Origin of the sequence: Caballeronia sp. J97 (assembly GCF_905220305.1) — a bacterium.
Taxonomy (GTDB): Bacteria; Pseudomonadota; Gammaproteobacteria; order Burkholderiales; family Burkholderiaceae; genus Caballeronia.
On record NZ_CAJMZL010000019.1, the window covers coordinates 1 to 56,542 of the forward strand.

At 63.8% G+C, this 56,542-nt stretch carries 54 protein-coding genes and 1 pseudogene (1 of these 55 cut by a window edge); 26 read left to right on the forward strand and 29 right to left on the reverse strand.

Annotated elements, in window-relative coordinates; all coding sequences use genetic code 11:
* Positions 1-4: 4 nt before the first annotated feature.
* The 4 genes from U4Y90_RS22410 (at position 5) to U4Y90_RS22425 (ending at position 4,433) form a co-directional block, all read left to right on the forward strand.
* Positions 5-844, forward strand: a complete 840-nt coding sequence (locus U4Y90_RS22410) for an SDR family oxidoreductase (RefSeq protein WP_321797984.1) — start codon at positions 5-7, stop codon at positions 842-844.
* Positions 845-904: 60 nt separating this feature from the next.
* On the forward strand, positions 905-2,650 hold the full coding sequence (locus U4Y90_RS22415; protein ID WP_321797827.1) for an FAD-dependent oxidoreductase: 1,746 nt from the start codon (positions 905-907) through the stop codon (positions 2,648-2,650).
* A complete protein-coding gene (locus tag U4Y90_RS22420) occupies positions 2,647-2,982 on the forward strand; it encodes an NIPSNAP family protein (RefSeq protein ID WP_321797829.1) in 336 nt (111 codons plus the stop codon). The genes U4Y90_RS22415 and U4Y90_RS22420 overlap by 4 nt, the downstream gene beginning before the upstream one ends.
* A gap of 71 nt (positions 2,983-3,053) precedes the next feature.
* On the forward strand, positions 3,054-4,433 hold the full coding sequence (locus U4Y90_RS22425) for an aromatic acid/H+ symport family MFS transporter (protein ID WP_321797831.1): 1,380 nt from the start codon (positions 3,054-3,056) through the stop codon (positions 4,431-4,433).
* A 12-nt stretch (positions 4,434-4,445) separates the two neighbouring features.
* On the opposite strand, the gene U4Y90_RS22430 is transcribed toward U4Y90_RS22425, so the two are convergent.
* The 5 genes from U4Y90_RS22430 to U4Y90_RS22450 all read right to left on the reverse strand — a co-directional run bounded on the left by U4Y90_RS22430 (position 4,446) and on the right by U4Y90_RS22450 (position 8,203).
* Positions 4,446-4,964, reverse strand: a complete 519-nt coding sequence (locus tag U4Y90_RS22430) for an Ohr family peroxiredoxin (RefSeq protein ID WP_321797832.1) — start codon at positions 4,962-4,964, stop codon at positions 4,446-4,448.
* Positions 4,965-5,162: 198 nt separating this feature from the next.
* Positions 5,163-6,176, reverse strand: a complete 1,014-nt coding sequence (locus U4Y90_RS22435) for a LysR family transcriptional regulator (protein ID WP_321797834.1) — start codon at positions 6,174-6,176, stop codon at positions 5,163-5,165.
* A 76-nt stretch (positions 6,177-6,252) separates the two neighbouring features.
* The gene (locus U4Y90_RS22440) at positions 6,253-6,660 is read right to left on the reverse strand and encodes a cupin domain-containing protein (RefSeq protein ID WP_321797835.1); all 408 of its coding nucleotides are present in this window, start codon (positions 6,658-6,660) and stop codon (positions 6,253-6,255) included.
* A 38-nt stretch (positions 6,661-6,698) separates the two neighbouring features.
* Positions 6,699-7,178 (reverse strand): carboxymuconolactone decarboxylase family protein, encoded by a 480-nt coding sequence (locus tag U4Y90_RS22445; RefSeq protein ID WP_321797837.1) that lies wholly within the window; start codon positions 7,176-7,178, stop codon positions 6,699-6,701.
* A 143-nt stretch (positions 7,179-7,321) separates the two neighbouring features.
* Positions 7,322-8,203 (reverse strand): RNA polymerase sigma-70 factor, encoded by an 882-nt coding sequence (locus U4Y90_RS22450; RefSeq protein WP_321797839.1) that lies wholly within the window; start codon positions 8,201-8,203, stop codon positions 7,322-7,324.
* Between the two features lie 166 nt (positions 8,204-8,369).
* Between U4Y90_RS22450 and U4Y90_RS22455 the strand changes: the two genes are divergently transcribed.
* A complete protein-coding gene (locus tag U4Y90_RS22455; RefSeq protein WP_415749403.1) occupies positions 8,370-9,659 on the forward strand; it encodes an MFS transporter in 1,290 nt (429 codons plus the stop codon).
* Here the strand turns inward: U4Y90_RS22455 and U4Y90_RS22460 are convergent.
* Positions 9,610-10,662 carry a helix-turn-helix domain-containing protein gene (locus U4Y90_RS22460; protein WP_321797843.1) on the reverse strand — a complete coding sequence of 351 codons (1,053 nt, stop codon included), beginning with the start codon at positions 10,660-10,662 and terminating at the stop codon, positions 9,610-9,612. The two genes, U4Y90_RS22455 and U4Y90_RS22460, sit on opposite strands and share 50 nt — an antisense overlap.
* A 309-nt stretch (positions 10,663-10,971) precedes the next feature.
* Here U4Y90_RS22460 and U4Y90_RS22465 point away from each other — a divergent pair, with 309 nt between their 5' ends.
* Positions 10,972-11,253 carry a hypothetical protein gene (locus U4Y90_RS22465; protein WP_321797845.1) on the forward strand — a complete coding sequence of 94 codons (282 nt, stop codon included), beginning with the start codon at positions 10,972-10,974 and terminating at the stop codon, positions 11,251-11,253.
* A 256-nt stretch (positions 11,254-11,509) separates the two neighbouring features.
* A complete protein-coding gene (locus U4Y90_RS22470; RefSeq protein WP_321797847.1) occupies positions 11,510-12,883 on the forward strand; it encodes a gluconate:H+ symporter in 1,374 nt (457 codons plus the stop codon).
* Positions 12,884-12,889: 6 nt separating this feature from the next.
* On the opposite strand, the gene U4Y90_RS22475 is transcribed toward U4Y90_RS22470, so the two are convergent.
* Positions 12,890-13,621, reverse strand: coding sequence for a GntR family transcriptional regulator (locus U4Y90_RS22475; protein ID WP_321797849.1), 732 nt, complete (start codon positions 13,619-13,621; stop codon positions 12,890-12,892).
* Between the two features lie 172 nt (positions 13,622-13,793).
* Between U4Y90_RS22475 and U4Y90_RS22480 the strand changes: the two genes are divergently transcribed.
* From U4Y90_RS22480 to U4Y90_RS22500, 5 genes are read left to right on the forward strand one after another with little or no spacing between them, the layout of a single operon-like run.
* Positions 13,794-15,092, forward strand: a complete 1,299-nt coding sequence (locus U4Y90_RS22480; protein WP_321797851.1) for an MFS transporter — start codon at positions 13,794-13,796, stop codon at positions 15,090-15,092.
* Between the two features lie 51 nt (positions 15,093-15,143).
* The gene (locus U4Y90_RS22485; RefSeq protein ID WP_321797853.1) at positions 15,144-15,872 is read left to right on the forward strand and encodes an aspartate/glutamate racemase family protein; all 729 of its coding nucleotides are present in this window, start codon (positions 15,144-15,146) and stop codon (positions 15,870-15,872) included.
* Positions 15,873-15,883: 11 nt separating this feature from the next.
* On the forward strand, positions 15,884-17,290 hold the full coding sequence (gene hydA, locus U4Y90_RS22490) for a dihydropyrimidinase (RefSeq protein WP_321797854.1): 1,407 nt from the start codon (positions 15,884-15,886) through the stop codon (positions 17,288-17,290).
* A gap of 11 nt (positions 17,291-17,301) precedes the next feature.
* Positions 17,302-18,477: a serine hydrolase gene (locus tag U4Y90_RS22495; RefSeq protein WP_321797855.1), complete on the forward strand. Its 1,176-nt coding sequence runs from the start codon at positions 17,302-17,304 to the stop codon at positions 18,475-18,477.
* 2 nt (positions 18,478-18,479) lie between these two features.
* Positions 18,480-19,667 (forward strand): serine hydrolase, encoded by a 1,188-nt coding sequence (locus tag U4Y90_RS22500; RefSeq protein ID WP_321797856.1) that lies wholly within the window; start codon positions 18,480-18,482, stop codon positions 19,665-19,667.
* A gap of 2 nt (positions 19,668-19,669) precedes the next feature.
* Here the strand turns inward: U4Y90_RS22500 and U4Y90_RS22505 are convergent, their stop codons facing one another.
* Entirely contained in the window at positions 19,670-20,824 is a 1,155-nt protein-coding gene (locus U4Y90_RS22505; protein ID WP_321797858.1) for an aldose epimerase family protein, read from the reverse strand.
* Between the two features lie 158 nt (positions 20,825-20,982).
* On the opposite strand from U4Y90_RS22505, the gene U4Y90_RS22510 reads away from it, so the two are divergent.
* From U4Y90_RS22510 to U4Y90_RS22545, 8 genes are all read left to right on the forward strand, one after another.
* A complete protein-coding gene (locus U4Y90_RS22510) occupies positions 20,983-21,168 on the forward strand; it encodes a hypothetical protein (RefSeq protein ID WP_321797860.1) in 186 nt (61 codons plus the stop codon).
* A gap of 240 nt (positions 21,169-21,408) precedes the next feature.
* Positions 21,409-24,018, forward strand: coding sequence for a PAS domain-containing protein (locus U4Y90_RS22515; protein WP_321797862.1), 2,610 nt, complete (start codon positions 21,409-21,411; stop codon positions 24,016-24,018).
* Between the two features lie 48 nt (positions 24,019-24,066).
* Positions 24,067-24,654: a peroxidase-related enzyme gene (locus tag U4Y90_RS22520; protein ID WP_321797864.1), complete on the forward strand. Its 588-nt coding sequence runs from the start codon at positions 24,067-24,069 to the stop codon at positions 24,652-24,654.
* A 6-nt stretch (positions 24,655-24,660) separates the two neighbouring features.
* On the forward strand, positions 24,661-25,554 hold the full coding sequence (locus tag U4Y90_RS22525; protein ID WP_321797865.1) for a LysR substrate-binding domain-containing protein: 894 nt from the start codon (positions 24,661-24,663) through the stop codon (positions 25,552-25,554).
* A gap of 93 nt (positions 25,555-25,647) precedes the next feature.
* Positions 25,648-26,397, forward strand: coding sequence for an SDR family NAD(P)-dependent oxidoreductase (locus U4Y90_RS22530; protein WP_321797866.1), 750 nt, complete (start codon positions 25,648-25,650; stop codon positions 26,395-26,397).
* Positions 26,398-26,452: 55 nt separating this feature from the next.
* The gene (locus U4Y90_RS22535; protein ID WP_321797867.1) at positions 26,453-27,781 is read left to right on the forward strand and encodes an MFS transporter; all 1,329 of its coding nucleotides are present in this window, start codon (positions 26,453-26,455) and stop codon (positions 27,779-27,781) included.
* A gap of 26 nt (positions 27,782-27,807) precedes the next feature.
* Complete coding sequence (locus U4Y90_RS22540; protein WP_321797869.1) at positions 27,808-28,650, forward strand: transketolase; 843 nt, start codon at positions 27,808-27,810, stop codon at positions 28,648-28,650.
* Positions 28,647-29,630, forward strand: coding sequence for a transketolase family protein (locus tag U4Y90_RS22545; protein ID WP_321797871.1), 984 nt, complete (start codon positions 28,647-28,649; stop codon positions 29,628-29,630). Before U4Y90_RS22540 ends, U4Y90_RS22545 begins: the two co-directional genes overlap by 4 nt.
* Before the next feature lie 40 nt (positions 29,631-29,670).
* Here U4Y90_RS22545 and U4Y90_RS22550 read toward each other — a convergent pair whose 3' ends face one another.
* The 6 genes and pseudogenes from U4Y90_RS22550 to U4Y90_RS22575 all read right to left on the reverse strand — a co-directional run.
* Positions 29,671-30,255, reverse strand: a complete 585-nt coding sequence (locus tag U4Y90_RS22550) for a DUF2894 domain-containing protein (protein WP_321797873.1) — start codon at positions 30,253-30,255, stop codon at positions 29,671-29,673.
* Positions 30,248-30,895 (reverse strand): OmpA family protein, encoded by a 648-nt coding sequence (locus U4Y90_RS22555; RefSeq protein WP_321797874.1) that lies wholly within the window; start codon positions 30,893-30,895, stop codon positions 30,248-30,250. Before U4Y90_RS22555 ends, U4Y90_RS22550 begins: the two co-directional genes overlap by 8 nt.
* A complete protein-coding gene (locus tag U4Y90_RS22560; RefSeq protein ID WP_321797875.1) occupies positions 30,892-33,138 on the reverse strand; it encodes a DUF802 domain-containing protein in 2,247 nt (748 codons plus the stop codon). Before U4Y90_RS22560 ends, U4Y90_RS22555 begins: the two co-directional genes overlap by 4 nt.
* Positions 33,139-33,148: 10 nt before the next feature.
* Positions 33,149-33,835, reverse strand: coding sequence for a DUF3348 domain-containing protein (locus tag U4Y90_RS22565; RefSeq protein WP_321797877.1), 687 nt, complete (start codon positions 33,833-33,835; stop codon positions 33,149-33,151).
* A 107-nt stretch (positions 33,836-33,942) separates the two neighbouring features.
* Positions 33,943-35,028 carry a linear amide C-N hydrolase gene (locus tag U4Y90_RS22570; RefSeq protein WP_321797879.1) on the reverse strand — a complete coding sequence of 362 codons (1,086 nt, stop codon included), beginning with the start codon at positions 35,026-35,028 and terminating at the stop codon, positions 33,943-33,945.
* A gap of 218 nt (positions 35,029-35,246) precedes the next feature.
* Positions 35,247-35,480 (reverse strand): annotated as a pseudogene (locus U4Y90_RS22575) (AAA family ATPase); the annotation flags it as partial.
* 293 nt (positions 35,481-35,773) lie between these two features.
* Here U4Y90_RS22575 and U4Y90_RS36185 point away from each other — a divergent pair.
* Complete coding sequence (locus U4Y90_RS36185) at positions 35,774-35,998, forward strand: hypothetical protein (protein WP_415749400.1); 225 nt, start codon at positions 35,774-35,776, stop codon at positions 35,996-35,998.
* Complete coding sequence (locus U4Y90_RS22580; protein ID WP_415749401.1) at positions 35,998-36,276, forward strand: SUMF1/EgtB/PvdO family nonheme iron enzyme; 279 nt, start codon at positions 35,998-36,000, stop codon at positions 36,274-36,276. The genes U4Y90_RS36185 and U4Y90_RS22580 overlap by 1 nt, the downstream gene beginning before the upstream one ends.
* Positions 36,277-36,332: 56 nt before the next feature.
* On the opposite strand, the gene U4Y90_RS22585 is transcribed toward U4Y90_RS22580, so the two are convergent.
* On the reverse strand, positions 36,333-37,259 hold the full coding sequence (locus U4Y90_RS22585) for a transporter (RefSeq protein WP_321797986.1): 927 nt from the start codon (positions 37,257-37,259) through the stop codon (positions 36,333-36,335).
* Positions 37,260-37,452: 193 nt separating this feature from the next.
* Here U4Y90_RS22585 and U4Y90_RS22590 point away from each other — a divergent pair, with 193 nt between their 5' ends.
* Positions 37,453-37,959, forward strand: coding sequence for a GNAT family N-acetyltransferase (locus U4Y90_RS22590; protein WP_321797880.1), 507 nt, complete (start codon positions 37,453-37,455; stop codon positions 37,957-37,959).
* A gap of 8 nt (positions 37,960-37,967) precedes the next feature.
* On the opposite strand, the gene U4Y90_RS22595 is transcribed toward U4Y90_RS22590, so the two are convergent.
* The 8 genes from U4Y90_RS22595 to U4Y90_RS22630 all read right to left on the reverse strand — a co-directional run bounded on the left by U4Y90_RS22595 (position 37,968) and on the right by U4Y90_RS22630 (position 45,747).
* Positions 37,968-39,431, reverse strand: coding sequence for an alkaline phosphatase family protein (locus U4Y90_RS22595; protein WP_321797881.1), 1,464 nt, complete (start codon positions 39,429-39,431; stop codon positions 37,968-37,970).
* Positions 39,432-39,576: 145 nt separating this feature from the next.
* A complete protein-coding gene (locus U4Y90_RS22600) occupies positions 39,577-39,948 on the reverse strand; it encodes a GFA family protein (RefSeq protein WP_321797882.1) in 372 nt (123 codons plus the stop codon).
* A 29-nt stretch (positions 39,949-39,977) separates the two neighbouring features.
* Positions 39,978-40,370: a tautomerase family protein gene (locus tag U4Y90_RS22605; RefSeq protein WP_321797884.1), complete on the reverse strand. Its 393-nt coding sequence runs from the start codon at positions 40,368-40,370 to the stop codon at positions 39,978-39,980.
* A 103-nt stretch (positions 40,371-40,473) separates the two neighbouring features.
* Positions 40,474-41,640 carry an ABC transporter permease gene (locus tag U4Y90_RS22610; protein WP_321797886.1) on the reverse strand — a complete coding sequence of 389 codons (1,167 nt, stop codon included), beginning with the start codon at positions 41,638-41,640 and terminating at the stop codon, positions 40,474-40,476.
* Positions 41,641-41,649: 9 nt separating this feature from the next.
* Positions 41,650-42,804 (reverse strand): ABC transporter permease, encoded by a 1,155-nt coding sequence (locus tag U4Y90_RS22615; protein ID WP_321797887.1) that lies wholly within the window; start codon positions 42,802-42,804, stop codon positions 41,650-41,652.
* A gap of 6 nt (positions 42,805-42,810) precedes the next feature.
* Positions 42,811-43,503 carry an ABC transporter ATP-binding protein gene (locus U4Y90_RS22620; RefSeq protein ID WP_321797889.1) on the reverse strand — a complete coding sequence of 231 codons (693 nt, stop codon included), beginning with the start codon at positions 43,501-43,503 and terminating at the stop codon, positions 42,811-42,813.
* 1 nt (position 43,504) lies between these two features.
* Positions 43,505-44,713, reverse strand: coding sequence for an efflux RND transporter periplasmic adaptor subunit (locus tag U4Y90_RS22625; protein WP_321797891.1), 1,209 nt, complete (start codon positions 44,711-44,713; stop codon positions 43,505-43,507).
* Between the two features lie 95 nt (positions 44,714-44,808).
* Positions 44,809-45,747 (reverse strand): LysR substrate-binding domain-containing protein, encoded by a 939-nt coding sequence (locus U4Y90_RS22630; RefSeq protein ID WP_321797892.1) that lies wholly within the window; start codon positions 45,745-45,747, stop codon positions 44,809-44,811.
* 122 nt (positions 45,748-45,869) lie between these two features.
* On the opposite strand from U4Y90_RS22630, the gene U4Y90_RS22635 reads away from it, so the two are divergent.
* The gene (locus U4Y90_RS22635) at positions 45,870-46,955 is read left to right on the forward strand and encodes a tartrate dehydrogenase (protein WP_321797894.1); all 1,086 of its coding nucleotides are present in this window, start codon (positions 45,870-45,872) and stop codon (positions 46,953-46,955) included.
* 159 nt (positions 46,956-47,114) lie between these two features.
* Here U4Y90_RS22635 and U4Y90_RS22640 read toward each other — a convergent pair whose 3' ends face one another.
* The 6 genes from U4Y90_RS22640 to manD form a co-directional block, all read right to left on the reverse strand.
* A complete protein-coding gene (locus tag U4Y90_RS22640; protein WP_321797895.1) occupies positions 47,115-48,638 on the reverse strand; it encodes a tetratricopeptide repeat protein in 1,524 nt (507 codons plus the stop codon).
* 193 nt (positions 48,639-48,831) lie between these two features.
* Complete coding sequence (locus tag U4Y90_RS22645) at positions 48,832-49,638, reverse strand: GntR family transcriptional regulator (RefSeq protein WP_321797896.1); 807 nt, start codon at positions 49,636-49,638, stop codon at positions 48,832-48,834.
* 65 nt (positions 49,639-49,703) lie between these two features.
* Complete coding sequence (locus U4Y90_RS22650; protein ID WP_321797897.1) at positions 49,704-51,002, reverse strand: MFS transporter; 1,299 nt, start codon at positions 51,000-51,002, stop codon at positions 49,704-49,706.
* Positions 51,003-51,092: 90 nt separating this feature from the next.
* Positions 51,093-52,130: an L-idonate 5-dehydrogenase gene (locus tag U4Y90_RS22655; RefSeq protein WP_321797899.1), complete on the reverse strand. Its 1,038-nt coding sequence runs from the start codon at positions 52,128-52,130 to the stop codon at positions 51,093-51,095.
* A 48-nt stretch (positions 52,131-52,178) separates the two neighbouring features.
* Positions 52,179-53,549, reverse strand: coding sequence for an MFS transporter (locus U4Y90_RS22660; RefSeq protein ID WP_321797901.1), 1,371 nt, complete (start codon positions 53,547-53,549; stop codon positions 52,179-52,181).
* A 47-nt stretch (positions 53,550-53,596) separates the two neighbouring features.
* Complete coding sequence (gene manD, locus U4Y90_RS22665) at positions 53,597-54,805, reverse strand: D-mannonate dehydratase ManD (RefSeq protein ID WP_321797902.1); 1,209 nt, start codon at positions 54,803-54,805, stop codon at positions 53,597-53,599.
* 106 nt (positions 54,806-54,911) lie between these two features.
* Here manD and U4Y90_RS22670 point away from each other — a divergent pair, with 106 nt between their 5' ends.
* Together U4Y90_RS22670 and U4Y90_RS22675 are read left to right on the forward strand one after the other, a co-directional pair.
* Positions 54,912-56,393: a mannitol dehydrogenase family protein gene (locus U4Y90_RS22670; protein ID WP_321797903.1), complete on the forward strand. Its 1,482-nt coding sequence runs from the start codon at positions 54,912-54,914 to the stop codon at positions 56,391-56,393.
* Between the two features lie 94 nt (positions 56,394-56,487).
* Positions 56,488-56,542 carry the 5' portion of a hypothetical protein gene (locus tag U4Y90_RS22675; RefSeq protein WP_321797904.1) on the forward strand. 767 nt of this gene lie beyond the right edge of the window, so only the first 55 of its 822 coding nucleotides appear in the window; it begins with the start codon at positions 56,488-56,490; the stop codon falls past the right edge of the window.

The window sequence follows — 56,542 nt, forward strand, 5'->3', positions numbered from 1 at the left end:
AAGGATGACTAATCAGGTCGCGCGGGATCACACCGCGCCGCATTGGCTCGGCCTCGAATCGAGCGTATGTGTGATAACGGGTGCGGCAGGCGGTATTGGCCGCGCCATTGCGGCGGCATTCGCCGATGCGGGCGCCCGGCTCGCCTTGCTCGATCGCGACGAAGCGGGTTGCCAAGATGCGACGCACACGCTGCGCGCAGGCGGCGCCGATGTTATCGCGCTGGCCTGCGATATCGGCGATGCAGCGAGCGTGAATCGCGCACGCGATCAGGTCGAACGCACATTCGGTCATGTCGATGTGCTCGTCAATAACGCGGGCTTGTTGAGAGCGGGCGGCATCGAGGATATCGGCCTCGATGCATGGAACGCGATGCTCGCCGTCAATCTCACCGGCTACATGTTATGCGCGCAGGCATTCGGGCGCGGCATGCTCGCGCGCGGCGCGGGAAGCATCGTGCATATCGCATCGGTGGCCGCGCATCATCCGCAGACGTGGAGCGGCGCCTATAGCCCGAGCAAGGCAGGCATCGCGATGTTATCGCGTCAGATCGCCGCCGAATGGGGTGCGCGCGGCGTGCGCAGCAATGCGGTGTGCCCCGGCATGATCCGCACGCCGCTTTCGAAAGCATTCTATGAACAAGGCGATGTCGAAGCGCGCCGCAGCGCGATGACCGCGAGCCGGCGTATCGGCGAGCCGCGCGATATTGCCGAAGTCGTCGCGTTTCTGGCGAGCCGGCGCGCGGCCTATGTGAACGGCGCGGAGCTCGCCGTCGATGGCGGCCTCGAATGCATGTTGATGGACCTCGTTCCGCGTCCCGGCTTCGAAGCGCCCCGCAGCGCCTGAAACACGGCATTTCATCTCACGGGTGCGCAAAGCGTCCGGTTCCAGATAAAGGATTTCATCATGACTACCGTAACGCGGTCGTCCGATCTCGCTTGCGATGTGCTCGTGATCGGCTCGGGCGCCGGCGGCCTTTCGACGGCCATCACGGCAAAGAAGCAAGGGCTCGACGTGATCGTCGTCGAGAAAGAGGAATACTTCGGCGGCACGACCGCGTTCTCGGGCGGCGTCCTGTGGATACCCGGAAATCGACACGCCAAGCAAACGGGTGTTCAGGATACGCGCGAAGCGGCGGTGCGATACATGCGTGGCGAGACCGGCGCGATGTACGACGAAGCGGCCGTCGATGCGTTTCTCGACAACGGCCCGCGCATGATCGATTTCTTCGAGCGCGAGACGTCGGTCGAATTTCTGCCGACGCTCTACCCCGACTATCATCCCGATGCGCCGGGCGGCGTCGACGTGGGACGCTCCGTCGTCGCCAAGCCGTTCGATGCGCGCGCGCTGGGCAAGGACATCGCGCGGCTGCGGCCGCCGCTCAGAACGATCACGTTCATCGGCATGATGTTCAACTCGTCGAGCGCGGATCTCAAGCATTTCTTCAACGCGACGAAATCGCTCGAGTCCGCCTGGTATGTCGCCAGGCGTCTCGCGAGTCATCTAAGGGAACTCGCGCTGTATAAGCGCGGCGTGCAGATCACGAGCGGCAACGCCCTCGCCGCGCGCCTCGCCAAATCCGCGCTCGATCTCGGCATTCCGATTCATACGCGCACGGGCGCGAAGGAACTCATCACGGTGAACAACCGTGTGACGGGTGCGATCGTGATCGCGGATGGACGCGAAACGCGCATCGTCGCGCGGCGCGGTGTCGTGCTGGCCTGCGGCGGCTTCTCGCACGATGTCGCGCGCATCGCGAAAGCTTATCCGCATGTGCGGCGCGGCGGCGAACATGCGTCGCCGGTTCCGGCGGGCAATACCGGCGACGGCGCGCGCATGGCCGAGCGCGTGGGCGGACGCGTCGATATTCGATATCCGCAGCCTGCCGCGTGGATGCCTGTCTCGCGTGTGCCGCTCAACGGGGGCAAGTACGGCGTGTTCCCGCATCTGCTCGATCGTTACAAGCCCGGCGTGATCGGCGTGACGCGCGGCGGCGTGCGCTTCGCCAACGAAGCGAATTCCTATCACGATGTCGGCGCGGCCATGATCGAAGCGTGCCGCAATGAAAAGGAAACGGCGATGTGGCTCGTCTGCGATCACGCGACGATGCGCAAATACGGCCTCGGCTTTGCGAAGCCCGCTCCGATGCCGCTCGGCGCTCATCTGAAAAGCGGCTATCTCGTCAAAGGCCGCACGCTCGCGGAACTCGCACGGCGCGCAGGCATCGATGCAAGCGCGCTCGAAGAGACCGTGTGCGAATACAACCGCGATGCCATGCACGGCAAGGACTCCGCCTTCGGACGCGGCACGACTTCGTTCAATCGCTATCTCGGCGATGCCGCGCACAAGCCGAATCCTTGCGTCGCGCCGATCGGCGATGGACCGTACTACGCGCTCAAGGTCGTGATGGGCGATCTCGGCACCTTCGACGGCATCGCGACGAATCCGCACGGCCAGGTTCTGAAGGGCAGCGAGCCGATTCCCGGCCTCTATGCCGTCGGCAACGACCGCGCGAGCGTCATGGGCGGCAACTATCCGGGCGCGGGCATCACGCTCGGCCCGATCATGACATTCGGCTATCTGACCGGACTGCATCTCGCGGGCAACATCGACGCGCACGCGAAATCCGGCGAATTGAGGAGCGCAGCATGAGCAAGCCTTTCATCGATCACCGCATCTACACAATCAAGCCGCGCGGCATGGCCGAATTCATCGACGTATTCGATCGCCTCGCCATGCCGATTCAGCTCAAGTATCTCGGCGCGCCCGTCGGCTTCTATATGAGCGACATAGGCGCATTGAATCAGGTCGTGCATCTGTGGGGCTACGAGAGCATTGCAGACTACGACGAGCGGCGCACCGCGCGCGACAACGATCCCGAATGGCCCGCTTATCTGCAGGCATCCGCGCATCTGATCGTCGCGCAGGAGAGCCGCATCATCAGGCGCGTCGAATTCAAAAGCCTTTCGCCAGCGTTGCGCTGATACGCGGCAAAGCGGCACGACGAAGGCCGCACGCTTGTCGCTCATACATGAATGAACGGAGACATAACGGCATGGAAAAGAACGTTGGGGCCATCGAGGTCCAGAGCTTTATCGACGGCGAGCGCTTTTCGCTCTATCAGTGGGTCATTCTGATCCTGTGCTTTCTCGTCGTCGCGGCCGATGGCTTCGACACGGCGGCAGTCGGCTTCATCGCGCCTTCGCTGATCGGCGACTGGGGCATCACGCGCGCGGCGCTGGGTCCGGTGATGAGCGCGGCGCTCGTCGGACTCGGCATTGGCGCGCTCGCGGCGGGACCGGCCGCCGATCGCATCGGCCGAAAGGCGGTCCTCGCGCTTTCCGTGTTCTTCTTCGGTGTGTGGAGTCTTGCGTCGGCGCAAGCAAGCTCGATCGAAACACTGACAGCATGGCGCTTTCTCACGGGCCTGGGCCTCGGCGCGGCCATGCCCAACGCGGTCACGCTGATGTCCGAGTATGCGCCCGCGCGCATTCGCGCGATCGCCGTCAATACGATGTTCTGCGGCTTCTCCGTGGGCCTCTCGATAGGCGGCCTCTGCGCCGCATGGCTCATCCCGCACTTCGGCTGGCAAAGCGTGCTCGTCGCCGGCGGACTCGGTCCGATCGTGCTCACCGTGTTGCTGCTCGTGCTGCTGCCCGAGTCCGCGCAATTCATGGTCGTGCGCAAGCGTCCCGCGGAAACGATCGCACGCGTGCTGCGCCGCATTTCGAACGATCCCCGTCTCGCGCAAGGCGCGCACGTCACGTTCGTCGCCGCCGACACGCGCACGGCCGGCGCGGACAAGTCCTCGCTCGGGCTCATCGTCTCGCGGCCCTATCGCTTCGGTACATTCATGTTGTGGCTCGCCTATTTCATGGGGCTGATGATCTTCTATCTGCTGACCAACTGGCTGCCGACGCTCTTCAAGGACGCGGGCTTCACCGCCGAACGCGCTGCGCTCACGACATCGCTCTTTCCGCTCGGCGGCATTCTCGGCAATCTCTGTCTCGGCTGGGTGATGGACAAGGCCAATCCGCGACGCGTGAATGCATGCGCCTATGTGCTCGCAGCCGCGATGGTGCTGACGATCGGACGCGGCGTCGCGGATCAGTTCGGGCTCGCGGTGCTGATCTTTCTGACGGGAACCGCCGTGACGAGCGCGGTGACCTCGATGTCGGCGCTCGCCGCATCGTTCTATCCGACGCGAAGCCGCGCGACGGGCGTTGCATGGATGCTCGGCATCGGGCGCATGGGCGCCGTCGCGGGCGCGATGACCGGCGGCCTTCTGATGAGCATGGGCCTGCAATTCGGCGCGGTGTTCACGCTGCTCGCCATTCCCGCGTTCGTCGCCGCGTTCGCATTGGGCGCGCTGAGCCGGCGCGATTCATGTGAATCGGGCCAGCTCGATCAGACGGTGCGCGTGCCTGTCGAATGACGCGCAACCCGCTCAAGCAGCATCCGGGGCATCGTCGCTGCTTGCAAGCGCAACGATATTGACGATGCCCTTGCGCGTCATTTTCGTATAAGGGCAAAAGCGCTCGGCGTTGCGCACGATTTCCTCCGCCACCGCGCGTTCGATGCCAGGCATGCGCACATGCGTGTGCGCAGTGAGCAGGAAGAGACCGTCCATCGGATCGCGGCCGAATTCGATCGTGACGGACACGCTCGCGCCCTCCGCCACGATACCGGCGCGTAACGCCAGCAAGACCATCGCGCCATGAAAGCAGGCGGCATAGCCTGCCGCCAACAACTGCTCCGGATTCGTGCCGCCACCGGGTCCGCCGAGTGCTTCGGGCATGCGCAGATCGAGGTCGAGATTGCCGTCGTCGGAGCGGGCCACGCCCGAAGCGCGGCCATGACCCGCTACGCCGCCCGTCACGGTGACGGTCGTCGAATAGAGCGGCTGCACGTCGTGCCCCTGATACTTGTCGAGCAGGCTGACGGGCGGAGGATCGAGCGGTTGCATGGCGGACTCGTCTTCTGCAACCGGTGCCTACGCGGGTTGCTCGAGATGCGCGCTGTCGATGAGTTCGCTACCGACCACTACCACGATCTTCATGTTTCCCCCTTTGAAAATACGCATGTCGCGCGCGATTCAATCGTAGGCGTGCGGGCGCGCGTCCGGTAGTCACGTCACCGGACTCGCGGTGTTGCCTTCGATGCATCAATCGACGGAAGCGAGCCGTGGCGTCCCCGTGCTCGCATTCGCGACGAAGGTCGTCAGGCAATGCAGGTCGAGTGCGCGCGTATGCTCGGTCATGTAGTCGACGAACACACGCACGCGCGCGGGCAAATGCTTGCGGCTGAGATAGCAGAGATAGTGGCCGCCGTCGTCGGGCGCATGTTGTGCGAGGCACATGACAAGGCGCCCGGCCTTGATCGGATCGCAGACGAGGTAAGCGGGCAATTGCGCGATGCCCTGCCCGTCGAGCACGGCTTGCAGCATCAGGTCGATGTCGTTGAACGTCTGCCTCGCGGCGGGCGAGCGCTTCTGAGCCAAGCCATCGATCTTGAACTCCCAGTCCGCGATGCGCCCCGCCGATGTGCGGAAATTGATGCAGCGATGCGTGCCGAGATCATCGACATGACGCGGCAGGCCGTGCTCGCGCGCATACGCAGGCGAAGCGCACACGATCATCTGCATCGGAATCAGCTGCTTCGCGACGACTTCGCTGTCTTCCATGTGTCCGTCGCGAAACGCGACATCGACGCGCTCCGCGGTGAAATCGCACGGACGGTCGCTGAGCAGCAACTCCAGCGCGATGTCCGGATGACGCGCGTTGAAGCCGGACAGGAGCGGCGCGACGACCTTGCGACCGAAGCCCGGTGTCGATGCGATGCGCAAGTGCCCGCGCGGCGGCCCGTTGCGCAACTCGCGCATGTCCTCCAGCGCCTGCACGATGCGCTCCACGCCCGGCTGACAGTTCTTGTAGAACAGCTCGCCCTCGCGCGTGAGCGACGTGCTGCGCGTGGTACGAAGAAAGAGACGTGCATCGAGCTGTGCTTCCAGCTTCTGCACGTTGCGGCTGACGGCGGAACGGCCGATGCCCAGGCGATCGCTCGCTTTCGCGAAGCTGCCTTCATTGGCGACGGCCAGAAATGAAACGACGCCCGCATAACTCGTCACGAAGCTGTAAGCGAGCGAATCGTCGGAATGACACGCAAGGTCTGATGGCATGGCGGCACGAAACGTAGTGGCTCTGTCTCACTAGACGTTCGCGCCGCGCGGTTTGTGACACGCGATGCCGATTTTTTTATTTCACCGGCGTCAGAACCGGCTTGCCCTTGTCTTTGAGAAGCAGCACGATGAACTTCGCTCGCTTCGTGTTGCTCGCGTTGCGACCCACGGTGTGAATATCGTCGGGGCCTTCGTAAAAGGTGTCACCGGCTTTGAGCGTCACGGCCTTGCCACCCTGAACCTGCATGACGATCGTGCCTTCGAGTACATAGACGTAAGCATGCGCATCGTGACGATGCACCGGATCGACCGCGCCCGGCGGATATTCCACGCTGATCATCAGCGCTTCCTTGCCTGGATACTCGGGAAGCGGCTTCGTCATGAGTTCCTTGACGATCGCCTGCGGCGCGGCCTGCGCCGTATTCGCGACGAGCGCCGTGCATCCGAGGACGAGCGCCAGTCCCACGCGTTTGATGCCCTGCATGATCCAATCTCCCATGATCGAATGACGGCGCGAGCGCCTTACGACAGATTCGCCTTGTCGAGGCCGAAGGCCTTGTCGGAAGAGCCCGGCACCGTCTGGAACGCGACATTCGCACGATTCCAGCCGTTGATCTCCATGATGATGTAGGTCAGGTCGGACAGCTCCTTCTCCGAGAACTGCTCGCGCACGCGTGCAAAGAGATCGTCGGGCACGCCGTGCTCGGGAATGCGCGTCAACACTTCGGTCCACGCGAGCGCGGCGCGTTCGCGCGGCGAGAACAGCGTCGACTCCCGCCAGATCGCCACATGATGCGTGCGCAGTTCGCGCTCGCCGTGAATTTTCGCTTCCTTCACGTGCATATCGACGCAAAATGCGCAGCCATTCAGTTGCGATGCGCGTAGTGTCACGAGATCGCGGGTCGCCTGCTCGATCGAGCACTCGCGCACCGACTGACTGAACTCATAGAACTTCCTGAACAATTCGGGCGATTGTTGAACGTAGTTGATTCGCTGCGTCATGACGACTCCATGCCTGGTTGAGGATGCCAGCCGGCGATTCGTATCCGGCATGGACGTCATCGTATGTTTGCCCCGCTCCTCGCGGTAGACACGTGAGCGTGCGCACGATGTTGCCCCGCGCGCATCAATCGCATCGCAATCGTTCACGCAGTGCCATGGCGAGCCGCGATGCGTTCGAGCTTCTCCGGGTTGCGCTGCACCTGAATGCCCACGATGCGCTCGTCTTCGATATCGTAAGTCTGCGCGGATTCGAGCTTGCCGTCGATGAAGCGCAAGAGCGCCCATTGTCCGTTCAGCGTGACGAGTTCGAGATGCACGCCCTTTCCATGACGCAGGAACGCCGCATAGAAAAGCTGTGCGATGCGCTTGCCGCCGACAAGCGGCTTCGGGAAACTCTGCACGCGGCCGCCGCCATCGCCGACGAGCGTTGCGTCGTCCGCGAGCATCGCGTGAAGCGCCGGGAAATCGCCGTGTTCGATTGCACGCGCGAAGGCATGCAGCAAGCGCCTGTGAACCTCGCGCGGCACCGCACGGCGCGTGCGCTCTTCACGCAGTTGCGCCTTGGCCCGGCGCACGAGCTGGCGGCATGCAGCCTCCGTCTTGCCGATGATGCTCGCGACTTCCGGATAATCGGCGTCGAATACCTCGCGCAGCAGAAAAGCCGCGCGCGCTTCCGGTGTCAGGCGTTCGAGCAGCATCAGAAACGCGACGGAAACATCGTCCGCGCGCTCCGTGACTTCTTCCGGCGTCGCGGGCGACTCGGTGATCTGCGGCTCCGGCAGCCAGATGCCGATGTAATGTTCGCGCTGCGTTTTCGCGGCGCGCAGCCGGTCGATCGAATGTCGCGTCGTGACCGCGACGAGCCACGCTTCCGCATTCTCGATCACTTCGCGGGCCGCCGCATGCCAGCGCAGCCATACGTCCTGCACGATGTCCTCGGCTTCGGCGACCGAACCGAGCATGCGATACGCAATGCCCTGCAAACGAGGGCGCAGGCGATCGAATTCGCGCGTGGCGTCATCCATGAAGACGATTCCTCGTTCGTAAGCGGACTGCTGAGCCATCGAATTGAAAGGCGTCTAAAAGCTGATCGTATATTACGCGCGCGTACGGGCGCGTGTATTGCTCAAAGATCTGAGCAATCTGGCCGTTAACATCGAAGGCCGAACTCGAATGCATCCACTTCCACTCATGACCGACACGGAACAGCCACACGCCTCTGCGAATGTGAACCGCATCATCGTGGCGACGGTGATCAGCAATGGCTTCGTCGCCTACGACTTCACCGTGTACGGCTTCTCGGCGGCGATCATCGGCCGGCTGTTCTTTCCCGCGCACGACGCCGCTTCGTCTCTGTTGCTGTCGCTCGCGACATTCGGCGCGGGCTTCGTCATGCGTCCGCTCGGCGCGGTGCTGATCGGCCGATACGCGGACCGGCGCGGACGGGCGGCGGGCATGCGGCTGTCGATCGCGTTGATGGCCGTTGGCACCTGGTTGATCGCGTGCCTGCCGACGCATGCGGCGATCGGCGCCAGCGCGACCGTGCTGATCGTGTTCGCGCGGCTGTTGCAAGGATTCGCGACAGGCGGTGAGATCGGACCGGCCTCCGCGCTGTTGATGGAGTCGGTGCCCTATGAGCGGCGTTGTTTCATCGTGAGCTGGCGCGGTGCGAGTCAGGGCGCGGCCGCATGCGTCGCGGCGCTCGTCGGCGCGTGCACGTCCGCGCTGCTTTCGCCCGAGCAACTCGCGCAATGGGGATGGCGCGTTCCCTTCGTCATCGGCGGATTGATCGCGCCGCTCGGCTGGTTTCTGCGCCGGATGCCGGGCGATACATCGGCATCGAAGGTTCGTCCAGCGCGCACGCCGCTCGCGATCGTACTGCGCGAGCACGCGCGTCCCCTCATATGCGGCATTATGATGATGGCCGCGCCTTCGTCGAGCATCTATATCGCCGTGCTCTACATGCCGAACTACTTGACGCACACGCTGCAGCGGCCACCGGCAATCAGCTTCCTGATCGCGTCGCTCTCCGGTTTCGTGATATCGATCGTCACGCCGCTCGTCGCGCTCGCCGCCGATCGCCTGATGAGCCGCAAGACGCTGCAATATGCGTCGCTCGTCGCGGCGCTCGCGACGGTCTATCCCGCGTTTCACGCGCTCACGCAAGGCGCCCCGGATGCGCTCGCGCTCGTGATCATCCTGCTCTATGTCGCGATCGCGCTGAACAACGCGGGCGCCGGCTCGGTGCTCATGCTCGAAGCCTTCCCGAAGCATCGCCGCGCAGCGAGCCTCTCGGTGATCTATACGTTCGGCGTCGTCATCTTCGGGGGATTTTCACCGCTCGCGGTCGCATGGCTCATCGGCGCGACCGGCAATGTGATGACGCCCGCGTGGTATCTGCTCGCGGCGAACGCCGTCACGCTCGTGGCGCTCAGCCGCTTTCCGGAACGCCCCTCGAGTGCGCGGCGCGCATCCGCTTGACGGGATCGTCCGCCATCGAGCGCGACAGTTCGAGCGCGCGCAGACGCGTCTCCAGCGGACTCGCGTCGAACGCGCGGCGAAACGCGCGCGTGAAATCGGATGCGCTCTTGAAGCCGAGACCGTAAGCGATATCCGCGATTTGCAGATTCGGAAACCGCGCGAGTTCGTCGGCCGCCTCGCGCAAGCGGCAATGCCGGATATACGCACCGAGGCCGCCTTCCTCCTCAAACCATCGATACAGGGTGGCGCGCTTCAGCCCGAGCGCTTCGACGATCTTCATCGGCGTGAGATCGGCTTCATGCAGATGCGTGTCGACATAACGCTTCACCTGAGTCTTCACGGCCGTCTGCAGCGCGGCGCGTGAATCCTTCAACGCATGAGGTCTGTCAGCGAACGCGGCGAGCAGGAGTTGCGCGCCAGCATCGAGCGTATCGATGGCATCGGGCCGTTCGAGCATCGGCAACTCACGTGCAGTCGCATCGAAATGCTCGAACACGAGGCGCGCGAGCGGCGCCTTGTCGGGCACCACGCGCCCGTGCAGCGCATCGCAATCGCCAACATGCGCGGCGACTATCGAGCGCGGCACGAACATCGTCAGCACGCGGCATGCCGGACGCTCGATGCGAAAGCGCTGATTCAGGTCGAACGCAACGATGCCGCGCACCGAACCCGGCGCGCTGCGCTTCTTGTTCAGACCGCTGATATGCCCCGTCTCGCCTTCCACGTACACGTGAAACGCGAAATCGCGGCGGGTGTCGGTCGAGACGCGCGCGATCGATCGATCGAGCACCAGCGCTTCGGTGCGCGCATCCGTGAACACGAGGCCGCCCGCCGCATGCAAATCGATGCTGCCCTCGAAGCCCTCCGCGATCCGATCCCTGTCGGGCAGCACATCGACGACATGGCCGACGCGGTCACGCCATGCGAGCAATTGCCGCTCGCGCGCAAATGCATGCGTCGAGAAGCGTGTAAATAACGTCGGCGGATCGGAATCGGCGGGCATGAATGGAATCGATATCGGTCAGACCGTCCTGTCGGTCGATGGCGAGCGCACGACACGCCAGCAAATGAGACGCATGGTAAAGCGTATTCGAGATACACGTATATCGTGCTGGATGAGGAGCAGCGTGTGCGGCGTCGCGGGCGGTTCAGGTCGGCGATTCCTTGCCGTCATCCCGCCGTCACATCGCTGTCTCCCACTCGCAGGGTTTACGGCTGATCAAGACCAAAAATACAGCCGCATGCAACAGGGAAAAAGACGTTTCGGGGCGTCAACATGGGAAAGACGAAAGCTTTGCAAGTCGGGCGAGTCGTGGCTACGCGAACGGCGCTCAAGCCGGCGCGCGTCGCGGACGCGCAGCTTGATCATCTCGAGCACATGATCCGTTCGCTCGCGCTATCGGGCGATGCAAAGGCGATCGCCCATCTCGATCGCGCCTACTGGAAAAGGCGGCTCGCCGCACTCGGCGACGAAAGCGATCTCGTCTCGACGCAGCGCGCGCGTGTGCTGCGCCTGCTCGATCTTCTCGCACAGGATCGGGCCGCCGGCTCCGACAAGGCCGCCGCGCAGGTCTTCGCGAGACACGCATGCTGAATGCAAAACGCAAGAAGGCATGCGTAATGCAAAACGCAAAATGCCAATCGCTTTGAATAAGGTCCGAGCAAGGCTAGCCTGAGAGAGCGCTTCAGATGCGCAGTCGATTTTGACCATCGCATCGAAAAGTGCTATTACGACGGGGCTTCGCGTCCCGCCCATGCTTCGCAAAGAACGCGCGAAGTCATGTGCGGGACGCGAAAGCTCTTCGTAATCGCATCGCGATGAGCGCGATGCGCATCAGCACAAGGTCACCGTGAACCCCTCGACGCTCGCTCCCTGCTCGGCCCACGACACGCAACTTCTGATCGCCTGCGCACTCGGCCTCGCGATCATCATCGTTTCCATCAGCCTGCTGAAGCTCGCGCCGTTCCTGTCCATTCTCGTGGGCACGTTCGCGGCGGGCTTCAGCGCGCATCAGCCGCTCGAAGCGATCGCGCAAGCGTTCAGCAAGGGCGCGGGCGCGCTGCTCGGCGACGTCGGCATCATCATCGCGCTCGGTGCGATGCTCGGTGCGCTGATGGCCGAATCCGGCGCCGCCGACCGGCTCGTCACCACCTTGCTCGACCATTCGACGCCGCGCCGCCTGCCGTGGATGATGGCGTTCGTCGCGATCATCGTCGGCTTGCCGCTCTTCTTCGAAGTCGGCCTCGTGATGATGGTGCCGATCATCTTCGTGATGGCGCGCCGCGCGCAGCAACCGATCCTCCGCATCGCGATTCCCGCGCTCGCCGGCATGACGACGCTCCATGCGTTGCTGCCGCCGCATCCGGGCCCGCTGATCGCGGTGAGCGCACTGCATGCCGATCTCGGCCTGACGCTCGGCCTCGGCCTCGTCGTCGCGCTGCCCGCCGTGATCCTCGCGGGGCCGCTCTATGGCATCTGGCTGTCGAAGCGCCTGCATGTCGACGAACCCGAGGAAATGGGCAAGCTCTTCACGGCGCACGAAGACGGTGCAGCGACGCCGGGCTTCGCGATCTCGCTCGCGACGATCCTGCTTCCCGTCGTGATGATGCTCGGCCGCACCGTCGCCAAGCTCGCGCTGACGAAGGACACCTTGCTCTACGACACGCTCGATTTCGTCGGCGAACCGCTCGTCGCACTGGCTTTGACGGTGCTCTTCGCGATCGTCGTGCTCGGCTGGTCGCGCGGCATGGCGCGCGAGCGAGTAGGCGGCATCCTGCGCAAGAGCCTGCCGCCGATCGCGGCGCTCCTGCTCACCATCGGCGCGGGCGGCGGCCTGAAGCAGATGCTCGTCAATGCAGGCATCAGCGCGACCATCGGCAAGATCGCCGTCGGCACGCATCTGCCGCTGATCCTGCTCGCATGGCTGATCGCGGTCGCGCTGCGTCAGGCGACGGGCTCGGCGACCGTCGCCACGACGACGACCGCGGGCATCGTCGCCCCGGTCGTGAGCGGGCTCTCGGCCACGCACAACTCGCTGATGGCGCTCGCGATCGGCGCAGGCTCCGTGTTCTTCTGCCACGTCAACGATGCGGGCTTCTGGATGGTGCGCGAGTATTTCGGGCTCAAGCTGAAGGACACGGTCGCGGTGTGGTCCGTGTTGCAGACGATCGTCTCGGTGGTCGGACTCGTGCTGACGCTCGTGTTGTGGAGCGTGCTGACGTAAAAGCGTTCAGCCCGACGCTTCCTCGCGCGCGAGATCGCCGATGCGCGCGGCGGGCGCATCGCCCTTCGCGCGTTCGAGCACGGCGAGCACTTCGCGCGCCGTATTCTCCGAATGCTCGCGCAGGATCGTCGGCAAAGCTTCGTGCGCGGGATCTTCGAGCGCGGCCAGAATGGCTTCGTGCTCGCTCGCGGATTCGGCCCAGCGCAAGGTATCGGCATTCGCCGCGCCGCGCGCCCGATGCACCTTCGACATCAACGTCGCATAGATATTGGCGAGCACGGGATTGTCCGTGGCATCGACGATCATCTGGTGGATCTGCTGATTCAGCTTGAAATACTCGATGCGCTTGCCGGCCTCGTGACATTCCACCATGCGCCGGTGCTTCGCCGCGATCGCCGCGACTTTTGCATTCGAAATGCGCTTTGTAAGCAGTTCGCCCGCCATCGCCTCGAGGCCGTGAAGCAGCTCGAACGTCGCGGCCAGATCGTCGAGATCGATCTCCGCGACGCGATAACCGATGTACTGCCGGTGCGTCACGCGCCCCTCCGACACCAGCACCTTCAGCGCCTCGCGCAAGGGCGTCTTCGACACGTCGAACGCGGTGCTCAATTCTTTTTCGTCGATGCGCGCGCCGGGCGGCAGTTCGCCCTCGTCGATCATGTCGCGCAGGCGCGCAGCGATCTCCGCGGCCATGCCGCGCGTGCGCAAAAGGAGGGGGCTTTTGGTGGTCTGGTTCATCGCAGTGCAAGCTTATCACGATCTTGGTGAAAACCCTGCACCGCGAACGTGCAGTTTAAATTTCAATAAAACCAATCGTTTACACTGTTTGTAATTATAAATTTCTAATCCTATACTCTGCTCAACGTTGCGCGACGTCACGAAAACATTCGCCTATCCAGGAGAGCCGTTCATGTCTTCAACATCCGGTGTTGCCGCATTGACGGTGGGCAGGTCCACCGTTCGCTGGAAGATTTTCGTCGTCATGCTGAGCCTCATCGCGATCAACTACATCGACCGCGCGTCGCTGTCCGTCGCGATGCCGCTGATTTCCAAGGAGTTCGATATCGGTCCTGCGATGGAGGGGCTCATCCTCTCCTCCTTCTTCTGGACCTACGCGCTGATGCAGATTCCCGGCGGCATGCTCGCCGACCGCTTCAAGCCGCGCGTCGTGATCGCGTCCGCAACGGTTTTCTGGGGCTTTTTCCAGGCGATCGCGGCGGTCTGCACGAACGCGCCGAGCCTGCTGCTCACGCGCCTCGGACTCGGCGCGTCGGAAGCGCCGATCTATCCGGCGGGCGGCAAGCTCAACGCCATCTGGATGACGCAAACCGAGCGCGGCCGCGGCGCGACGCTGCTCGACGGCGGCGCCCCGCTCGGCGCGGCGCTGGGCGCGATCCTGATCACCGGCCTGATCGCGATGCTCGGCTCGTGGCGGCTCGCGTTCGCGGTGGCGGGCGTCGGCACGGTACTCGCGGGCATCCTCGCCTGGTTTTATGTACGCAATACACCACGCGAGCATCCGGGCGTGAACGAGCTCGAAGCGGCCTACATCGACGAATCGCATGCCCGCGACGCCGCCGCGGAACCGGCGTCGCTCTCGGGCCGCACGCGCGATTTCTTCAAGTACCGCTCGGTGTGGTGCATGTTCTTCGGCTGGATGTGCTTCAACAGCGTGTTCTACGGCCTGCTCACGTGGATGCCCAACTACCTGCACATGGTTCATGGTTTCGACATCAAGCAGATGGGCGGTTCGAGCTTCATCATCTTCTTCAGCGGCTTCATCGGCGAGCTGATCGGCGGATGGATCGCGGACAAGTGGAAGGCCGCGGGCGGACGTCCGAACGTCGTGATGCGCACGCTCTTCGGCATCGCGGCGGTCATCGCGACCGTGTCGATCTTCTCGGTCGCGTATGTGACGAACGCGGTCGCGGTCGTCGCCCTGCTGTCTTCGACGCTCTTCTTCCTGCGCTGGTGCGGTCTTTACTGGTGCATTCCGTCGTCGCTCGGCACGCGCAACAAGATCGGCTTTCTCGGCGGCTTCATGAATCTCGGCGGCAATATCGGCGGCGTCGCGGTGCCGATCATCGTCGGTGCGATCGTGCAGTTCACGCACTCCTACTTCCTCGCGCTGATGTTCTTCGCGGCGGCCGGCATCGGCTTGCTCGCGTGCTCCAGCCTCATCGATTACGAAAAGAAGATTCCCGTCTAAGCGGGGACTCATGCAACGACGCTTCGCTCAATTCACACAAGAGACATCACGATGAAAAAACGCACTTTGCTCGGCATGCTCACGCCTTCGTCCAACACGTCGCTCGAACCGTTGACGAGCGCAATGGTCGCGAACCTGCCCGGCGTCTCCGCACATTTCGCGCGCTTTCCGGTGACGGAAATCTCGCTCTCCGACCAGGCGCTCGGCCAGTTCGACGACTCGAAGATCCTGCAGGCGGCGCAATTGCTCGCCGATGCGAAAGTCGATGTGATCGCATGGAACGGCACGTCATCGGGCTGGCTCGGCTTCGAGGCCGACGAGCGTCTGTGCCGCCGCATCACCGAAGCGACCGGCATTCCCGCGACGACATCCGTGCTCGCGTTGAATGAAATCCTGAAGAAGACCGATGCGCGTGAGTTCGGCCTCGTCACGCCGTATCTCGACGACGTGCAGGAGAAGATCATCGCGAACTATCGCAGCGAAGGTCTGAACTGCATCGCAGAACGGCATCTGAATCTGAAGGTCAATTTCTCGTTCTCGGAAGTTCAGCCCGATGAAATCCGCCGCATGGTGCGCGAAGTCGCGAAGGACAAGCCGCGTGCGATCTCCATCTTCTGCACGAACCTGAACGCGGCGCATCTCGTGCCTGAGCTCGAAGAGGAAACCGGCATTCCGATCTACGACACGATCACGACCGTCGTATGGAAATCGCTGCAGCTCGCGGACTACGACACGCGCAGCGTGAAGGGCTGGGGCCGTCTGTTCAGCGAAGTCATCTAAGGAGACGGGCGATGTCGAACGATCTCGATTTCGTGATTCGTCACGCCGACGTCGTCACCGCGTCGGACCGTTTTTCGTGCGACATCGGCATTCGCGACGGCCGCGTGGCGACGCTCGGGCAAGGTCTGCCGGGCGCGCCGCGCGAGCTCGACGCGAGCGGGATGCTGGTGCTGCCGGGCGGCGTCGACGGCCACTGTCACCTCGATCAGCCGATGCCCGACGGCTTGCGCATGGCCGACGATTTTCTCTCCGGCACGCGCTCCGCGTTGTGCGGCGGCACGACCACGGTGATTCCATTCGCCGCACAGGCGAAGGGGCAATCGCTGCAGGCCGCCGTCGACGACTATCACAGCCGCGCGGAAGGACGCGCGCTGATCGACTACGGCTTTCACCTGATCGTCGCCGATCCTACGCCGCACGTGCTCGCGCAAGAGTTGCCGCGTCTCATCCAGAACGGCTACACGTCGTTCAAGGTCTACATGACCTACGACGATCTCAAGCTCGACGACCGTCAGATGCTCGACGTGCTCACGGTCGCGCGCGAGCATGGCGCGCTCGTGATGGTGCACGCGGAGAACTCGGACTGCATCGGCTGGCTCACCGAGCGTCTGCTGGGCAGAGGCCTTCATGCGCCTCACGCGCATGCGCTTGCAAGGCCGGCAGTCGTCGAACGCGAGGCGACCCATCGCGCGATCGCGTTCGCCGAGCTCGTCGACGTACCGATTCTCATCGTGCATGTATCGGGCGCGGATGCGATCGAGCAGATTCGCTGGGGCCAGTCGCGCGGTCTGCCGATCCTCGCGGAGACCTGCCCGCAATACCTGTACTTGACCGCCGACGATCTCGGCCACGGTGAATACGAAGGCGCGAAATGCGTATGCAGTCCGCCGCCGCGCGACCCCGCGAATCAGAACGCGGTGTGGAAGGCATTGCGCCAGGGCGTGTTTTCGCTTGTCTCTTCCGATCACGCGCCGTTCTCTTATGACGATCCGCAAGGCAAGAAGCCGGGCGGCAAGGAAGTCTCGTTCGATCACATTCCGAACGGCATTCCCGGGCTAGAGACACGCTTGCCGCTGCTTTTCAAGGGCGTCAAGGAAGGACGCATCTCGTTGCATCAGTTCGTCGAACTCACGTCGCTCGCGCCCGCGAAGCTCTATGGCCTCTATCCGAGGAAAGGCACGATCGCGGTGGGCGCGGACGCGGACATCGTCGTGTGGGATCCCGAAAAGCGCGTGACGATCGCCAATGCGTCGCTGCATCACGCGGTCGATTACACGCCCTATGAAGGCATCGAAGTGACCGGATGGCCGCGTCATTGCTTCTCGCGCGGCGAACTGCTCGTCGAGGACGGCAGGCTCTTGAACGTTCAGGCGGGACGCGGACGCTTCGTGCCCGCGGGCAAGCCCAATCTCGAATGAAGGTGTTATCGATGAAGCTCATGTTGACTTCAATGGCGGCGGCGCTCGCATGTGTAACCGCCCATGCGGCGGGCAACGCATCGCAAGACATGCCGAACGTCGTGCCCGAATCCGTCGGCGTCGATTCCGCGCCGCTCGTGCGCATGTCGGAGTGGATTCGCACGGACAAGATGGATGTGCGCAGTCTCGTCATCGTGAAGGACGGCAAGATCGTGTTCGAACGTTATGGCGACGGCCTCACGCGCGATAACAACTACGAGCTGTATTCGGTCACGAAGACGATCACGTCATTGCTCGTCGGCGTGCTCGAAGGCGAAGGCAAGCTGAATCCTTCGACGAAGGTCGCGCCGCTCATCGCGAAGACGCGGCCCGATCTCGCCGCGCAACTCGCGGACAAGCAGGACATCGAGTTGCGCCATCTGATGTCGATGTCGAGCGGCCTCAGCTATCAGACGCGCGAAGGCACCGATCCGCTCTACTACGGCGCGCCGGATCGCTTGCGCGTCGCGGTGACGGCGAAAGCCGCGAAGCCGCCGGGCACGAATTTCGATTACATCGACGTGAATCCGGTGCTCGTCGGCGCGGCCGTGAGCGTCGCGGCCCGCGAACGCGAGGATCGCTTCGCGCAGAAGAAGCTGTTCGAGCCGCTCGGCATGTCGCATTACCGCTGGACCGGCGTCGATGAAACCGGCGCTGTCGCGGGCGGCTGGGGTCTGCGTCTGCGCGCCGTCGACATGGCGAAGATCGGCATGCTGCTGCTCGACGACGGCCGCTGGCAAGGCAGGCAAGTCGTGCCGCGCACATGGATAAAACAAATGACGACGCCCTCGCCCGCCGCCGCCGATTACGGCTACTACTGCTGGATTCAGCATGTCGTCGAGAAGGGCCAGCCGGAATTCGGCGCGATGGGCTTCAAGGGGCAATTCATCACCGTGCTGCCGAAGCAACATGCGGTCGTCGTGATGACGAGCCTCTTGCCCACCGATGGCGGATTGCGCGACGCCACGTATCTGAATCAGTACCGTCGCATGGTGAACGATTTCATCCTGCCCGCTCTGATGCCATCGACACGGCCCGCCGCGACAGCCGCCAGAACCGAAGCGCAGAAGGACGAACTCGAACGCAGCAACAAGACGCAAGGCGTGCCCGGCACGGCGGCCGCATTCAACGACGCACCCGAGACCTGATCATGAAATCACGTTCGTTGCTCAACTGCATTGCGCCGGCCATCGTCGCCATGTCGATCGCGAGCGCGCAGGCGGCCGCGCCGCTGCATGAAGCGGGACTCACGCAGGCGTGGCCGGAAGACGCGGGCGTCGATTCGCGCGAGCTCGTGCGTCTGTCGCAATGGATTCGCGAGCAGAAGCTCGATGTCTACAGCCTGCTCGTCGTGAAGGACGGCAAGCTGATATTCGAGCGCTATGGCGCGGGCGCATCGCGCGACTCGAACTACGAGCTGTATTCGGTCACCAAGTCGGTGACGTCGATGGTCGCGGGCATCCTCATCGGCAACGGCGAAGTCAGTCTGGACGATTCCGTCGCAACGAAGCTCGCCGCATGGCGTCCCGATCTGCGCGCCGATTTCGCCGACAAGCGCGACGTCGAACTCAAGCATGTGCTTTCGATGTCGAGCGGCCTGCATTACGACTTCAAGCCGAAGGACGATCCGATCTACTACGCCGCACCCGATCGCCTGAAGCTCGCGGCGCAAACGAATCCGAAGGCCGCGCCCGGCTCCGAGTTCGAATACACCGACATCAATCCGATCCTCGCCGCCGCGATGTTGAGCGCCGCCGCGCACCAGCCCGTCGAGCAATATGCACAGGCGAAGCTGTTCGGCCCGCTCGGCATGAAGCACGCGGTATGGGCGCGCGCGGACCGCTCGGGCCTCGTGTCGGCGGGATGGGGCTTGCGCCTGCGCGCCGTCGACATGGCGAAGATCGGCATGCTCGTGCTCGATCATGGCCGCTGGCAAGGCCGCCAGATCGTGCCGCGAACGTGGATCACGCAGATGACGTCGCCCGGCGTCGCGCCATACTTCGGCTATTACTGGTGGATCAACAACATCGTGCAGAAGGAAACGGAATTCGACGCGATGGGCTTCAAGGGGCAATTCATCACCGTGCTGCCCGAGCGCAACACAGTGATCGTGATGACGAGCGTGATGTCCGTCGACGGCGGCCTGCGCGATGCGAAGAACCTGCAGATCTTCCGGCAGATGGTGAACGACTACGTGATTCCCGCACTCGACAACGCGAGTCACGCGCGGCCATCGAAGGAGCGCGGCGCGGCCCTCGAGCACGAGCTCGCGATCAGCGCGCATATGCAGGGAGTGCCGGGCACGCAAGTGGACCCGACCGATCTGCCCCGGCTTTGACGCTAACGCACGCCGATTTTCCAGACCGTGACTTCGTGATACTCGTCGCCGGGCCTGAGCTCGGTCGACGGGAATGCGGGACGATTCGGCGAGTCCGGGAAATGCCCGGTTTCGAGCGCGAAGCCATCCGTTTGCCGATACGCCGTGCCCGACGTGCCGATGGCGCTGCCGTCGAGACCGTTGCCCGTGTAGAACTGCAGGCCCGGCTGCGTCGTGTAGATATCGAGCACGCGGCCGCTCGGCGGATCGTATGCGCGCGCGGCAAAGCCCGGCTCACCAATACGCGCGCTGTTCTTGTTGAGCTTCCAGTTGTGATCGTAGCCATGCGCATAACGCATCTGCTGATGCGACGAACGCAGCCGCGCGCCGATCGGCGTCAGCGCTCGCAGATCGAGCGGCGTGTTCTCGACACTCGATATCTCGCCTGTCGGGATCGAATCGGCGCGCGTGGGCGTATAGCTCGATCCGGCGATCATGATGAGTTGCGCTTCGACCGTGCCGCTGCCCTCGCCCGCGAGATTGAAATAGCTATGGTTCGTGAGGTTCACGACGGTCGGCTTGTCGGTCTTCGCGCGATAGTCGATGCGCACTTCGTTGTCGTCGGTGAGCGTGTAGGTCACATCGACCGTGAGCGTGCCGGGAAAGCCGTTCTCGCCATCGGGACTCACATAGCGAAGCTGCACGCCCGCGCCTTGCGCGCCCTGGAACGTGCGCACCACGGTCCAGACTTTTTCGTCGAATCCGTGCGGGCCGCCGTGCAGCGTGTTCGGCGGCTCGTTGACGGGCAGCCTGTAGCTGCGTCCATCCAGTTCGAACTTTCCATCGGCGATGCGATTCGCATAGCGCCCGATCAGACCGCCGAAGTGAATCTTGCCGTTGTACTTCTCGTAATCGCCGAGCGAGCCGAAGCCGAGCACGATATCCGCGCGACGTCCGCGCCGGTCAGGCACATCGAGACGCGTCACGATGCCGCCGTAGGTAATGCAGTTCATCGTCACGCCGCGTGCATTCGACAGCGTGAATTGCGTGACCGCCTGCCCCTGTTGCGTCGCGCCATAAGCAGCCGACGCGATCGATGCCGCAAAGCCGCCTGTCGACGTGAACGTCGCACAAGCAAGGGCGGCAATGCGGATGAGCGTGTTTTTCGCGTCCGGCATGAGCGGTATGAAAGAGCGATCGTTCGATACGGCCTGTGCGTCGTCCGACGAGGACAGCGCGAAACGAAATTCAGCATCGGCTATGCCTGAAATTGGCCGGGCACGCGTCATGCGCCCGCTATCCGCACTCAACCGACGCTGACGACAAGGAGCCATCCATGAACGAGAACACCGATCGTCCCACGCCGCCGAAGCAGACGCCCGACGACCCGAACGTGGCGGATCGCCGCCTGTCCGACGAACAAAAGCGTGCGATGAAAGACGAACCCGCGCCGCCGAAACGCACCGATCAAGGCAAGGAAAGCAAGCTGCCGAATCCGAAGGACGTCGGCGAAGCGGGCTAATTGTTGCCTCGTCACGCGCGCTTTCTGTTTCGTGAGTCGGACGGCCCGCGCGAATTCATTAGATGAATGGATTTTTCAACACGTACAAATTACATATAGCGTGATCGGAGGATGATAACCTGCCCCGCGCCTTGCATCGTGGGCCATCGCTTTTGTTGTATGGTATGCCTAAGCTATCGCAGCCTCCGATGCCGCGTGCGGCGACGCGCCTCGCCGGAATAAAGCAAGCAAGGACGCCAGATGCACGATCCTGCGCATTTCCTGCCGTCGTTCGTATGGCGCGCGGCGCGAGACGGGGTGATCCAGTACGCCAATCCATGGGCGTGTCGCTATCTCGGCATTCCCCTTCCCGCGCTCGTCGGGCGGCATTGGAAAGCTTTTGTCCATCCCGACGACATTCCCCCCGTTCTGGACGCGTTGCGTCAAATGCGCGACGGCACCCTGCTTCGCAATGTCGATGTACGCCTGTTGCGCAACGACGGCGTATTCCGCTGGCACACGCTGCATCTTCAGGCGCGACGCGACGAGGAAGGACAGATCGGCGACACCGTCGGCGTCGCGATCGACATTCACGAATGCCGTCACGCATGGGCGATGTACGAGGCGAGTGAACGTCGCTTGCAGGCCGCGTTCGCGGGCGCTCGCATGGGCGCGTGGGAATGGGACATGAAGACGCGCGTCGTGCGCATGACCGCGCAGCTCGCCGCGCTCTATTCTTTTCCCCCAGGAACCGAAGCGGTTCTTCTTTCGGAAGTGTGGGACCGCGTCGCGCCCGAATATCGCGAGCCGTTTCAGCACAAACTCACCGAAGCATTGCGCGACGGCGGCCCGTTCGAATTCGACTTCGTGCTTCAGGGCAATCAGGGGCAACGCCGCTGGCTGCGCATGCGCGGGCATCCCGAGTTCGACCGTCAAGGCGTGCTCACGCGCGTCTATGGCGTGAGCTTCGACATCAGCGCGCAACGCGCCGACGAGGAACGCCTGAGCCTGTCCGAGCGGCGCTATCGGGCGCTCGTCGAAACCACGGGCGCGCTCGTCTGGTCCGCCGATGCGAACGGCGAGATTCGTCCATCGGGCGGCGAATGGGAGGAGTTCACGGGCACGTCGCCGGATGTGCTGTCCGGCTGGGGCTGGCTCGATTACATCCATCCCGACGATCGCGAGCGCACGCATCAGGCATGGCTCGACGCCTTGCGCGAAGGCGCCGCGCGCACGCTCACCTTTCGCATGTACCGGCGCGACGGCGTCTATCGCATGGTGGAGGCGCATGCCGCGCCGCTCTATGACGACAAGGGCAATCTGCAGGAATGGTTCGGCACGACGACCGACGTCACGCCGCGCTATGAAGCGCAAGCCGCGATCGAAGCGCGTAGCTTGCGTCTGACGGTGGCGATGCAGGCCGCGAACATTCATATCGCATCGATCGAGCTCGCAACGTGGACGCTGTTTCTCGAAACCGGCGGCGAGCGCCAGATCACCGAAACGCTCAGCTACGAAGCCGCGCTCGCACGCGTGCATCCCGACGACAGCATTACGCTCGACCGCTACATTCGCAGCATCGCGACCGGCGCCAACCCCGACGGCCACTTCGAATTTCGCGTGCGCAACCGGCACGGCGAACAATGGATGCAGGGCAGCGCGCTGCTTCAGCGCAGCAAGGACGGCGAGCCGCTGCGCATCATCGGCAGCGTGATCGACATCACCGAACGCAAGCACATGGAGTTGATGCTGCGCGAAGCGGGACGCCGCAAGGACGAGTTCCTCGCCATGCTCGCGCATGAACTGCGCAATCCGCTCGCGCCGTTGCGCACGGCCATCGCGCTGCTGCAAAAGGACCAGGACGGCGACGCGCATCTGCGCGATCTGATCGATCTGATGCGCAGGCAGGTCGAGCATATGACGCGCATCGTCGACGACCTGCTGGAAGTGTCGCGCATCACGCAAGGACGCATCGCGCTGCAACTCGAACCGATTCTCGTCGGCACCGCGGTGTATCACGCGGTCGAGGCGATCGCGGGCATGGTCGAGTCGCGCTCGCAGAACATTCACGTCGATGTATCGGACGCGACCACATGGGTCTGCGGCGATCCCACGCGGCTCTCGCAGATCCTCGTCAACGTGCTGAACAATGCGAGCAAGTACACGCCTGAGCAAGGCCGGATCACCGTGAGCGTACAGGCCGTCGAAGAATGGGTATCGATCATCATCGCCGACACCGGCACGGGCATTTCGGCGGATCTGCTGCCGAAGGTATTCGAACTCTTCTCGCAAGGCGAGCGCACGCTCGACCGCTCGAACGGCGGTCTCGGCATCGGGCTGTCACTCGTGAAGAAACTCGTCGAGATGCATAAAGGAACGATCACCGTGCAAAGCCCCGGACCGGGCCTCGGCACGACCGTCACCGTGCGGCTGCCGCGTTTGCATCATCACGAAAGGCACTCCGCGCTCGCGCTTTCGGAGACGAGCCTGCGCGAGACGCGCGCGGCGCTGCGCATCCTCGTCGTCGACGACAACCGCGATGCCGCCGATTCGCTCGCGATGCTGTGCGAGTCCGAGGGCCATGTCGCGCGTGTCGCCTACTCGTCGTCCGAAGCGCTGGAAGCCGCGCCGCTGTTGCAGCCCGATGTGGCGCTGCTCGATATCGGCCTGCCCGATATCGACGGTTATGAGCTCGCGCGACGCCTGCGTCGCAAGGGAGACACGAAGCCCTTGCTGATCGCGATCACGGGTTATGGTCAGGCAGAAGACCGACTGCGCGCGCAATCGGCGGGCTTCGACTATCACTTCGTGAAGCCCGTGAATGTGGACAGTCTTCTAAAGTTATTGTCTTCGCTCACGGTCACGCGCTGAAGGTCCTGGCTCTACAATGGGCGTTCGATCAACGCCTTCGAGGACGTCATGACGCAACCGCCCATCAGCCGCTATCCCGTTCCCGATCCGCAAGACTGGCCCGACGACATCCGCGCGCGCATTCTCGAAGTACAGGACAAGGCGGGCTTCGTGCCGAACGTGTTCCTCACGCTCGCGCATCGGCCCGATGAGTTTCGCGCATTCTTCGCCTATCACGATGCGCTGATGCTGAAGGACGGCGGCCTGAGCAAGGGTGAACGCGAGATGATCGTCGTCGCGACGAGCGCGGTGAACGATTGCCTCTATTGCGTCGTTGCGCACGGTGCGATTCTGCGCATCTATGAAAAGAACGCGCTCGTCGCGGATCAGGTGGCGGTGAATCATCGCAAGGCGGATATCACGCCGCGTCAGAAGGCCATGCTCGATTTCGCGTTGAAGGTGTGCCGCGCGTCGGGCGCCGTCGACGATGCGGATTTCGCCGCCTTGCATGCGCATGGTTTCAGCGACGAAGATGCCTGGGATATTGCGGCGATCACGGCCTTCTTCGGCTTGTCGAATCGCATGGCGAACGTCATGTCGATGCGGCCCAACGACGAGTTCTTCCTCATGGGGCGTGTGCCGAAGGAGCCGAAGTAAGCACCCATGCGCCTGCCTCCGCTGAAATCCATCATCGCGTTCGAAAGCGTCGCGCGCACGAAGAGCGTGAACCGCGCCGCCGACGAACTCGGCCTCACGCCCTCGGCCGTGAGTCATCAACTGGCGAATCTGGAAAGCATCGTCGGCCGGCCCTTGTTCACGCGACTGGGCCGCGGCCTCGTTCTCACGCCCACGGGCACGCAATATCTTTCCGATGTCACCGGGGCGCTCGCCGAACTGAATCGCGCGACCGAGCGCGCGTCGAGCGAGACCTCCGTCGAGATCCTGCGCATTCATTCGAGTCCGAGCTTCGGGCTGATGTGGCTATTGCCGCGTCTCGCCGCCTTCCAGGAAGCCAATGGCGACATCCAGATGAACCTCGCGTGCTCGTATGAAGACGTGTCGTTCACATCCGGCTATTACGACATCGCCGTGCGTCACGGCTATGCGCACTGGACCGATATCGAAGTGAAGACGCTGCGGCACGAAACCATCGCGCCGCTCGCTTCGCGCGCGTATCTGGAGCGCTTTCCCGTCGCTTCTCCAGACGACTTGCTCGATCGGCGTCTGATTCTCTCCGAATCGCCGCTCGTTCAATGGCAGCAGTGGTTCGGCAAGTTCGGCGTCGCGGTGAAGCGCAAGGCGTTCGACTTTTCATTCGATCGCTCGTACATGTCGCTCGAAGCGGCGGCGCTCGGCCACGGCATCGCGCTGGAAAGCACGATGCTCGCATCGCGGCATCTGGAGCGCGGCTCGCTCGTCCCCGTGTTCGGCAAGGAGTACGCGGTCGAAGTCGGGGCGCATCATCTGGTATACCCGAGTCAGAACGCCGGCTTGCCGCGCGTCGCCAAGTTTCTCGCCTGGATGGACGAGCAAATCGAGCGTCGCGCCGATACCTGAAAATTTCTCAGCAATAGTTGAGCCAAAGTGCGTTGATCGTCAGGTCAAAGGCGAAGAAACTGCGCCTACACCAGACAATCAACGGAGACAACGATGTTGCTCGAGAACCAGGTAGTGATCGTCACGGGCGCGGCTTCGGCGCGCGGCATCGGCAAAGCGACGGCGAAGGCGCTCGCGGCGCAGGGCGCGCGCATCGTCGTGCTGGACCTCAACGAAGCCGACGCACGGAGCGCGGCCGACGATCTCGGCGAAGGCCATCTCGGTCTCGCCTGCGATGTCACCGACAAAGCTGCATGCATCGCCGCCGCCGACGCGACCATCGAGAAATACGGACGCATCGACGCGCTCATCAACAACGCGGGCATCACGCAGCCGATCAAGACGCTGGAGATCGGCGCGGATAACTTCGATGCCGTCATCGATGTCAATCTGCGCGGCACGCTCCATATGTCGCAGGCCGTCATTCCGCAGATGAAAAAGCAGAAGAGCGGCAGCATCGTGTGCATGTCGTCGGTATCGGCGCAGCGCGGCGGCGGCATCTTCGGCGGGCCGCATTACAGCGCGGCGAAGGCCGGCGTGCTGGGTCTCGCGAAGGCGATGGCGCGCGAGTTCGGCGCCGACGGCATACGCGTGAATTCGATCACGCCGGGCCTGATTCAAACCGATATCACCGGCGGCAAGCTCACGCCCGAGATGCGCGCGGACATCATCAAGGGCATTCCGCTCGGACGGCTCGGCGATGCCGCGGATATCGCCAATGCATGCCTGTTCCTCACCAGCGATCTTTCGTCTTACCTCACTGGCGTCACGCTCGATGTCAACGGCGGTATGTTGATCCATTGATCGCACGCACGGACGCACCTGGTTACCGGGGCGTCGAACATGGATGGAGACACACATGAAATCAAAGTTATCCGCAGCCGCGGTCAGCGCCGAATTCGCATCGCCCGACGATGCAGGCAGTTTCGAAGCCAAGACCTACGCGAAGGTCGGACGCCGCCTGATTCCGTTTCTGATGCTGTGCTATCTCGGCGCGTATCTCGATCGCGTCAACGTCGGCTTCGCCAAGCTGCAGATGCTCAACGATCTGCGCTTCAGCGAAACCATCTACGGCATCGGCGCGGGCATCTTCTTTCTCGGCTACTTCCTGTTCGAAGTGCCCAGCAACATCATTCTGCATAAAGTGGGCGCGCGCAACTGGCTCGCGCGCATCATGCTGACGTGGGCCGTGATTTCCGCGAGCTTCGTGTTCGTGAAGTCGCCGACGATCTTCTATGTCCTGCGCTTTCTGCTCGGCGTCGCCGAAGCGGGCTTCGCGCCGGGCGTGATTCTCTATCTGACGTACTGGTTCCCCGCCGCGCGCCGCGCCAAGGCGCTCTCGCTCTTCTTCATGGCGATTCCGCTCGCGGGCATCGTCGGCGGTCCGCTGTCGGGCTACATCATGCATGCGTTCCAAGGCGTTCACGGCCTCGCCGGATGGAAGTGGCTCTTCATGCTCGAAGCGCTGCCCTCGCTCTTCCTCGGCATTGCGATCCTCTTCTATCTCGACAACGGCATTGCCGGCGCGAAATGGCTCACCGACGAAGAGAAGGCACTGCTCAGGCGCAATGTCGAAAAGGACAACGCGCAGACCGTCAGGCATGTGTCGATCCGCGCGTTCATCGGCGATCGCCGTTTGTGGCTGATGGCTGCGATCTACTTCTGCGTCGTGCTGGGTCAATACGGACTCACGTTCTGGCTGCCGACGATCGTGCGCCGCACCGGTGTGGCGGACCCGCTGTGGGTCGGCATTCTCACCGCGATTCCGTATCTCTGCGCCATCGTCGCGCTGCCGCTGATCGGCGCGAGTGCCGACAAGCGCCGCGAGCGCCGCCTGCATCTCGCGATTCCGATGCTCGTATCCGCAGCGGGCTTCGCCACCTTGCCGATGCTCGGCAGCGTGGGGGCATCGATCGTCTGCGTGAGCATCGCGGCGGCAGGCATTCTCGCATCGTCGTCGCAATTCTGGTCGCTGCCTACGGCCGTGCTCGGCGGCATGTCGGCGGCGGCGGGCATCGCCGCGGTCAACTGCTTCGCGAATCTCGCGGGCTTCTTCTCGCCGGCGATCGTCGGCTGGCTCAACGACTTCACGGGCAAATCGACCGCGGGTCTGATCTTCATTTCGGTGGCCATCGTGATCGGTGCGGTGCTCGTGTTCTTCGTGCCCGCCAAGACGGTCAACCGCTGATTCCAGTTCACTCAAGGAGACAACGCATGAGTACTCCCGTCATCGAGGAGGTGACGCTCGCCGAGCGCGCCTATCGTATCCGCCGCAACGCCCTGCTGATGGGCGAGGTCCAGGGCCAGGGCTATATCGGTCAGGCGCTCGACATCGCCGATGTGCTGGCCGTCGCCTACTTCGGCGCGATGAACTACCGCCCCGACGATCCGGAATGGGAAGGCCGCGACCGCTTCCTGCTCTCCAACGGTCACTATGCGATCGCGCTGTACGCCGCGCTGTTCGAAGCGGGCATCCTGCCGCAAGAGGAACTCGAAACCTACGGCAGCGACGACAGCCGTTTGCCGATGTCCGGCATGGCGAGCTATACGCCCGGCATGGAAATGTCGGGCGGCTCGCTAGGGCAAGGTCTCACGATCGCGGTAGGCCGTTGTCTCGGCCTGAAGCGCAAGGGCTCGAAGTCCTTCGTCTATACGCTCTTCTCCGATGGCGAGCTCGACGAAGGCTCGATCTGGGAAGGGCTCATGTCGGCGGCGCACTGGAAGCTCGACAACCTCATCGCGATGGTCGATGTGAACAATCAGCAAGCCGACGGCCCGTCGACGCAGATCATGGCCTTCGAGCCGCTCGTCGACAAGCTCGAAGCATTCGGATGGTACGTGCAGCGCGTGGACGGCAACGATATCGACGCCGTAAAGCAGGCCTTCGACAACGCGCGCAATCTGAAGAACGCGAAGCCGCGCATCATCGTGTGCGATACGAAGATGGGCTGCGGCGTGCCCTTCCTCGAACAGCGCGAGAAAAACCATTTCATCCGCGTCGATGCCCATGAATGGCAACTGGCGCTCGAAGCACTCGAAGCAGGGAGACAAGCATGAGCACCCGCCTGAAAACGTCGGCGATGATCGCGTCGATTGCCAGCGAAGGACAGGTCACGCGTTCCGCGCCCTTCGGCCACGCACTCGTGGAAGAGGCGCGCGCGAAGACGAACATCATCGGCATGACGGCCGACCTCGGCAAGTACACGGACCTGCATGTCTTCGCGAAGGAGTTTCCCGAACGCTACTATCAGATGGGCATGGCCGAGCAATTGCTGATGGGCGCGGCGGCGGGCTTCGCACACGAAGGCGCGCAGCCGTTCGTCACGACCTATGCGGTGTTCGCGACACGCCGCGCATACGACTTCATCCATCAGACGATCGCTGAAGACAATCTCGACGTGAAGATCGTCGCGGCGTTGCCGGGACTGACGACCGGCTACGGCCCGAGCCATCAGGCGGCGGAAGATCTCGCGCTGATGCGCGCGATGCCCAACATGACCGTGATCGATCCGTGCGACGCGCTCGATATCGAACAGATGGTGCCGGCCATCGCCGCGCACAAGGGCCCGGTGTATGCGCGTCTGTTGCGCGGCAACGTGCCCGCCGTGCTCGACGAATACGGCTACCGGTTCGAGCTGGGCAAAGCGAAGCTTCTGCGCGACGGCCGCGACGTGCTCATCATCTCGTCGGGCATTCTGACGATGCGCGCGCTCGAAACCGCCAGCGCCTTGCAGGCCGATAGCGTCGATGTCGCCGTGCTGCACGTCCCGACGATCAAGCCGCTCGATACGGAGACGATCGTCCGTGAAGCGAAGCGTTCGGGGCGTCTCGTGGTGGTGGCCGAAAATCATACGGTGATCGGCGGACTCAGCGAAGCGGTGGCAACGGCGCTGCTCTCCGCCGGCGTCGCGCCAACGTATCGTCAGATCGCGCTGCCCGATGCGTTTCTCGATGCGGGCGCGCTGCCGACGCTGCATGACCGCTACGGCATTTCGACGAACGTGATGTCGAGCACGATCAAAGGCTGGCTCGCGTAACACGCCTTTCGCCGCGCGGTTCGATGAATTGCGCGGCGCTTCAAGCCTTCTTCTTGCGCCCGCCCTTCTTCGCGCCCGCCGCCTCCTTTGCGACGATCACGCCCGGCCCGTTCAGCGCTTCCATCCACGAAAGTGCATCGGCATAGGCGAGGAATTGCTGGAAATAACCCGGCGACACTTCGCGCATGAGCGACAGCGAACGATGCACGAGACTGCTCGAATTGAGCGGCCCTGCGTTCTTCGGCACTTGAGCGAGGGAATCGCGCAATTGCTTTTCCGCGCTGACTTTCGACCACACCGCGCGAAAGTAGTCGAGCAATTCCGCATGCGATGTCTCGTGCGTCGACGACGCCTTCGCGATATCGTCGACCAGCCTCGCGAGCGGCCCGTGTTGGTCGGCTTCATGGTTCGCTGCGTCGGGCGATGCGGCGCGCTCGATATCGCGGCGATAGGCATCGAGCAGTTGCGCAACGCGTTCATCGAGCATGCGGCGCGCTTCGCCTTCATACGCGGCCGCGCGTCGGTCCAGCGCATCGATGAGATGAAAGCGCACGGGGTTCACGCGATCGTCGCCGCTCGCGCGCCATGCGTCGAGCATCGCGCGTGCCGGCGTCGCGCTAGTCATGGGCCTTCGCCGCGCCATCGGATTGACGCGGCACAGCGGAAATTTCCACGCGACGATTCTTCGCGCGTCCGACTTCATCGGCGTTGGAGCTCACCGGCTGCTCCGAGCCGAACGCGGCCGCGAACACCGAAGAGGACGGCACGCCCGCATCGATCAGCGCGCGCATGACGGTCAATGCGCGTTTTGCCGACAGCTCCCAGTTGTCCGCGAAGCGCCGGTTGCCTTCGTGCACTTGTTGATCGTCGGCGAAACCGCTCACCATGAGGATTTCCTCATGCGCGCGCAGATACGTGGCGAGCGGCCCGGCCAGGCTCTTCAGCACGTCGCGGCCTTGCGGCTGCAACTGATCGGAGTTGAGCGCGAAGAGCACATTGCCGCTGATGCCGATGCGCCCGTTGACGAGCGTCACGCGGCCGGACGCGAGCGGCCCCGCGAGCGCCTGTTCCAGTGTCTTGCGCCGCTGCGTCTCTTCCTGCCGATGCTTCACCTCTTCGTCGAGCTTGTTCTCGAGCTGCAACTGCACGCCGATCACGCCGACGAGTATCAGCACGAACGCGCCCAGCAGCACCGACATCAGATCGGCGAACGCGGCCCAGATCGGCGCGGCGTGTTCCGCGCCGCCGTCGATTTCCTCGTTCATGCCGCCCGCGCTCCGGCCACGCGTTGTCCCGCGATATGCTGCAAGTCCTCGACGATCTGCTTCTGCGACATCATGCTCAGATCGATGACTTCCTTCGCCTGCGCGACGTAGTACGCGAGTTGCTCGTCGCTGCGTGCGAGCGACTTGTCGAGCGCGCTTTCGATGCGTTCGAGATGCGCGACGAGCTTGTCGTTCGATTCGCCGAAGGACTGCACGGCCGCGCCGAACGCATCCGAGAGGCTCGCCATTTCGACGGCGCTCGTCGTCACTTGCGCGGCCATCGAGCCGAGCTTGCCGGCGTGCGTTTCGACCGTCCCGGTGAACTGCGTGCCGACGCGTTCCAGCAGCGTCGCCGAGGTATCGACCAGCGCGTCGATCGCCGCGCGTTGTTCGTTCGATGCGAGATTGACCGCATCGAGCAGTGTCTCGACCGTGGCGAGCAGGCGGCTGCGCTCATCGAGCATCGCGGTATCGCGCACCATCGACTCGGAAAGCTTCTGACGCATTTCCGCGACGACTTCGGCGGCGGCCTTCGGCGCTTCCGAGGCGGCCGCGACAAGCCGCTCGATCTCCGCGATGGTCGCGCTCGCGTGGGTCTGCGATTGCGTCGACATGTCGCGCGCGGTTTGCGCGAGCGCATCGCAGATGTCCTTCTGACGATTCGCGGCGACCTCGCTCGTTTCCTGCCATTGCTCGCGCAACGAGCCGGCCATCGTGTCGAGCGCGCCGCTCCATGCCGCGAGACGCTCTTCGCCGCGCTGCGCGAGTTCGGCGCGCAGGTCCGCATGCGACCGGTCGACCGATTGCACGAGCGCTGCCGCATGCCCCTCGAAACTGGCCGCGGCGGCCGTCAACGCGTTCTGATTCTGCGCGGCGGTTTGTTCGTTGGCGCGCGCCTGCTGTGCGAGCGCGTCGCTCCATGTTTGCGCCATGTTGCCCGTCGCGGTTTCGAGGCGCGCGGCAACATCGCCGATCAGGCCGGACGAACGAGAATCGAAAGTCTGCGCGAAACGTTCCAGCGATGCATCCATGCGCGCGACCAGCGCATCGCTGGATTGCTCGTGTTTCGCGACCGACGACTGCAGCCCGCCCGACACGCGATCCATTTGCACGGACACGCCTTCGACGAGCGCCGTCGCGCGCTGATCGAACGCTTGCGCGAAGCGATCGAGCGATGCGCCCATCTCGCCGACGAGCGCTGCGTTCGACTGCGCGTGTCTGGAGAGCGACGCGTTCCAGATCTCCGCGACCTTCGCCGACGATGCCTCGAAGCCGCTCGACAAGCCGTCCAGCTGACGCGCCACCGCTTGCTCGACATTGCCGTGCAACGCGGTGACTTCGCGGGCGATGCCGTCCATCGTCGCCTGCATGACGGGTTGCAACGCGGCGCTGGCGGCGCGCGCGCTGTCGGCGACGCTTTGCTTCAACGACAATTCGACCGATGTCGCCAGCCGCCGATACGACGTCTCCGCTTTCGCATGAAACGCATCCTGACTCGCGATCTGACGCTCGCTCGCGGCGAGGCTCTGCTGCTCGATCGCGATGGTCATCGACTGAAGACGATCGACGAGCTTCGGCATCAATTCGGTCTGAAGCTGGAGCAGCTTGAACGTTTCCTCGCGCTGATGCGCCTGAGTGAAGACGCGCAGCGTCGTCGCGATCTTGATGTCGAGTTGCTGCGTGACATGCAGACGTTCGCGACGGCACAGCGCCGACAGGAGGCCGAGCATCGCGGAGGTCGCGACACCCGCGATCGACGTGCCGAACGCGAAACCGAGACCCGTCACCGGCGCGGCGAGCGATGCGCGTATCGCCGTGAGATCCGATGCGCTCTGCAGCGCCGTGCCCGTGCCGCGCAGCGTCGCGACCATGCCGAGCAGCGTGCCGAGCATGCCGAGCAGCACGAGCAAGCCGACGAGATACGGCGCGAGCACCGGACCCGGCAGCGCCGCGCGTTCGCCTTCGACACGCAGACGCACCGCATTGCGCAGGCTCGGATGCAGACTGTCGAGCCACACGACGAGACTGCGCGGCGCAGTCGCGAGTTGCTGGACGGCGTGTTCGAGCGAGCCGGTGATCTGGTGATAGCGGCGCAATTCGGCCGCGCCGGCGAGATAGCATCCGGCGATCACGAGCGTGACGGCGAACGCGATCGCATTCGATGCGATATACGCAATGCCGATGCCGAGGACCGCGGCAAGGCCAGTCGAGAAAACAGCGATGTGCAAAAGATTTCGGGGCATAGCGAGCCAGTTAGCGGGGGCGAAGAGCCGCGAGCAAGCCTTCGATCGGTTGAAAACGAACGTCCAGTTCGGCGAGCAACACGCTTTGCAGATCCTTGCGAAACACCTCGAGCCACGCATCGGACGCCGCTGTCTCGGCAGAAGCACGCGCGCTTTTCAGGCGCTCGAAGTGCTTGCCGAGCAATGCGGGCACGTTGGCGAGCAGACTGCGCTCGCGCGCGCTCAGCGCCTGTTCCATGACGGCATCGACGACGGCGAGACGCGCCATGTCCGGCGATCTCGTCGCGAGCAGCGATCTCAAACGCGTGCGCAACGCGCCGATATCGGATTCCATCGCCTGCTGCAAGGACACATAGCGCTGGCGATAGTCCGCGTAGTCGGCCGGCGAATCGTCTGGCGACGGCTGCGCGGGCGCGCGATGCCTGCGGCGCGCGGCGGCCTCCTCGCGTGCGAATGCGCCCGCGAGCGAGGCCCGCACGCGCGCGCACTCTTCCTCCACGTCGCGGGGCGCGGATCGCGCGCCTGATACGGCGGCGGGATCGGTGGCGAGCGCGGTGGACAGCGCGATCGCATCGGTCCAGCCGAGCCACTGGCTCAGGCGGTCCGCGAGCGATTGAGCGGGTTCGTGAACGTCGAGATCGGCAAAATGTGCCAGCAGGCGAACGAGCGCCGGGCCGCTGAATGCCGTGCGCTTCATGCCTTGCACAGGATCACCGGGGGCAAAAGGACGCTATTTTACCCGTGCGCGCGAAATCGACGCTCCGTTTCGCGTCGAGTCGCGCCAATGGGCCTGCAAACGCCGCCTCAGGGCGCCTTCGCCGGCATGAACGCGAACGGCTGCGTCGCGACGAAACTTCCCGCCGTCTCGCCCGAGAAGACCTGCCCCGCGTCGATGGTCAGCTTCATCACCGGCGCGCCCGGATTCAGATTGAGCTTCTTCAGCGACACCCAGAACGTATCGGGCCGCGTCGCCGAATCAAAGTAGTAGATCATGTTCTGCTGATCCGATACCGTGCGCCATATCGTCGACGAGAGATTGGGCTGCTCCGGCGTGCTGATGCCGAGCGGCACGCTCACCGAACGCATCAGGCTCATGACGCTCGCCACCGCCTGATACGCATACGACTGCTGCGGCACGCCCGCCATGTAGTCCGGGTCGGCCTGCTTCGGAATGGCGTCGAGCAGGAACGACGTGCGCACGAAGCGATCCGCCGCGCGGTTCGTGCCCGGCAGAAAGCCGAGTCCCCCGACGCTCTTCCAGTAGGTGTCGATGGCGAGTTGTTCGTCGTAGATCGGCGAATTCGTCATCACCTTGTACTTCTTGCCCTGATGGATGATGAGCTTGCCGTTGATGTACTCGAAGATCGCCGAATCGCCGCGCGCATCGGAAAGCGACAGATGAATCGTCAGCGGTTTGCCGTTGGGCAGCGGCGGCGCGATGATCTGGAACGGCTCGCGCGAAAGCACATAGACGGCTTGCCCGACCGTCGCGAAGTTATCGAGCGCGTATTGCGCCCACAGGCTGATCGACATCGGATCGCGCTTCGGATCCGGCTTGCCGTAATCGGTCTCCGCGAGATAAAGCGCGTTGGCGACGAGGCCGCGCTCGTTCATCCCGTCCACGGTGCCGATTTCATAACCCGACACCACCACGCTGCCGTACTTCGATTTCCACTTGATCGAACGCGGCCCCGCATTGCCATCGCGTTCGATGCCCGCCGGCATCACCCATAGATTCGAGCGCATGTCCTCGGACCAGTCCATCGAACGGCCCGTTATCACGAGGCCTTTGTCGCCGACATACAGTGCGCGCGTGCAGGCAAGCGCGAGCGACGTGGACAGCAATGCGAGCGCGACGAGGCACGCGAGCTTTCGAGTCAGACGGGTCATGGCCGTGTTCCCTTTAGTCGATGGTCGAAGATTCGGTCGCGCGCGGGCATGTCGCGCGTGACGGGCGCTTCGACGAAGACGCGCCGCGCCGCCGCGATCACCAGCGACACCCAGAGCACGGGCATCAGCATGCGTTGCAGCCGGTTGATGCGCAAGCGCACGCCGCCCGGCGCGGGCTTTTCTCCGGCGCCTGAGCCATTTCCTGAAAGAACGGCACGCGCACCGGCGATGTCCGAGGGAAGCAGATCGGGCGTGAACTGGATGCGCTTCATCGTGACGGCGAGGCGTGCGGAGATGGCCTCCACGGTGCGCGTTTTCGCGACGCCGGGCAGGCTTTCGAGCAACACGTGGCCATCGGCGAGCAGCGCGATCAGAATCTGCCGCACGACGGCCTGCTGCCCCACGACCGCTTGCCGGATGCTCGCTTCGAACCGCCGGATGGTATCGCGCATGACTGGCTCGTTCCCGATGGTTGTCTCACCTGACGTTGCGCCGCATGGCGCCACGAGCGCCCGAACCACAAGTTACTGGACCGGGGCGCTTTCGTCAAAGCATCGCATTGCTGCATTTTCTGCAACTTGATGGGCCGCCGTGTCCGATATGTTCCATGCGCCCGAGGCTCTGCGCGGCTTCGCGACAGTGCCTTGGAAAAAGATTGAATTCGAGTATGTGTTCGTATATTGGTGGCCCGAATGGAGTGGGTGGGGGTCGGTGCGATGACCGGGGCGCACGCGCAGTAGCGCACATGGCGGACAGATCGACGAACCAGGAGCAGGACACGACCGCACGTGGTTCGCGAATGCGTCGCATCGCGCGATGGGCCGCGCTGCTGCGCTTGTGCCCCGCGCTCGTGGGCTATGGCTTGAGCTGGGCGATGACCGAGCGAACGAAGCCGCAGATCCGCATCGTGCTCGGCGACGGCGTGCACGGCCCGCAAGGCATGGCATGGGTGCCCGGCGGCGGCTCCTGATGGGCAGCGACAGCAAGCTCGCACAGGCGAACGAGCGTCCCGCGCACAAGGTGCGCGTCCATGGCTACTGGATGGACGAACATCACATGAGCCATGCGGAGTGTCTCAAGTTCGTCGCGGCGACGGGCTATGTCACCACCGCCGAGAAGAAGCCCGACTGGGACACGCTCAGGGTGCAACTGCCGCCGAACGCGAAACGCTGCACGCGTTCCATCGCGCGGGCCTCGATGCGTGTCGCGGCGACCGCGATGCCTGGACACGTGGCATCGGCACGGTGATGCGGGCGGATCGCGCCTCCGTACTATCGCTGGGTGATGGGCGCAGGCGATTGAGCTCAGAACACGAGCGTGGCCGTCGCCATGAAGGTCTTCGTGCTCTTCAGCCGGTTGGTGCTCGCGACCGAAGGCACCCAGCGCAGGCTCGCGGATAGCGGCGTTTTTCCGCCGAGCCTGGTCTCGTAGGTGATGATCGGGCCGATGCTGAAGTCGTGGCCGACGAAGCCGTCGAGCCGATCGGCGGTCGGGCCGGTGTCGTTGCCGAGCTGCTGCACCGTGCCCATCACGACACCCATGCCGAAACCGTTCGCGAACTTCTTCAGGCCCATCACGTCGAGCGTGAACAGCGGGGCGTTCTGATAGTTCGTCGCGGTGTTCTTCGTGTAGAACTGAAAGCCCATCACCGCGTCGAACTCGAGCCCGTACTTCGGCACGATCTTCGTATAGGCGATCTGCGGCACGAAGGTCCAGGTGTTGAGGCTCGGATTAGCGAGCGCGCCCGCTTCGTACTTGCCGGTCGGCGCCCAGATGTTGAAAGACAGCGCGATGTGATCGGTCTCCGAAAAGTGGTAGCCCGCCTCGATCGGCGTGAACAGCATGTCGTAGAGATTCGACACGCGATCGCTGGTCGTCGTGTTGAGCTGACCGACGGAAAAGCTGCCCGCCACGTTCTCCCACACATACGGCAGCGTGATGCCCGACGCGAATGCCCAGCCGCCGGCACTGCCCCACACTTTCAGCAGACTCGCGAGGGTGAGCGACAGTTCGCCATCCACGCCGAGCGAGCTTCGCCCTCCGATGGGCACCTGCCGGTCGGCGCCGATCGAGCCGTCGAGATAGACCGTCTCCAGGCCCGCGATCCACGCCGGCTCGGTCGGCACGATGCCCACGCCCGACAGCACGCTCGTTCCCGCAACGGGCCTTCCCAATGCGCCCTCCGTCGCCGACGCGCTGCCCGCGACCAGCATCGACACCACCGCGAGCATCGCGGCTTGCGCACCCCTGGAAGAGCGACGCTGTCGCGCATTCATCCGCGTTCTCATGGCCCTACCTCCGGGAGATTGCAGCCTGCATCGGTCCAGCAATATTGGAATCCCTCGGGTTTGTAAAGGCGCACGCCGCGCACGCGGCTATGATTGATGCTTCAATTTGTCGATTGCATGCGTTATGCGAAATGCCATGATTCCGTCGATCAGACGCCTCACCCCTGCCGATGCGCCAGCGTTCCGCGATATCCGCCTCGAAGGCCTTCAACGTCATCCCGAGTCGTTCGGCGCGGCATACGACGACGAGCGCGCGCAAGCGCTCGACTGGTTCCGCGCACGCATCGCGGACCATGCGGTTTTCGGCGGTTATTCAAGCGACGGCGCGCTTGCCGGCGTGGCCGGGCTTTTGGTGCCCCCTGGCGAGAAGGTCAGACACAAGGGCATTCTCTGGGGCATGTATGTGCGCGAAAGCGCGCGCGGCGCGGGGCTGGCTGCTGCGCTCGTCGATACCGTACTCGCGCATGCGCGCGGCATCGTCGATGAAATCAAGCTCGAAGTGGCGCCGGACAATCTCGCTGCGATCAGGCTGTATCGTGCGGCGGGCTTCGTCGAATACGCACGCGAGCCGCGCGCGCTGAAGATCGATGGCGCGTATCACGACTCGGTCTTCATGACGCTCGTTTTCGGGCGCGCGTCCTAGCGAATAGATCAGGAAGAAGGGAAGCCCAGCATCGTCGCCTTGGCGCGCAGGTCGGCGAAGCGCCCGCCCGGTGTAGGCGTTTGCGATGCGCCCTCCGCGGCCTTCGCCGTCTGCGATTTGTCGACGGTAGAGAGACCCGATCCGGTCGATGGCGTGTTCGAGCATTCGAGGCCGAACGGTCCCTGGGCTACCGTGAGCGCCGGCGCATCGGTGCGCGCCGCGTCGCTCAGGTCGAGCGCATAGGCCATGTTGAAGGTGTTTGGATCGCTTGCGCGCACGCCCAGCGGATCGAGTCCGAAGCGCCACGCGAGCAGTTGATGTATCGAGCTCGGATCGAAGGGATAGCGCGCCACGTTGTTCGCACGCACGCGCGGCCCGAGCAGCATGCAGGGCACGCGAAAGCCGAGGCGGCCGTCGTTGCCGAGCGCCTGTTCCGCCGACGACAGCGACTTCACCGGCGGCGCGACGTGCTCGAAGAAGCCGCCCCATTCGTCGTAGACGATGATCATGAGCGTCGTGCTCCAGTTCGGGCTCGTGCGCAATGCTTCGTAGATTTGCCCGAGCAGCGCCTGGCCGTTGCGCACATCGGCATGCGGATGATCGTCGTTCGAGGTTCCGTTCGCTTCGCCGCCGAAGCTCGGATCGACCATGCAGAACGACGGCAGACTGCCGGCCGCGGCATCGGACAGGAACTCGGAAAACAGCTTCGAGCGGCCGACATAGCGCGTGCCGTAGAGCGCCGTGAACGGCACGTCGTGGAAGTAGTACTTCGACGACACGTTCTTCGCGTCGAGACGGTCCCAGATCGTCGATAGAGACGACGTATCGAGCGTGTCGCTCAGACGATCCGTCTCGCCGCTATGCAGATAGATGCGGTTGGGGAACGTGTCGGAGAGAATGCCGCTCATGTAGTAATCGCAGACCGTGTACTGCGTCGCCGCCTGACGATAGAACTCGAGATCGCTGCCCGTGAAGTAACCGATAGGCAGCAGATCGCCGCGTGTCTTGTTGGTATCGGACGTGAGCAAAAAGCCGTTCATCGCGCCGTTAGCCAGATGCGTGCGGCCCGCGTCGTATTCGTGATCGGGGTCCGCGAACTGACAGCCCTGATAGCCGTAGGCCGCGTTGGCGGACAGCGAGAAGGTCGACTGCACCGCGCCGAATGCATCGGTGAATTGCTTGCCAGCCTGCGCGCCCTCCGCGCCCGGCACCCAGCCGAGCATGTGATCGAAGGAGCGGTTCTCCATCGTGACGAGCACGATGTGATCGATGCCCGAGGTCGCCGGCGCGGGCAACGCCGGACGCGGCAGGTTCGCGCGATCGGGCGGGATCGCGCCGATGGGATTCGTCGGCGTGACGGTGCCCGAGTCGTCGTCGTTGCCGCCGCCGCATGCGGACAGCATCGCCGTGCCGGCGAGCGCGGCAAGCAGACGGCGGCGCACCGCGTCGGGTTCGTTCGAAGGCTTCCGCATGACGGCGCTCCCTGTGAGTGTAGTTATCGAACGCCGTTCGCCGGAGAACGTGGCTGCGCGTCGATACATCGAACGCGAACGGCTTGTGGGTGCCGGGTTATAGCATGCGGCGTTCCCGGCGCCCTTCACTCACATGGCAACGCCTCTATGCGGGCTTCACGACCGAGCTGCTCGCGCCGTCCTTGACGGGCGCATCGAGCGAATACGCGTCGATGCCGTCGATGCAGCCGAGATTGACGCGCCACTCATCCGGATTCGAGCGCGTCTGATGGAACGTGTAAATTCCACAGCGCTTGCAGAAGAAATGCTTCGCGACTTGGGCGTTGAACTGATAGAGCGAGAGTTCGCTCTCGCCCGACAGGATGCGCAGCTTGTCGGCCGTGAACGGCGCGGACATCACCGCGCCGCGCCGGCGGCACAGGCTGCAATTGCAGCGCACGGCCGGCTCGGCCGGCGTCTGAACTTCGAAGGTGACCGCGCCGCAATGGCACGCGCCTTTCAGGATCGTCGGGTTCATCGTGGCTGCTTCTCCTTTGCGGTTTTCCTTCAGGCCGCGTCCTCCACGTATTGCGCGAGTCCGCGTCCGAACGACCAGTCCTCGCGGCGATTCGGCGCCAGCACGATCAGCACGTCTTCGGGCCGCAAGCCGGGCGACGCGGCGAGCCTGGCCGCCAGCGTCCGGTAGAACGCCTTCTTGGTCGACGTGTCGCGCCAGTCGCTCGCGGTGATATGAATGAACACGAGATCGTCGCTTCGTTCGACGCCGAGATAACCGGGATCGTAAATGAAGTCGTCGCGCTCGTGTTCCTGGATCAACTGGAAACGATCGTCGGCGGGGACTTTGAACGCTTCGACGAGCGCTTCGTGCACGCTGTTCGAGATCGCGCGGATATGGTCGCGCGGCTTGCCTTTCACGAGTGAGATTCTGACGAGCGGCATGGAGGATTCTCCTTCGAGATCGAATTCGGTGAACTCGACTCTACGCCGCGCCATCGAGGCTGAACATTGAATTGTTCTGCATCGACCGTTCGACAAAACCGCATCATCGTGCGCGCAGTGCCTCGACGATATTCATCCGCGACGCCCGCATCGCAGGCAGGAATCCGCCGACGAGACCCATCACGAGCGAAAAGCCGAGTGTCTTCGCGACGACCGAAGGCGTCAGCATGAAGCGGAACGACAGATCGGCGAAGGTCTGGAAATTGGTCGTCGAAAAAGAAGCGAATTGCATCAGCGCCGCGCAGCAAAGCCCTGCCACGCCGCCGACCAGACCGATCAGCAGCGCTTCGAGCAAAAACGCCCCGAGCACGTCGAAGCGCTTGAATCCGAGCGCGCGCAAGGTCCCGATTTCCGCGACGCGATTCGCCACCGACGCATACATCGTGATCATCGCGCCGATCATCGCCGCGATCGAAAAGATGATCGACAGCGTGAAGCCGAGAATATTGATGAAGGTCGACAGCGCCTTCGACTGATCGCCGTAGAACACCTGCTCGCGCTTCGCTTCGTCGGCGAGGCGCGGGTCCACGTCGATATCGGCACGGAAGCGCTCGAACGCATCGCTGCGCGCGATACGCACGATCATCGACGAATAGCTCGTGCGCCGGAACGATTGCATCAGTTGATCGACATCGCCCCAGATTTCCGAATCGAAACCGCTGCCGCCCGCGTCGAAATGACCGACGATGGTCCAGTCGCGCTGCGCGAAACGCAAGTGATCGCCGATGCGCGTGCCGCCGAATCCCTTCGCGATGCTGCTGCCCACGACGATCTCCGACGATCCGCGCCGGAACATGCGCCCCGCCGTGAGCTTTACTTGCGGACGCAGTTGCACGCCCATCGGCGAGACGCCGCGAATCACGACATTCGCGGGCGTATTCGTGCCCAGCTTGGTGAGCGAGATCAGCACCACGGTTTCCTTCGATGCGAGCGGTGCGCCGTCGCCGTTCATCGCGACCGAGGGATGCATCTCCATCACGTTCGCCTGATTGCGGTCGATCGCGCTCTGGATCTCCGTTTCAGCGCCCTTGCGGATCACGACGACGTTGTCCGCTTCGCCCGTCGACACGAGCGTTTGCCTGAGGCCGGCGTCGAGCATCAGCACGGTCGCGAACACGAACACGACCAGCGCGAGGCCGCCCGCCGTCAACAGCGTCGTGAGACGGCGTGCCCAGAGATTGCGCGCGACGTAGGAAACGGGAATGGCCATCGCGCGCCCTCAGCCGATCGCCCGCAGGCCTTCGACGATGCGCACGCGGCTCGCCTGCACCGCCGGCGCGATCGCCGCCGCCATCGCGACGGCGAATGCGCACGCGGCCTGCAGGAGCATGGTTTCGCGCGAAACCATGAAGACCGGGAACACGCCGCCCGTCGCGTGCTTGAAGACTTCGGCCATCGGCGGCGTCGCCAGAATGCCGATGCCGCCGCCGATCGCGCAGATCGCCATCGATTCACCGAACACCAGCACGGACAGAAACGCGGGACCGAAGCCGAGCGCCTTCAGGGTCGCGTATTCGGTGATGCGCTCGCGCGCGCTCATCGCCATGGCATTCGCCATCACGGCCATGATGATCAGGATGACTACATAAGACACGACGCGTATCGCCGCGATGATCTGATTCGACATCGCGACGAAACCGAGTTGAAACGCCTGCTCCGTTTCGGTCAGTGTTTCGGCGAGCGAGTTCTTGAACACGTTGTCGATGTTGCGCGAGACGGCGGCGGCTTCGTCCGGATCCTTGATGCCGACCACATACACACCGACCTGATCCACGGTACGTTTGGTCGTCTTGCGGATCGTCTCGTTCAGATAGTCATAGTGAAAAATCAGTTGCCGCGTGATGGTCGATTCGTCGCGGCCTTCCATGATGCCGCGCACGACGAAGTCCCATGTTCCCGGATAGATCGTGCCCTTGAGCGGAATGACATCGCCGACCTTGAAGCCGTATTGATCCGCGAGTTGCCGCCCGATGAGCGCGCCTTTGCGGTCGCGCTGATAATCGGCGCGTTGCTGCCCCGACACGATGAACTCGGGATACAGATCGAGATAATTGTCCGACACGGCGAACTGCGCGAAGAAGTTCTTCGGATCGCGATAGACGCCGCCGAACCAGTTCGAGCGCGCGACGAGCGTGACGCCATCGACGCCGCGGATGCGGTTTTCATACGCGAGCGGCAGCGGAAACACCAGCGAGATCGCGTTGCGCGTGACGAGCCGCGCGTTCGATGCCGCCGCCGCGCCCGCATACCACGCATCGACGACCGTATGCAGCAGGCCGTAAGCGAGCACGGCGATGGTCAGCCCGAGCACCGTCAGGGTGGTGCGCAGCTTGTGCCGCAGCGCGTTGCGCAGGATCAGCTTGAGCACGAACATGATGGCTTAGCGCGTGGTTCCATCGATCAGTTCGCCCTTCTCCAGATGCACCAGCGCCTTCGCCGCGCCGGCCGCGTGCGCGTCGTGCGTCACCATGATGATGGTCTTGCCGAGCCTGTCGTTGAGGCGTTGCAGCATCGCGAGTACATCGGCGGCGGAGTTGCGGTCGAGATCGCCCGTCGGCTCATCGGCGACGATCAGCGTCGGGTCCGTGATCAGCGCCCGTGCGATCGCGACGCGCTGCTGCTGGCCGCCCGACAGTTCCGACGGATAGTGGCTCATGCGATCGGCCATGTTGACCATGTCGAGCACCATCGCGACGCGTTCCTTGCGCTCATGTCGCGTGAGACGCGTGAGCATCAGCGGCAATTCGACGTTCTCGAACGCGGACAACACCGGCATCAGGTTATAAAACTGAAAAATGAAGCCGACGTTCGCCGCACGCCAGTCCGCGAGCGCGGCTTCGGGCAGGCGCGTGATATCCAGGCCGCCGACGCGCAGCTCGCCGCTATCGGGCCGGTCGATGCCCGCGATCAGATTGAGCAGCGTGCTCTTGCCCGATCCCGACGGGCCCATCAACGCGACGAAGTTGCCTTGCGCGATGGACAGCGTGATGTCGGTCAGCACCGGCACCGTCTGCACGCCGCGCCGATACGACTTCGCGACATGGCTGATCTGAACGAGAGGTGTCGTGCTCACGCTATTTCTTCGCCACGGTGACTTTGGCGCCGTCCCTGATCTTGTCGCCGGGAGCGAGCACGAGCACGTCGCCAGGCTTCACGCCCTGCACCGCCAGCAGATCGCCGATGCGCTCGCCGGCCGTCACGGGCACTTCGCGCGCGGTGTCGCGCTCGACCGCGTAGACCACCTTCTTGCCGTCGCGCGTGACGACCGCCGAAGGCTGCACGGCGACGAGCGCCTTCTTCTCTTCGGGCGGCACCGGCTTCGACAGGAACGCGACCTTCGCGGACATGTCGGGCAGCACGCGCGCATCGCGCTCGACGAAGCGCACCTTCACGAGCACGGTGGCTTTGGAGCGATCGACCGTCGGCACGATGCGCGACACGCGGCCGGCGAAGCGCACGTCGGGCAGTGCGTCGAGTTGAATCTCGCACGGCTGCTCGACGGCGATGCGCGAGATGTTCGACTCGGCGACGTCGGCTTCGACTTCGAGCGTTTTCATGTCGGCGATGGTGACGACCGCGCCCTTGCTGTCGGACGCCGACGAGAACGGCGTGATGTTGTCGCCGACGTTCGCGTGCTTCTCGATCACGACGCCATCGAAGGGTGCGCGGATCACGGTTTGATCGACGGCGACTTGCGCCGCTTGCGCATTCGCTTGCGCGGAAACGATCGCGGCTTCGTCGCTGTTGATGGACGCCTTGGCCTTGTCGTAGCGGGCGAGCGCGGCGTCGTATTGCGTCGCCGGAATCGCGCCTTGCGGTGCGAGGATTTTGTAGCGCTGGAGATCGACTTCGGCGTTTTTCAGTTCGGCGCGCTGAAGCTCCAGATTCGCCCGCGCGACCTTGACCTGCGCCTGTGCCTGCGCGAGCGATGCATTGACGTCGTTGCTCTCGAGGCGCGCGATGATCTGGCCTTCCTTCACCGGCGTGCCTTCGAGCACGCCGAGCCATTCGACGCGTCCTTGCCCTTTCGATGCGACCGCTGCCTTGCGCTGCGGCACGACATAGCCGGTGGCGTTCAGCAGCGTATAACCCTGCGACGGATAAACCGATGTAACGGTGGCGGTCTCCACGGCCTGCGGTCCGGTGAGACGAAACGCCACGCCGATGAGCGCGAGCAGAATCGCGACGACGATGACATAACGAAGCCAGTTGCGCCGACGGCGCGGCATCGCGGCGGACGGTCCCCGGTCGATTTTGAGTTTTTCCAGATCGTGTTCGGCCAATTTATTGACTTTGCGCCGCGGCATGGGCCTGCGGATCGGGATACGGTGAAGGGATGGTCAGTATAGCGCCGACATTCGCCGGGTTTATGGAGCCTTTACTTGTCTCCCGGCACCGACACGCCATGCGCCCGCTTCAGATCGTCCGCGATGAAATCGACGAACGCACGAATGCGCGCCGACATTTGATGCCGCCGCGAATACACCGCGTAGATATCCGCATTGGGCGTCTCGTGCTCCGGCAGCACGGGCACGAGGCGGCCATCGGCGAGATAGTCCCTGATGTCCCATTCCGCGCGCATCAGGATGCCGTGCCCTTCCAGCGCCCATTTCACGGCAATCTCGCCATCGTTGGTCGTCAGATTGCCCTTGATGCGCACGGCCTCCGTCTTGCGCGCCGCGCCGCGGCCCGTCGTCAGTCGCCACACGCCGTAGGCTTCGTCACCCTGGCGTATGCCGATGCAGTTGTGCCGCGCCAGTTCATGCGGCGTCGCGGGCATGCCGTGCGACGCGATATACGCGGGCGCCGCGCACAGAAGCCGCCGGTTCGCCGCGAGACGCCGCGCGATCACGCGCGTGTCGGGCGGCTCGCCGAAGCGGATGCAGACGTCGAAGGCGTCGTCGGTGAGCGGTGGCGGCGCGACCGACAATTGAAGCTGCACCGACACTTGCGGATGCCGCACGACAAAGCGCGAGATCGCGGGCGCGACGTGACTGCGCCCGAAGCCGAGCGTCGCGTTCACGCGCAGCAGTCCCTTCGGACTTTTTTTCGCGCTGCCGAGCAACTCGGCCAGCGCGTCGATCTCGTCGAGAATGCGCCGCGCGTGCTTTAGATACAGTTCGCCTTCGGGCGTGAGCATCATCCGCCGCGTCGTGCGGTTGACGAGCGGCACGCCCGCGCGCGCTTCCATCTGCGTGAGACGCTTGCTCACGGCGGCCGCCGTCAGTCCCAGCTCGCGGGCCGCAGCGCTCAGGCTGCCCGACGCGGCGAGCGTCGAAAAGAAGCTCAGATCCGACGGCTGAACGGTCTCCGCCATGACGCTCACTTGTGAATCGAAGTTAAAGATGCTTTGAGTTTAGCACCGGTTCCAGCGCTGAAAGTTGGGTAAAGTGACTACACGCTGAAACGCGCCCGACACATCGAACACGGAGACGAGACATGAAGACCTATCGCATCGCGACCATTCCCGGCGACGGCATCGGCAAGGAGGTCGTTCCCGCCGGTCAGCAGGTGCTCGAAGCGCTGGCACGCAGCACGCAAAATTTTGAATTCCAGTTCGAGAACTTCGATTGGGGCGCGGACTACTTCCGCCAGCACGGCGTGATCATGCCCGCCGATGGCCTCGACGCGATCCGCGACAAGGACGCGATTCTGTTCGGCTCCGCGGGCGATCCGGACGTGCCCGATCACATCACGCTGTGGGGCCTGCGCCTGAAGATTTGCCAGGGCCTCGACCAGTACGCCAACGTGCGCCCGACGCGCATCCTGCCGGGCATCGACGGCCCGCTCAAGCGCTGCAAGCCCGAAGACCTGAACTGGGTGATCGTGCGCGAGAACTCGGAAGGCGAATATTCGGGCGTCGGCGGCCGGGTGCATCAGGGCCATCCGATCGAGGCGGCGACCGATGTATCGATTCTCACGCGCGCCGGCGTCGAACGCATTTTGCGCTTTGCATTCAAACTCGCGCAGTCACGTCCGCGCAAGCTGCTGACCGTGATCACGAAGAGCAACGCGCAGCGTCATGCGATGGTCATGTGGGACGAGATCGCGCTGGAGATCTCGAAGGAATTCCCGGACGTGAAGTGGGACAAGGAACTCGTCGATGCCGCCACGGCGCGCATGGTCAATCGCCCCGCCACGCTCGACACCATCGTCGCGACGAATCTGCACGCCGACATCCTGAGCGATCTGGCTGCCGCGCTGGCGGGCAGCCTCGGCATCGCGCCGACGGGCAACATCGATCCGGAGCGCCGCTATCCGTCGATGTTCGAGCCGATCCACGGCTCCGCGTTCGACATCATGGGCAAGGGCCTCGCCAATCCGATCGGCACGTTCTGGTCCGTCGTGATGCTGCTCGAACATCTCGGCGAATTCGATGCCGCCAGCCGCGTGATGGCCGCGGTCGAAGCGGTCACCGCCGATCCCGCGCTCCACACCGGCGATCTCGGGGGCAAGGCGACGACGGCGCAAGTAACGGCTGCCGTGTGCGCCTTTGTCGCGCGCGTGGAAACGGCTGCGGCGTAACGAATGTGGGCACTGGCGCGCGAACGCGCCGCGCCGGTCGATGCCGCGCATGTCCCTCTCAGGCGCGCGTGCGGCAGGCATCGCGACGGCCGATAAAGGCCGGAGGGTCACGCGGCGGGTGATTACGCCGCCGTCGCGATGCCACGTGCGGCTCGCGGGTCATCGCCTCCAGCCTGCCAGCTCCAGTTCCGCGAGCACGCGTTCCAGCACTTCGTCCCAGTTGTCGCGTTCCGTCTGGTTGAAGATACGCATGTTCGGATACCAAGGCGTGTCTTCACGTCCGCGCATCCAGCGCCAGCAGCCGCGATGCCGGTTCAGCATCCAAACCGGCTTGTCCAACGCGCCCGCGAGATGCGCGACCGACGTATCCACGCAGATCACGAGATCCAGCGATGAAACGAGCGCCGCAGTGTCGGCGAAGTCTTCGATTTCATCCATCCAGTCGACGACATGCATGCGCTGCCGGGGCAGCAGCTTCTTCGCGTCATTCACCGGCTTCTGCAGGCTGATCCAGCGGGCGTGCGGCCATGAGATCAACGTGTCGATCTGCTCCGTGCCGATGCTGCGCCTCGCATCGACGTCCGGGCGAAATCTGCCGCCGGCCCAGGCAAGACCAATGCGCGGCAGCGCCCCGTCACCGAGTTCGACGAGACGCGCCGACCAGCGCCGCACCGCGTGTGCTCGGGCATGGAGATACGGGATCGACGCCGGGACCGAATCGACATCCGTATCGAATGCCAGAGGCATGGACATCAGCGGGCAGAACATGTCCCACTGCTTCAGATCGATGTGTCTCGCGTCGAGATAAAGGAAGTCGCCCGACCGTGCGAACGAGTCCGTGAACAGACGGCGCAACGGCTCGGGGCCCGCAAAGCCAACCTTCGCGAAGCGCTTCATCGCCATCGGGATGTATCGGGAAAACTGTAGCGAATCGCCGAGTCCCTGTTCGTTCAGGATCAGCAGCCGGTCCCGATCGGGACGCACAGGGTCGCCTTTCCATTGCGGAATCGGCAAGTTCGGAGCCGCGGTCTCAGGGCGTCCGGTCTCGTCCTGGAAAGTCGACCATCGATGCTCGAAATGCGGCCATGCGTCCCGGTATCGTCCTGCGGCAAGCAGCGCATGACCGAGATTACTGTGGGCTTCGAGATTGCCCGGTGCGAGGTCCAGTGCGCGACGGAAGTGAGCGATACCCGCGTCGAATTCGCCGAGCGTATTCAGAATTGCGCCGAGATTGTTCTGTGCCCCAGCGTGGTCAGGATCGAGTTCGAGCACTTCCCGATAGGCCGCAGCCGCTTCCTCCAGTCGCCCGTCCAGTTGCAGTGCACGCCCGAGGTTGTAGAGCAGAACCGTTCTGTCGACTTCCGGACGCCATTGCGCCGCGCTCTTCAGACCGGCTCGCGCACTGTCGGCAGCGTCCGCGAATGCGCGCAGCCTCGTTTGAGCAACGCTGAGCGAGTTATAGAAGACCGGGCTGGCCGAGCGCTCGATCGCCTTCAGAATCCAGCGTTCTCCTTCAGCCGCGTCGTCGAGCGCCAGTGCGCAGAGACCACGGAAATGAAGGAGATCCGCATTCTCCGAATCGAAGCTCAGGCATCGTTCGATCCAGTGCACGGCCGTTTGCCACTGTCCATTGTTATAGGCATGGACTGCCTGGCCGTATGCCGAATGAAGCGCTTCCTGCATCGTGCTGCCTTTCCAATTGTTTTCCGAGGCGCGCAACCTCGTCACATCTTTAGGGTTATCGGCCGATTGCGGAATTCTAAAGCGCAGGCATAAGTACCAGTTGATATGAATCGAAAATTCACTGTTTCGCCCCGGTCATCTAAAGGCTGACCCAAAACAATGAAGCGGCGCATGGCCGCTCCGTTTCTCAGCGTCACGAACCGAGCGCCACCCGCTCAGGCTCGTCCGGCTCGAACCAGTCGGGATTGCGTTGCGCGATCGGATGAAGCGACACCAGAATCTCCCGCAGATGCGCGCGCATTGCTTCTTCGGCGCCATCGGGATCGTGCGCCTTCAACGCGCTCACGATGCGCGCATGCTGCTTGATGAGCAGATCGAGCGGCGATACGTCCGGCAGGCTCAAATAGCGCACGCGGTCCATTTGCGCCTTGATGTCCTGGATCGTGTCCCATGCGGCGACGCAATCGATCGATTGCGCGATCTGCATGTGGAATTGCTCATCGAGCGCGAGAAACGCACTCGTGTCGTTCACCTTCGATGCGCTCTTCTGCTCGCGCAGATTCGCCGCGAGATCGTCGAGTTGCGAATCGGTGATGGCGACCGCGGCCTTGCGCGCCACCGCAGTTTCGATCGCCTCGCGAATGAAGCGCCCTTCACGCACCTGCCGCGGCGAAATCTTTTTCACGAACGTGCCGCGCTGCGGCAGCACTTGCAGAACGCCCGCCTCGACGAGCTTGATGAAGGTCTCGCGCACCGGTTGTCGCGAGACTTGAAACATGTCCGATACTTCCTTTTCGGAGAGCGGCGTGCCGGGCACCAGTTGTCCCGCGAAGATCGCCTGACGCAACGCCCGAAAAATCTGCTTGCCGATGGGTTCATGCGAGTCGTGCGAGATCATCGCCGTCAGATCGGGCAGCTCGATCTTCTGCGATGCGAGCGCCCTGCGCACGCGCGCGCGTCGCACTCCATCCGAGCCATTCGACACGATACCGTCTTGCATGATTGAACCTGAATGCTTGTGAGGAGAAGGCGAGGCACGTCTACGCGCCCCGCTCTCCGATACTATCACGCAGCACTCGCCGCGCTTTCGCGCTTCGCGCGCGCTTTAGGCTCGCGAATCCACACCAGCGAGCACAGTGCGCCGAGCACCGCGATCACACCGGCCAGAACGAATGCGCTGCCATAAGCACCGTGCGTCGCCTCGACGATGAAGCCCGTCACCGCCGGTCCGATCACGCCCGCGAGATTCGCGAGCAGATGCACGAAGCCGCCGACGCCGCCGACATTCTCACGACGCACCGTGTCCTGGATCACCGCCCAGTACACCGAGCCCGTCACGTAAAGGAAGAAGATCGTCACGGACATCAGCGCCACCGCACCCTGCGTGCTCTCCACGCGCCCCGCGAACGCGACGCACAACGCGGCCATGCCGAGGCACACCGTCAACACGATCCGACGCGACATCAGCGGCTTGCCGGTGACGCGCAGAATCGCATCGGTGATGAAGCCGCCCGCCGCGAGCCCGATGCTGCCGAGCAGCCACGGAATCACCGTCGCGAAGCTCATGTCGCGCAGCGACATGTGGTGCGCTTCGGTGAGATAGGTCGGGAACCACGAGAGAAAGAAGAAGAGCACGTAGTTGTATGCGAAGAACGCGAATGCCGTGGCGAGGATGATCGGTTGACGCAGATAGAAGCCGAGGTTCGCCTGCTTGCCGTGCGCGCCGTGCTCCATCGATGCCGCGTCCTGCTGGCCGGCGACGATCAGATCGAGTTCGGCCCGTGTCACGCGCGCGTTCTGTTGCGGATGCTCGGTCGTCGAAAGCGTCCACAACACGAGCCACGCGAAGCCGATCATCATGATGATGACGAACGCCCAGCGCCAGCCGAACTGGATCGCCATATAGCCGACGATCGGGCCTGCCAGCGCGCCGCCGAGCGGCGTACCCGAACTGATGACGCCGATCGCGCTCGCCACTTCACGGCGCGGAAACCAGTTGTTCACCATCTTGCTGTTCGACGAACTGAACGGCCCCTCGCCCATGCCGAACAGCACGCGCAGCACGATCAGCGACACGAGGCTGCTCGCGAGCGCGGTCGCGCCGCAAAAGAGCGACCAGATGCCCATCGCGCCGCCGAACACCTTCTTCGCGCCGATCTTGTCTGACAGCACGCCGCCGACGAAATTGAATAATGCATACCCGATAAAAAAGCTGCTGAACACGATGCCCATCTGCGCGTGCGTGAAATGCAGGTCTTTCTGGATGAGCGGTGCGGCGATGGAAAGCGCCGCGCGGTCGAGATAGTTGACGACGCCCGCGAGAAACAGCAGGCCTACGACGAACCATCGCTGACTTTTGATCATGGTGAGTCTCCGATGCACCGCCTCTTCTTGCCTTCCGGCCGGGCGGTTTTATGAATGGTGAATTTTGAATGCCAGTTTCGGGTTGAGCGGTCAGTCGAACTGGAGATGCACCTTCATCGACTGAGTGCGATCCAGCGCGACTTCGAATGCGCGATTCGCTTCGGCAAGCGGAAACGCATGCGTCATCAGCGGGCGAAGGTCGATGCGCTGCGACGCGATCTCGTCGGCGGCCGTCGCGTATTCATCCGTGAAGCGGAACGAACCCTGATAGCGCAACTCCTTCGCCATCACGAGATTCGCGGCAACGGGCGACTGACCCGCCGGCAGATTGCCGAGCTGGATCACCGTGCCGCCGGCGCGTACCGAGCGCAACGCGGTATCGAGGCCGGCGGGGCTGCCCGATGCCTCGATCACCACGTCGAAGGTGCCGCGCTCGCGCGACCATTCATCGATGCGCGCCTGATCGTTCGCGAGCACGGTCTCGTCCGCGCCGAGGGATGCGGCCATCGCGAGGGCTTTGTCCGCGAGATCGAGCGCGACGATACGATGCGCGCCCGCGCGTCGCGCCGCCGCCAGCACGATGCAGCCGATCGGTCCGCAACCGACGAGCAGCATTTTCGCGCCGACGAGCGAGCCGGCGAGCTTCAACGCATGCAGCGCGACGGCAAGCGGTTCGGCCATCGACGCCTGCGCGAAATCGAGGTTGCCCGGCACCGGCACGCATTGCCGCGCGGCGGCCGTGATGTACTGCCGGAACATGCCCTGCATGTGCGGGAAGGTCGACGCGCTGCCCATGAAGCGCATGTTCAGGCAATGGTTCGGCATGCCCTTCACGCAGAAACGGCACGTGCCGCAATTCAGGCCGGGATTGACCGCGACGCGCTGGCCGACTTGCAGGCCGGTCACACCCTCGCCCAACGCGGCAATCTCGCCCGCGACTTCGTGACCGAGCACGAACGGCTCGCGCACGGAGAAATCGCCGCTCTTGCCCTTGAAGTAATACGAGAGATCCGATCCGCAGATGCCGCCCGCGCGCACGCGAATCTGCACCTGACCGGCCTGCGGCTCGGGCGTGTCGATCTCGTCGATGACGAGCTTCTTCGGTTCGTGGAGAACGGCTGCGAGCATGATCGGTGTCCTGGAATCTGCGGTTTGTATGAAGAACTTTGAATGCAATCAGCGGCGTGCGGCGAGCGCCGGCGCGACGTGTGATTCGACGGGCGCCGCTTCAGGCTGTGGCGCGCCCCAGTCGTGCAGATCGCGGCCGAGCCGGACCGGCGCGGTTTCGGGCAACAGCAGAAGCGAAATCGTCGAGACGATGCCGAGCAGCGCCACATAGGCGATGAGCCCGATCGAACTGCCGCCCGTCGCCTGAATCAGCTTCACCGCGACGAGGCCGAGCACGCCGCTGCCGATCAGCGAGCCGATCTGCCAGATGAGCGCAATGCCGCTGCAGCGCACGCGCGCCGGAAAGAGCTCGGGAAAGAGCGACGCTTGGGGCGCATAGCAAAGGCTGTGGCCGATCGTGATCGCGAGAATCATCACGGTCTGGATCGCAAGGCGGCTGCCGCTGTCGATCGCATGAAAGAGCGGCACCACGAGCAGCACATGCAGCACCGCGCCCGCGATGAACGTCGCGCGCCTGCCGATGCGATCCGACAGCGCGCCCGCGAGCGGAATCGCGATCAGTTCCAGCAGAACCGCGACGATGATCGTCTGCAGAAGCAACGCATCGGAGATGCCGTGCGCGCGGCCGTAGGCGAGCACGATCATCGTGTACATCGCGAACGTGCACGCCTCGATCAGCTTCGCGCCGACGCCCTTCGCGATCGTCGCGCCGTGCTGCTTCACCACTTCGACCACGGGCCGCGACTCGACCGCCTTGGTCTCGCGGATCGCCGCGAACACGGGCGACTCCTCGGTACGAAGACGGATATAGAGACCGACCACGACCAGCACGATGCTGCCGAGAAACGGCAGGCGCCAGCCCCAGTCCATCAGTTGCTCGTGCGTGAGCATCCCGGTCAGCACGGCGAAGATGCCGGACGGAATCAGAAAGCCCGCGGGCGCGCCGAGTTGCACCAGGCTCGCGAAGAAGCCGCGTTCGCGCGGCGGCGCATATTCGGCGGTGAGCAACACCGCGCCCGCCTGTTCGCCGCCGACGCCAAAGCCTTGCAACACGCGGATCAGTACGAGCGCCGCCGGCGCCCAGATGCCGATCTGCGAATAGTCCGGCAAGAGACCGATAGCGAACGTGCCCAGTCCGACGATCAGGATCGTGACGATGAGCGCCTTCTTGCGGCCGATCTTGTCGCCGAAATGACCGAACACGATGCCGCCGATCGGCCGCGCGACGAAGCCGACCGCATAGGTGGCGAACGCGGCCAGCGTGCCGATCAGCGGATCGTGGCTCGGGAAGAACTTCGCGCCGAACACGAGCACCGCCGCCGTGCCGTAGACGAAGAAGTCGTAATACTCCGCCGCGGTGCCGATGGTCGATGCCGCCGCCACGCGGCGCAGCATCGCGCGGGTTTCTCTGTTTGCCATGTCTCTCTCCGGTATCTTGTGTTTTGAATGCGTAGAACCAAACGCGATCACCAGTTCCAGAGCGTGCCGTCTTCGAGGCGCGCCACCGGCAGGTACGCCGGGTCGTACGGATACTTCGCGGCGAGCTTCTCGTCGATGTCCACGCCGTGCCCCGGCGCTTCGCCCGGATGCATCATGCCGCGATCGAACGACCACGCATGCGGGAACACGTCGAGCGCTTCCTTCGGAAAGCCCATGTACTCCTGCACGCCGAAGTTGGGCACCCACAGGTCGAAGTGCAGCGCCGCGCCCATGCAGACCGGAGACAGATCGGACGGACCATGACAACCGGTGCGCACGTGATACAGCGAAGCGAAATCCGCGATGCGCTTCAGATGCGTGATGCCGCCCGCATGCGTGAGCGTCGCGCGGATGTAGTCGATCAGTTGCTCCTCGATCAACTGCTTGCAGTCCCAGATGCTGTTGAAGACTTCGCCCACGGCGATCGGCGTCACGGTGTGCTCGCGGATCAGGCGGAATCCGGCCTGATTCTCGGCGGGCGTCGGATCTTCCATCCAGAACAGCCGATACGGTTCGACGGATTTGCCGAGCCGGGCAGCTTCGATCGGCGTGAGACGGTGATGCACGTCGTGCAGCAAATGCGTATCGAAGCCGAACTTGTCGCGCACGGCTTCGAAAAGTTTCGGCACGAAATCCAGATACTTTTCGGAGGACCAGCTCTGCTCTTCCACCGCCCCCTTCGTCGCCGGCTCGTACATGCCGTTGCCTTTCGCGACGCCGTAGACCGAACGCATGTTCGGCACGCCGCACTGGATGCGGATCGCCTTGTAGCCCTCTTCGATATGTTCGGCATAGCGGTCGAGCGCTTCGGGAATATCGCGACCGGTGGCGTGTCCATAGACCATCACGCCTTCGCGCGACGCACCGCCCAGCAGCTTGTACAGCGGCATGTTCGCGGCCTTGCCGAGGATGTCCCAGAGCGCCATGTCGACGGCGGCGATCGCGGTCATCGTGACCGGACCGCGTCGCCAGTACGCGCCCTTATAGAGAAACTGCCAGGTGTCTTCGATGCGGCCCGCATCGCGCCCGATCAGCAGCGGGCACACGTGGTCCTTCAAATACGATGCGACGGCCAGCTCCCGGCCATTGAGCGTCGCATCGCCGATGCCGTAGATGCCCTCGTCCGTTTCCACCTTCAGCGTGACGAAGTTGCGGCCGGGGCACGTCACGATCACGTCGGCGCGGATGATTTTCATAGGGATTTCCTTGAATAGGCATTCGATGTTGCGGATACTACCATACCAGTATGTTACACAGTCAACCGCGGGTTTTCCCCATTCTGAATTCAAAATGCCATCGAAAATGACTGACAAATCAATACTTTCGCGTAGCTCACTGCACGCTCTCGAAGCGCATTGCCTGTCGCCGGCGTGGCGCGAACCGGCCATCGGCATCGTGCATCTGGGAATTGGCAACTTTCATCGCGCCCATGAAGCGCTCTATACGGAAGAGGCGATGCTCGCCCGGCCGGGCGACTGGGGCATCTGCGGCGTGACGCTGCAGGGCGATGTCGGCAAGCGCGATGCGTTGATGGCGCAAGACGGGCTCTATAGCGTCGTGGAACGCGGGCCGGGCGGCGTGCGCGTGAAGGTCGTGCGCGCATTGCACGAAGTGCTGGCGATGCCCTTCGATCGAGTGCGTCTCTTCGAACTTTTGGCCGACGAACGCGTGCGCATCGTATCGCTGACGGTCACGGAAAAGGGCTACTGCCGCGACCCGCAAACGGGCGACGCAGATTTCGCGCATCCGGGCGTGGCGCAAGATCTCGCGCATCCGGACGAGCCGTCCACCGTGCCGGGCATCCTCTGCGCCGCGCTGAGGGCGCGCCGTGAAACGGGCAAGGCGCCCTTCACCGTGCTTTCGTGCGACAACCTCTCGCACAACGGCGATGCGCTGCGTCAGGCGGTATGCTCGTTCGCGCGCAAACTCGACCCGGCGCTCGCGGCGTGGATCGAGACGCAGGTCGCGTTCCCGTCGACGATGGTGGACCGCATCGTTCCCGCCACTACCGACGCGGACCGTGAAGCCGCGCAAGCGGCGCTGAACCTGCGCGACGAAGTCCCCGTGCCATGCGAGCCGTTTCGGCAGTGGGTCATCGAGGACCGGTTCCCTGCCGGACGCCCCGCATGGGAAATGGCCGGCGCACAGCTCGTCGACGATGTCGCGCCTTTCGAGATCGCGAAGCTGCGCATGTTGAATGCAACGCACTCGACGCTCGCCTATCTCTCGATGCTGGCGGGCTTCGAGACCATCAGCGACGCGATCGGCCACGCGCCGCTGAAGTCGCTGATCCATACGATGATGACCCGCGAAATAGCGCCGACGCTCGCCGTTCCGGCATCGTTCGATCTCGCCGCCTACCGCGACGCGCTGCTCGATCGCTATGCGAACCCGGCGTTAAAGCACCGCTGCGCCCAGATCGCGATGGACGGCAGCCAGAAGATGCCGCCGCGCATCTTGTCGACCATCCAGGCACGGCTCGATGCGGGTCAGCCGATCGAGCGGCTCGCGCTCGCGGTGGCGGCGTGGTTCACGTTCCTGCGCGGCCGCGCGGACGACGGCGCGCGCTATCCGATCAGCGATCCGCTGGCCGCACCTCTCACGAAAGCGGCACAAGACGCGGACACGCCGGAACGCCTCGTCGCCGCGCTCCTCGACATGAACGATGTTTTCCCTGCATCGCTGGCACGCGATGCGATTCTTCGCGACGCGCTCGTGCGCGCCGCGACGAAACTGCAGAACGGTGCACTCACGGCAATCGACGACTACGCGCGGATGGATTGAATTCATCATTACGCATGCAAGATGCCGATCCGCGCGCTTCGTTTTAAGATAGCCACTTCCTTCATGACCGGGCTTGACGCGCCAGGAGTGGCCGGTGGATTCATCGAAACGTGGACGCAGCATCGCGCTATGTGTCGCCTGCGTGTTGT

Bases quoted from the DNA above. Each gene is read 5' to 3' on its own strand.
- U4Y90_RS22635 (WP_321797894.1), top strand. From the start codon at position 45,870: ATGAAGACCTATCGCATCGCGACCATTCCCGGCGACGGCATCGGCAAG.
- U4Y90_RS22615 (WP_321797887.1), bottom strand. From the start codon at position 42,804: ATGTTCGTGCTCAAGCTGATCCTGCGCAACGCGCTGCGGCACAAGCTG.
- U4Y90_RS22630 (WP_321797892.1), bottom strand. From the start codon at position 45,747: ATGGCGGAGACCGTTCAGCCGTCGGATCTGAGCTTCTTTTCGACGCTC.
- U4Y90_RS22535 (WP_321797867.1), top strand. From the start codon at position 26,453: ATGAAATCAAAGTTATCCGCAGCCGCGGTCAGCGCCGAATTCGCATCG.
- U4Y90_RS22655 (WP_321797899.1), bottom strand. From the start codon at position 52,130: ATGCTCGCAGCCGTTCTCCACGAACCGAAGAAGCTCGTCATCGACGAG.
- U4Y90_RS22505 (WP_321797858.1), bottom strand. From the start codon at position 20,824: ATGCCGGACGCGAAAAACACGCTCATCCGCATTGCCGCCCTTGCTTGT.
- U4Y90_RS22670 (WP_321797903.1), top strand. From the start codon at position 54,912: ATGACTGACAAATCAATACTTTCGCGTAGCTCACTGCACGCTCTCGAA.
- U4Y90_RS22500 (WP_321797856.1), top strand. From the start codon at position 18,480: ATGAAATCACGTTCGTTGCTCAACTGCATTGCGCCGGCCATCGTCGCC.
- U4Y90_RS22450 (WP_321797839.1), bottom strand. From the start codon at position 8,203: ATGGATGACGCCACGCGCGAATTCGATCGCCTGCGCCCTCGTTTGCAG.
- U4Y90_RS22525 (WP_321797865.1), top strand. From the start codon at position 24,661: ATGCGCCTGCCTCCGCTGAAATCCATCATCGCGTTCGAAAGCGTCGCG.
- U4Y90_RS22640 (WP_321797895.1), bottom strand. From the start codon at position 48,638: ATGCAGGAAGCGCTTCATTCGGCATACGGCCAGGCAGTCCATGCCTAT.
- U4Y90_RS22580 (WP_415749401.1), top strand. From the start codon at position 35,998: ATGGGCAGCGACAGCAAGCTCGCACAGGCGAACGAGCGTCCCGCGCAC.
- U4Y90_RS22590 (WP_321797880.1), top strand. From the start codon at position 37,453: ATGATTCCGTCGATCAGACGCCTCACCCCTGCCGATGCGCCAGCGTTC.
- U4Y90_RS22420 (WP_321797829.1), top strand. From the start codon at position 2,647: ATGAGCAAGCCTTTCATCGATCACCGCATCTACACAATCAAGCCGCGC.
- U4Y90_RS22645 (WP_321797896.1), bottom strand. From the start codon at position 49,638: ATGCAAGACGGTATCGTGTCGAATGGCTCGGATGGAGTGCGACGCGCG.
- U4Y90_RS22585 (WP_321797986.1), bottom strand. From the start codon at position 37,259: ATGCTCGCGGTGGTGTCGATGCTGGTCGCGGGCAGCGCGTCGGCGACG.
- U4Y90_RS22605 (WP_321797884.1), bottom strand. From the start codon at position 40,370: ATGCCGCTCGTCAGAATCTCACTCGTGAAAGGCAAGCCGCGCGACCAT.
- U4Y90_RS22440 (WP_321797835.1), bottom strand. From the start codon at position 6,660: ATGCAGGGCATCAAACGCGTGGGACTGGCGCTCGTCCTCGGATGCACG.
- U4Y90_RS22595 (WP_321797881.1), bottom strand. From the start codon at position 39,431: ATGCGGAAGCCTTCGAACGAACCCGACGCGGTGCGCCGCCGTCTGCTT.
- U4Y90_RS22560 (WP_321797875.1), bottom strand. From the start codon at position 33,138: ATGCCCCGAAATCTTTTGCACATCGCTGTTTTCTCGACTGGCCTTGCC.
- U4Y90_RS22480 (WP_321797851.1), top strand. From the start codon at position 13,794: ATGTCTTCAACATCCGGTGTTGCCGCATTGACGGTGGGCAGGTCCACC.
- U4Y90_RS22455 (WP_415749403.1), top strand. From the start codon at position 8,370: ATGACCGACACGGAACAGCCACACGCCTCTGCGAATGTGAACCGCATC.
- U4Y90_RS22600 (WP_321797882.1), bottom strand. From the start codon at position 39,948: ATGAACCCGACGATCCTGAAAGGCGCGTGCCATTGCGGCGCGGTCACC.
- U4Y90_RS22410 (WP_321797984.1), top strand. From the start codon at position 5: ATGACTAATCAGGTCGCGCGGGATCACACCGCGCCGCATTGGCTCGGC.
- U4Y90_RS22565 (WP_321797877.1), bottom strand. From the start codon at position 33,835: ATGAAGCGCACGGCATTCAGCGGCCCGGCGCTCGTTCGCCTGCTGGCA.
- U4Y90_RS22660 (WP_321797901.1), bottom strand. From the start codon at position 53,549: ATGGCAAACAGAGAAACCCGCGCGATGCTGCGCCGCGTGGCGGCGGCA.
- U4Y90_RS22430 (WP_321797832.1), bottom strand. From the start codon at position 4,964: ATGCAACCGCTCGATCCTCCGCCCGTCAGCCTGCTCGACAAGTATCAG.
- U4Y90_RS22445 (WP_321797837.1), bottom strand. From the start codon at position 7,178: ATGACGCAGCGAATCAACTACGTTCAACAATCGCCCGAATTGTTCAGG.
- U4Y90_RS22460 (WP_321797843.1), bottom strand. From the start codon at position 10,662: ATGCCCGCCGATTCCGATCCGCCGACGTTATTTACACGCTTCTCGACG.
- U4Y90_RS22425 (WP_321797831.1), top strand. From the start codon at position 3,054: ATGGAAAAGAACGTTGGGGCCATCGAGGTCCAGAGCTTTATCGACGGC.
- U4Y90_RS22530 (WP_321797866.1), top strand. From the start codon at position 25,648: ATGTTGCTCGAGAACCAGGTAGTGATCGTCACGGGCGCGGCTTCGGCG.
- U4Y90_RS22495 (WP_321797855.1), top strand. From the start codon at position 17,302: ATGAAGCTCATGTTGACTTCAATGGCGGCGGCGCTCGCATGTGTAACC.
- U4Y90_RS22570 (WP_321797879.1), bottom strand. From the start codon at position 35,028: ATGACCCGTCTGACTCGAAAGCTCGCGTGCCTCGTCGCGCTCGCATTG.
- U4Y90_RS22435 (WP_321797834.1), bottom strand. From the start codon at position 6,176: ATGCCATCAGACCTTGCGTGTCATTCCGACGATTCGCTCGCTTACAGC.
- U4Y90_RS22610 (WP_321797886.1), bottom strand. From the start codon at position 41,640: ATGGCCATTCCCGTTTCCTACGTCGCGCGCAATCTCTGGGCACGCCGT.
- U4Y90_RS22545 (WP_321797871.1), top strand. From the start codon at position 28,647: ATGAGCACCCGCCTGAAAACGTCGGCGATGATCGCGTCGATTGCCAGC.
- hydA (WP_321797854.1), top strand. From the start codon at position 15,884: ATGTCGAACGATCTCGATTTCGTGATTCGTCACGCCGACGTCGTCACC.
- U4Y90_RS22650 (WP_321797897.1), bottom strand. From the start codon at position 51,002: ATGATCAAAAGTCAGCGATGGTTCGTCGTAGGCCTGCTGTTTCTCGCG.
- U4Y90_RS22540 (WP_321797869.1), top strand. From the start codon at position 27,808: ATGAGTACTCCCGTCATCGAGGAGGTGACGCTCGCCGAGCGCGCCTAT.
- U4Y90_RS22515 (WP_321797862.1), top strand. From the start codon at position 21,409: ATGCACGATCCTGCGCATTTCCTGCCGTCGTTCGTATGGCGCGCGGCG.
- U4Y90_RS22510 (WP_321797860.1), top strand. From the start codon at position 20,983: ATGAACGAGAACACCGATCGTCCCACGCCGCCGAAGCAGACGCCCGAC.
- U4Y90_RS36185 (WP_415749400.1), top strand. From the start codon at position 35,774: ATGGCGGACAGATCGACGAACCAGGAGCAGGACACGACCGCACGTGGT.
- U4Y90_RS22555 (WP_321797874.1), bottom strand. From the start codon at position 30,895: ATGAACGAGGAAATCGACGGCGGCGCGGAACACGCCGCGCCGATCTGG.
- manD (WP_321797902.1), bottom strand. From the start codon at position 54,805: ATGAAAATCATCCGCGCCGACGTGATCGTGACGTGCCCCGGCCGCAAC.
- U4Y90_RS22475 (WP_321797849.1), bottom strand. From the start codon at position 13,621: ATGAACCAGACCACCAAAAGCCCCCTCCTTTTGCGCACGCGCGGCATG.
- U4Y90_RS22485 (WP_321797853.1), top strand. From the start codon at position 15,144: ATGAAAAAACGCACTTTGCTCGGCATGCTCACGCCTTCGTCCAACACG.
- U4Y90_RS22550 (WP_321797873.1), bottom strand. From the start codon at position 30,255: ATGACTAGCGCGACGCCGGCACGCGCGATGCTCGACGCATGGCGCGCG.
- U4Y90_RS22415 (WP_321797827.1), top strand. From the start codon at position 905: ATGACTACCGTAACGCGGTCGTCCGATCTCGCTTGCGATGTGCTCGTG.
- U4Y90_RS22520 (WP_321797864.1), top strand. From the start codon at position 24,067: ATGACGCAACCGCCCATCAGCCGCTATCCCGTTCCCGATCCGCAAGAC.